Here is a 57101-nt window from a genome sequence, read left to right as displayed (position 1 = left end):
CGAGACCACCAAGCTCCTCTCCGCGGCGGCCGAACCCGCACGGGCGGCGGGCATCGAGGCGGTCCCCGCGTCCTCGGGCAGCCCGGCGGACAAGGAGATCAAGACCGGGACCAGCGAGATCATCGGTGTGGCCTGCGCGCTGCTGGTGCTGCTGCTCGCGTTCGGCACCCTGGTCGCCGCGATGATCCCGATCTTCACCGCGTTGATCAGCATCGCGACCGGGCTCGGCGTGGTGAGCCTGCTCGGCCACATCGTGGACGTGCCCAAGCAGGCGTCGATCATGGCGACGATGATCGGCCTCGGCGTCGGCATCGACTACGCGCTCTTCCTGCTCAGCAGGCACCGCAAGCTGCTCGCCGACGGCCTGCCGGTCCCCGAGGCGGTCCGCCGGACGGCCGCCGGCTCCGGCGGCGCGGTGGTGTTCGCCGGGGGCACCGTGATCATCGCGCTCAGCGCGCTCATGCTCGCCGGCTTCCCCCTGCTGCAGACGCTCGGCTGGATCACCGGTATCTCGGTCGTCTGCGCGGTGGTCACCTCGGTCACGCTGGTCCCCGCGCTGCTCGGCCTGCTCGGGCACCGGGTCAACGCGCTGCGCCTGCCGTTCACGGGGCGGCGGGGCAGCCACGGCTCCTCCGGCTGGGCCTCGCTGGGCAACTGGGTGGCCCGGCGGCCGTGGAGCGTGCTCGCGCTCAGCGTCGCCCTCCTGGGCGCGCTGGCCGCGCCCGCGCTCGCCCTCAAGCTGGGCACGCTCGACAACGGCTACGCCGACCGCGGCACCGACACGCGGCGCTCGTACGAGCTCCTGCAGGCCGGGTTCGGGCCCGGCATGAACGGCCCGCTCGTCGTGGTGGCGGACCTGGACACCAGGGTCGTCGACCGGGAGCCGGCCCCGGCCGTCCTGGGCAACCTGAAGGAGCGCGTCGCGGACGTCGAGGGAGTGGTCCACGTCGGCGACCCGGTCCTCAACAGGGGCGGTACGGCGGCGCTGGTGCAGGCGATCCCCGCCTACGCCCCCGGCGACCCCCGGGCGCTCGAGGTGGTCAAGGCGGTGCGCGCGCTCGACGTCGAGGGAGCCCAGGTGCACGTGGGCGGGCAGGTCGCCGGCATGGCCGACGCCGGTGACAGGATCTCCGGACGCACGCCCCTGGTCGTCGGCGTCGTGGTCCTGCTGAGCGCGCTGCTGCTGCTCCTGGCGTTCCGCTCGCCGGTCGTCGCGATCAAGGCCGCGCTGATGAACCTGGTCTCCCTCGGTGCCGCGTTCGGCGCGCTATCGCTGGTCTTCTCCCTGGGACTGGGCAGCCGCCTGGTCGGCATGGACACGCCGGTCAGCGCGGACGGCTCCTATCTGAGCACGGTGTTCTTCACGGTGCCGATCGACAGTTACATCCCGCTGATGCTGTTCGCGATCCTGTTCGGCCTGTCGATGGACTACGAGGTCTTCCTGCTCACCGCCGTGCGGCAGGCGTACCTGAAGCACGGCGACAACCGCAGGGCGGTGGCCGAGGGGCTGGGGTCGACCGGCAGGGTCATCACCTCCGCCGCCCTGATCATGGTCGCGGTCTTCGTCGCGTTCGTCGCCTACCCCGACCCCATGGTCAAGATCTTCGGTGTCGGCCTGGCGGTGGCCATCGCGGTGGACGCCACGATCATCCGGGGCCTGCTGGTCCCGGCGACCATGGCCCTGCTCGGCAGGGCCAACTGGTGGTGCCCCGCCTGGCTGGACCGCATCCTGCCCGACCTCTCCGTCGAGGGCCACGAGGAGGACGAGGAGAGGAAGGGGCCGGAGAGGCCGGAGGGGCCGCGCAGGGAACTCGTCGGCGCCGGCCGCGGCTGACGGGAGCGGGCCTCCGCCCCGTGCCGCCGGGAACGCCGCCGGTGTCCCAGTCGCTTCCAAGTCCTCCCCAAGCGGCCTCCGCCATGCTCTCGCCCGGGAAGCGAGTTTGGGGAGAGTACGAAGATGTGGGGAAGAATCGGCGCCGTCGCGGGCCTGGTGCTGGCGAGCACGCTGGCCCTGCCGGGCACCGCGATGGCGAAACCCAAAGAGGTGGACGTCCCCGTCGGGACGTGGCTGGCGGCCAGGACCCATCCGGCCGTCCAGCTGACCTCGGTGTCCTACACGGCCGACGTGGCCGTGCCGACGCCCGAGGCGAACCTGGAGGCGATCAGGACCCTGACCCAGCAGGGGGTCGACGCCGTGCAGAGCGGCAAGATCTCCTCCGACGAGAACAGCATCTACCGCTGGGTCGTCCAGCAGATGGCCAAGGACCCGGGCCGTTACTTCTCGCCCGGCGGGCGGGAGCGGGTCGTCGAGGCGACGGCGGGCGGGCTGTGCACCGGCTGGTGGGTCACGCCGGACGGCTACATGGTCACCGCGGCGCACTGCGTCGGCCAGGAGGAGACCGAGCTGGCGCGGACCTTCGCGGCCCAGGCCCTCACGAAGATCAACGAGAAGGACGCCGCCGACCTGGTGGCCGACCTCGGTGAGATCGCCTCCGACGAGGAGATCCTCAGGACGGCGACGAAGATCTTCCAGGTCTGGAACGCGGACAACATCAAGATCCGCAACGTCAAGAGCTCGCTCTCGCTGCTGCAGAGCCTGCCGGGCGGCGGTGTCGACAAGACCACCAAGACGGTGCCGATCGAGCTGGTCGCCAAGGGCACCGTCTACCCGGGCAAGGACGTCGCGATCCTCAAGGCCAACGGGCAGAGCAACCTGCCGACCGTGCCGCTGGGCGAGGACTCCGACGTGCGCGTCGGCGACACCCTCTACATCAGCGGATTCCCCGGTACGGTGACGCAGACCTCGATCTTCAACCTGGAGTCCAAGCTCGATCCGGCGTTCACCGAGGGCCCCTACAACGCCGCCCGCCAGACCCCCGAGGGGGTGCCGTACATCCAGACCCAGGCGCCCTCCTACCCGGGCAACTCGGGCGGTCCGGTGTTCAGCAAGGACGGCAGGGTCATCGGCATCCTCGTCGGCGGCCTGATCCAGCAGGACGGCGGCTCCACCGAGGGTGAGAGCTTCGTGCTGCCGGTCAGCATCGTCAAGGAGAAGCTGAACGAGAAGAACATCAAGCCTGCCGAGTCGTCGACGACGAAGGCCTACAACGAGGCGCTCGACCTGTTCTTCCAGAACCGGTACTCCGACGCGCTGCCCAAGTTCCGCGAGACGCAGGCGCTGCAGCCGAACCACCCGTACGTCGCCAAGTACGTCAGCGACTCCCAGCAGGCCATCACCGCCGGCAAGGACGAGAGCGGCACGCCGATCCTGCCGTGGCTGCTGTGGGGCGGCGGTGGCCTGATCGCCCTGTTCGTGATCGGTACGATCGCCTCGGTCGCCCGGGGCAGGCGCCGTGCCAGGGGGCCGGCGGCCTTCCCGCCCGTTCCGTACGGTGCGCAGCCCGGCCACCCGGCGCAGGCTTACGCGGGCCAGTACGGCCGGCCGCCCTACGGGCAGCAGGAGCCGTACGGTGCGCCGCAGCACCACCGGCAGCGGGCGCCCTACCCGCTCCCGGCCGCGCCCGAGGACACCCGGGTGGTCCACCCGCACTCGCCCTACGGACCGCCGCAGCCCCAGCGGGGCCCGGGGGGTCCGGGGAGCCCGGGGAGCCCGGGGAGCCCGGGGGGTTCGGGGGGCCCGGGGGCCAACACCCGGATCGCCGGGCTGGAGGCGGAGCTGGAGCAGCTGCGCCGCACCATGGGGCGCCCGCCCGAGCGGCGCTGAGCGGGCTCGCCCCGACGAGGCCGGGACGGCGCCTCCGGAAGGGGCCGGCCGTACTGACCACAGAGGTCGAGGACGGCTAGACCAGCGCCTCCGCCCGGCGGCGTCCCCGGTAGCCGCTGTGAACCAGGATGTCGCCCGGCGCGGCGGGCGGCGCGGCGGAGCGGGCCGTGATGGCCGGGCCGGCCGGATCGCCCTGACCTGTCCGGGCCGCCGGGATGGGAGCGGCGGCTCTGGGCTCGGTGACCGGGCGGGCTGCCGGGGCGAAGCGGGCGGACGCGGTGGGACGGACAGGACGGGTGGGACGGGCGGGGACGACCGGGATGGCGGTGGTGACCATCGGGTCGGCCCGGCGGTGGCGGCGGCCGCGCGGCGGGGAGTCCTGGACCAGGGTCGACGACTCCACCACGGCATGCTCGTGCAGGCGACGCCTGCCCCGGTAGGGGGCGCGGGGGCGGTCGTCGCGACGGTCCTGCACGCGGGGCTCCTCGACGTGGGCGACGGAGGTCGTGACCGAGGGGAACACGGTGCTCGAGGCCGGGGCGAACGTGCTCTCGGGAACGGGTTCCCGAGAGGTGACGGACCCCCGGGCCGGGAAGGGCGCGTTCGCGGGGACGTGGGAGCCGGGCCTGGAGGGTGGGGTGAACAGGTTCTCGGCTTCGGGGGAGACGGGGCTCTCCACGAGGCTGTGGGGGAAGGGCGCGTTCGCGGGGATGTGGGAGCCGGGCCTGGGGGGTGGGGTGAACAGGTTCTCGGCTTCGGGGGAGACGGGGATCTCCACGAGGTCGCGGGCCGGGGGCGGTGCGTAGGAGAGTTCGCGGGCGGGGGCGTTCCTGGGCATGCGGCGGCGGCCGGGGGCGCGGCGGCGGCCCGGGGTCCTGCGGGGCGAGGGGGAGGGGGAGAGGGCCGGGGCGGTACGCCCCGAGGCGGTCGCGAGGAGCCGTACCCTCGACTGCCGGGCCTTGCCGTGCGCGAGGATCGCGACCGCGGCGAGCAGCACCGGCGCGAGCACGGCGGGGGTGTCGAACCCCGGGGCGGGCGTGGCGAGGTCGCGGACGGTGGCGGTGGGCGTGACGGCGAGCGCGCTGGTGCCGGCGGTGGAGGCCTTGGCGTGCTTGCCCGGAGAGGTGCGGCCGGCGGAGGCCGGCGCCTGGGTCCTGACCGGCGCCTTCGCGGTCGTCCGGTCGCTCTGCGGGGCGCCCGGGGCGGGGTTCCCCCCGGACACGGTCCTGCCGTCGTTCCCCGAGGCGGCCTTGACGTCCCCGCCGGCCTTCCCGGCCTTGCCGGTCGTCCCGGCGTGCTTGGGGGCGGGCTCTGGCCTGCCCGGCCCGGCGGGCGTGCGGGTCTCCCGTGCGGGTACGGGGGCGGGGAGTACGGCGAGCAGGTCGAGTCCTGGACCGATCACCACCGCGTTGTCCCCGGCCGCGTCGGCGGGCTTGACGAGTGTCTGCTTCTCGGTCGCCTCCCGGTCCAGCCGGGCCTTGATCTTCTCCGGGTACCCGTAGCCGACGACCTTGCCGGTGTCGCGCTCCTTGCGCTTGGCGATCCCGCCGTCGATGTTGCCCTCGATCGTGTGGATCCTGCTCCCATCGACCCCGGTGACGATCCCGACGTGGTCGATGTGGTCGATCCTGTTCGAGCCGCTCCAGTCGAAGAAGACGATGGCCCCCGGCTTGGGGACGGTGCCCCAGGCGTCCTGCTGCCGGAACCACTGGGCGTGGTGGACGGTGTAGGCGAACTGGCCGATCCACTCCTGGTAGCCGAGCTTCTCCGCCGCCCACGACAGGTACATGTCACACCAGGGGGCGGCGGTGTAGTCGGCGTCGAACTCGACGTTCTTGCCGTACCAGTCACCGAACTTGGTGTAGCCGCCACTCTTCTCGGAGTATCCGAGCTGGCTCTCCAGCAGCTCGACGAACTTGCGCATCTCAGGTGTCATTGAGGATTTCGGGGGACTCCCGGCGGCCGTGCGGGCACGGTCGCTCCGCCTCGCGACCTGGCCACCGGGAGACGAGGTTGAGCGACGGCGCGTTCACGCGGGCCCACCGGGGGTGTGGAGGGACGCGTGTGGCGGCACCACTGGCCAGTTGTCTTCCGTGACGAGGGAGGTTACCCGGCCCCAAGGACAGGTCACGACAGGCTAAAGGGGACGTCAAGTCGCTCGATGTCACGCATGTGGGCAAAAGGCGACGTCAGGGAGGGTTCCGGATGATCTCCGATGGTAAACCGTCCAGTAAAAAGATCTACCGGATCGCCGCGACCGGGGCCGGGACCGCCGTATCCGCCCCGTTCGATCTTGCCGATCGTTCTTTGCGTCGACGTCCGGTTTCTTTACCTTTCGGCGAAATGGGTAGACATATGGGTATTTATCCCGCTATGCACGTATGGACCCTGAGAGATGCTGGTCACACCAGGAAAGGCTCAACAGCAACCAGCGAAGGTTAAAAGGTACGAGCCATGTGTCAACACCAGCCGCGCTGCCCACTCGCAAGCGCACCCGATCACGAAGCCGCGTCTCTCGTGGCCTTCCACCCCGAGCAGGGGTGGGGCCTGCTCTGCAACGGCGTGGTGGTCTTCGAGGACACCGGAGCGCTCCTGCCTGACGGTCGCAGCACTCCCGTCCACGGCATGCCTCTGCACCGCGTCTCCTTGGGGCAGGCGGCATGATCTCGTCGCGTGTGCCCGCCGGACCGGGACTGGACACGCCACGCGGGCGGACGGCCCCGCGGCGGCCCGAGGTCTCCGGCGGCGGACGCGCGTGCGAACCACGCCCGGCCGAGGCAACCGCCGACCACGTAGGTGAACGCTCATGAACGCTCTTCTCGCAACGCCGTACGGCCAGGAGACGTCGTGCTCCTTCGCGCCCGAGTCGGCGTCCGTGCCCCAGGCGCGCCATCTGACCCGCGCCTGCCTGGCGGACTGGGGACTGCACGAGGAGCACAGTACGGTCGCCGAGCTGCTCGTCAGCGAGCTGGTGACCAACGCGCTGCGCCACTCGCGAGGAACCATCAGGTTCGCCCTCTCCTTCCAGGACGGCCTGCTGCGCTGCGAGGTCGAGGACGCGGACCCGGACTCCTTCCTGCCCAGCGTGTGCCGGGCAGGCGACGACGAGGAGCGGGGACGCGGGCTGCACCTGCTCGAGCTCCTGTCCTGCTGCTGGGGCAGTGCCCGTACGACCGACGGCAAGGCCGTCTGGTTCGAGCTCACCGCGAACGCCGCCGAGGCCTGACCGCGAGGTCGATCGACGCGCCGCCTCCGCGACGGCCGGCCAACGGGCCGGCCGTACACGCCGAGAGCCGTCCGCGCGAGACCGGCCGCACGCGCAGCCCCGGAGAGCCGCCCGGAGATCTGCCCCGGAGGCCCCGGCCGTGAAAGCCCGGCCGCGCCGCCCCGGGCGCGAAGAATCGCACAACCCCAGCCACGATCGCACAACCCCGGCCACGGGCCGCAGGACCACCGCCCCGGGCCCCCGCCGCCCGGCCCTCCGAGGGCCGGCGCCACAGACCACCTCCGAAGGCCGGAGCCGAGTTCCCCGACCCGGTTCCAGCCGGGCGCCGGAGCCGACGGGATCATCGCACTCGTCGGCTCCGGCGTCCCACCTTGAGCGTCGTCCCCGTCCTGCCCGTCAGCCGTCGGGCGTGCGGTTCCCGTGCGCGTTCAGGATGTGCTCGCCGGTCCAGACGGCGATCTGGGCCCGGGAGTGGAAGCCGAGCTTGGTCATGATGTGCTCGATGTGACCTTCCGCGGTGCGCTGGGCGATCGTCAGCGAGGCCGCGATCTCCTTGTTGCTCAGCCCCTGGGCGACGAGCTTGGCGATCTCCGTCTCCCTGCGGGTCAGCGGCGACGGCTCCTCGGCCTCGCCGGAGGGCTCGTCGCGGGGCGCCTCCTCTTCGAGAGCGAAGGCGAAGGCCTCGTCGCACCGCATCTTCGAGCCCTGCCTGACCAAGGTGTCGAAGGCCTGCTTTCCGAGAGCCTCGCGCGTGCGCTCCTCGCACTCGTCGTGGTAGCGCGTCAGGTGCCCGTAACCGGACAGCGGTGCCCCGATCACCTGCCAGGCCGTCTCCAGCACCCCCAGCAACCTGGCCGCCCGCTGGTGGTCGCCGTTCGAGGCGGCGATCCAGGCCAGCACCTCCACGTTGACGCCGACGCCCAGAAGGTCGTCGAGTGAGCGGTTGAACCTCAGGCTCTCCTTCTCCAGCTCCGTGGCGCGCGGGCCGTCGCCCTGGCACCAGACCCCGACGCCGAGCGCCATCATCGCGTACGCCCGGTGCCAGCCCTCCTCGTGGGCGTCGCACAGCGCGATGCACTTCTCGCCAGCGGAGACGGCGCTCGGCCAGTCGCCCCGGAAGGAGTGGGCGAGGCAGAGCCGGACGAGCGCCAGCGCCTGGCCCGCCGGGTCGTCGTCGGCGCGGTGGCGCGTCACCGCCTCCTCGTACAGGCTGATCGCGAGATCGACGTCCCCCCGGAACATGGCGATCATCCCCGAGTAGAGCGCGACGTAGGCCAGGACCGGCTCGTGCCCGGGACGCCCGCCGAGTTTCCTGGCCTCCTCCAGCATCGTCGTGGCGGAGACGATGTCGGCCTGGATGACGGCCAGCCAGCTGTTGGACCACAGCGCGCGGCCCCGGACCTCGTCGGAGCCGGTACCGCACAGGAGGCTCAGGTCCAGCCAGTGGCGCCCCTCCCTGAGGTAGTGGCTCGTGGTCCAGTGGTAGAGCAGGTCGGTGGCCATGACCAGGGCGGCGGAGGTCTCCCCGGGCTCGCCGAAGCAGTACTCCAGCGCGGTGCGCAGGTTGGCGTGGTCGAGGTTCAACCTGCCCAGCCAGGACACCTGGCGCGGACCGAACCGCTCCGCGTACGCCTCCGCCGCCAGCCGCCGGTAGTGGTCGCGGTGCAGCCGCTGCAGGGCGCTCTCCTGCCCCGAGGCCACAAGCTTCTCCCGGCCGTACTGCCTGATCGTCTCCAGCAGCCGGTAGCGGGTCACCGCGGACGTCGGGGGAAGGTCCTCCCGGATCAGGATCGACTTGCCAACCAGCCCGATCACCAGGTGGACCACCTCCTGGCGGTCGATGCCGTCCCCCGAGCAGACCGCCTCGGCCGCGTCGAGGTCCAGGCCGTCGGTGAACACCGAGACGCGCTCCCACAGCAGCCGCTCCTTCTCGGTGCACAGGGCGTAGCTCCAGTCGATCAGCGCGCGCAGCGTCTGCTGGCGGGGCAGCGTCGCGGGCGAGCCGCCGGTGAGCAGCCGGAACCGGTTGTCCAGCCGGGCCAGCAGTTCCTCGGGGGAGAGGGCGCGCAGCCGCACGACCGCCAGCTCGATCGCGAGCGGGATGCCGTCCAGCCGGCGGCAGATCTCCTCCACCGCGGACCGGTTGGCCTCGGTGAGCGTGAAGTCCGGCAGGACGGCGGTGGCCCGTTCGACGAACAGGCGTACCGCCTCCGACCGGGCCGCCGGCTCCGCGGACGGCCCGCCGCCGGAGCCCGGTGGCGGCGGCAGCGGCAGGGTGGGCACGACCAGTGTCTGCTCGCCGGAGATGCCCAGTGCCTGCCGGCCGGTGGCGAGGATCCGCAGGGAGGGGGCCGCGCGGACGAGGGTTCCCGCCAGTACGGCGCAGGCTCGCAGGAGATGCTCGCAGTTGTCGAGGATCAGCAGTGCCCGCTTCTCCCGCAGGTGGTCGATGAGCACCTCCACGGGGGGCCGGTGGGAGACGTCCCTGATCGCCAGGGCCTCGTTCACCGAATCGGTGAGCAGCTCCGGGTTCTCCAGCCCGGCGAGCTCGACCAGCCACACCCCGTCGGGAAACGCCCGCTGGACGTCGGCGGCGACGCGCAGGGCCAGCCGGGTCTTGCCGACCCCGCCGGGGCCGGTGAGAGTCACTATGCGTGCCCCGGACAGCAGTCGCTTGACCTCGGCCATCTCGTGCCGACGCCCCACGAAACTGGTCACCTCGGGGGGCAGATCCGTCGCCTGCCACCGCTTCGGGGCGGCCGATGCCACCTCATCCATCAGTGCCTCACGCCGGCTTCGGCAAGCGGATCGCCGTATGTCCGGATCCCGCCGGCACAATCCACACTATGTGCAGGCCGTTTCCCCGCGCGTGTCCCCCGGCCCGGGTCCCGTGACCCGGGCGGGCGCCGGCGGGGGCGTGGACCGGTGACCCGCCGCCCCGGGCCGGGGGTTCCGCCGGCCGGCGGGTCCGGTCCGGTGGTGGTCGCCGCTCACCGGGCAGGCGCGGTCTCGATCACCTCACAGGATGCCGTCGAGGAGGCCGCTCAGGTCGATGTCCACCAGGGCGGGCCCGTTCCCGGGAGGGCTCTCCGAGTCCCGGGGTTCGCGCGGGCCCGGGTCCGTGCTCGTGTCCGGGGCCGGTCCCGTGTCCGGGCCTGTCTCCGGGGTCGTTTCCGGGCCCGGGTCCGGGTTCGTGCCCGGGTCGGGGTCCGGGTTCGTGCCCGGGTCGGGGGCGCAGGGGGGCAGGTCGATCCGGACTTTCCGGGTGGGGAAGTCGCCCATGGGGTCGGTGTTGAGCACCACCACCCGCGTGGCGTGCCCCCCGCACCGGGGCAGGGCGGCGAACTTCCCGGTCACCTTCCGCTCGTATTCGGTGTCGCCGGACAGCTCCAGCTCCCGCATGCTCCTGGTCAGCGTCTCCCGCGTGTCCCCGATCGTCTGGACGAACCCGAGCCGCACGGTCACCGGCCAGGTGCTGGGGGCCTTCACCCGGAAGCCGACCGTGGTGCCGTCGAAGGAGGTGATCGAGACCGTGGACGGCGCGCACGGCTCGCCGCTGACCCTCTCCGTGCGGCTGGCCGCCCCGCCCGGGGAACGGGGCACGGTGGAGACCGTGACCCGGCGGTAGAGGGTCTGCTCGCAGGCGGGGACGGTGAAGTCGTGCGGGACGGTGTGGGAGTAGGTCTTCAGCCCGCCGATCACCGAGGTGCGCGGGACCGCCCGGCCGAGCCGGCCGGGATCGGGTCCCTCGGCGAAGGTGACGGTCACCGCGACCTTTCCCGTGGTGGAGGCGCGGAAGCCGACCGTGGTCCCGAGCGCGTCGATTCCCACGATCCTCAGGCCGCTGACTGTGTGCACGGGCCCCGGCGCCCCCGTTCCGGTGGGTTCCGGTGCCGGCGATCGGGTGGACGTGGGTACGGGCGCGGGCGGGCGGGTGGGGGCGGCGGTTCGCGAGCGTGTGGGCATCGGGGGCGGCGGCTGCGAGCCGGTCGGCGAGGGAGGCGAGGGAGGGGAGGGAGGCGAGGGAGGAGCGGAGGGCGGGGAGACCTGCGTCCTGGTGGGGACCGGTGACGGGGGCGAGGTGATCTGGCCGGGGTTCGCGCCGTTCGAGGAGGATCCTGGCCTTCTGGCGGCGGCACTTCCCGAGGGGCGGGCCGGCCCGGCGGAGGGGTCGGGAGGCGCCGACACCTGGCTCCGCCGCCGCTGCCCGGGGGTCTCCTCGATCATCGCGGAACTGGGCGGCGGGGTGAAGATCGTGTCGGCGGAGAGCCGGTCCTGCGGCCGGTTGGCCGCGATCACACCTGCGGTCATCGCGACGGTGATCACCCCCAGCCCGGCCAGGGTCCTGGGGCCCAGCCGGGGGCGGCGCACCCGCCCCACCCGGCCGAGTACCGTCTGGGCGACCGAGGAGGCGGCCTTCGGCGCGGGCTTGGCCAGCGGGAACGCCAGTGCCAGCAGCGTGGCGAGCTCGGCCAGGTGCCGCCGCCCGCGCTGCTCCCACTCCGGCCCGTACGCCGCCAGCGCCGCCGCCTCCAGCTCCTCCAGGAACGCCCGCGCGCTCTGCGGCCGGTCCGCCGGGTTCTTGGCCATGCCCCGCGTGATCAGCCCGCGTACCGAGCCGGGCACCCCCTCCACCGGGATCGCCTCGTGCCGGTGGCGGTGCATCAGCACGAGGCGGTGGTCGGCCAGGTAGGGCCTGCGCCCGGTGAGGCACTCGAAGAACACGCACGTGGCCGCGTAGACGTCGGTCGCCGTGCTCGCCGGCGCCCCCTCCCACTGCTCGGGCGCCATGTAGGCCGGGGTGCCGGCGGTCATCCCGGCCTCCCCGACGTGGGCGGCGATGCCGAAGTCGGCCAGCTTGCTGCCGCCGTCGGCCTGGATCAGCACGTTCTCCGGCTTGTAGTCGCGGTGCACGACGCCGGCGGCGTGCGCGAAGGCCAGGCCGAGCAGCGAGCCCTTGAGCACGGTCAGCGCCGCCTCCGGGCTCGTGCTGCCGTGCTCGGACAGGATCCGCCTGAGCGCGACCCCGTCGACCAGCTCCATCACGATCGCGGCTTCGAGCACGTCCTCGTAGTACTCGTAGAGCTGGACCACGTTCGGGTCCTGCAGCTCCACCATGACGCGCGCCTCCGCGCGGAAGCGCGCCAGGAAGCGGTGATCGTCCTTGAGGGTCGCGTTGAGGTATTTGATGGCCACGTAGGCGCCGGTGGGGGCGTACGTGGCCAGCACCACGCGCCCGCCTCCGCCGACGCCGAGTTCCCGAACCTCGCGGTATCCCGGAACCATCCCGTCCCCTTCCGAGTGCCGTCGACTTGTTCGACGGTCTCACCCCTGTGGTTGGTTGTCACGGTTGGTGAACTTTTGTGAAGGGTGACGTCGGAGCCATGCTCGGTAGCCGATCGTGCCCGGGCGGCGGGCCGGGGTCAGCGGGGGCCGGCGGCGGGCGGCGGGGGTCAGCGGGCCGGGTGGGCGCGGGGGAGCGATTCGTAGACGGCCTCGGCCAGGCGGTAGGCGCGCAGGTTCCCCGAGGCGGCGCCCGCCATCCTGTTCATCGTGTACGCCAGGCCCAGGCCGTGCTCGACGTCGCCGAGGCCCAGCGACCCGCCCATTCCGGTGTGGCCGAACGCGGTCTCCGCGCCTCTCGCGGGGGTGAGGAAGGTCAGCGCCGGGCGCATGTAGCCCAGGCCGAAGGAGCTGTCGAGGAACAGCACCCTGTCCGGGCCGTTCACCCTCCTGCGCGTCGCGCCGCGCAGGGTCTCCGGGCGCAGGATCCGCCCGGCCACCAGGTCGCGGTAGAAACCCGCCAGGCCCCGCGCGGTGGTGACGGCGCCCATCGCGGGCCAGCCCGCGCGCAGCACGACCGGGTGGTTGGCGCCGCCCCGCAGCCGGTGGATCGGAGGGTTGCCCAGGGCCCGGTTCAGCAGGCTGTCCTTGTCGAGCGAGGCCCTGGCCATCTCGTAGACAGGGTCTCCCGGCCCCTGTCCCGGCAGCTCCGGCGCCGTGGGTTCCGCGGGCGGGGCGGCCGGCGAGGCTGTGGGCGGATCGGCGGGCGGATCGGCGGGCGGGGCGGCGGGGGGAGCGGGGCGATCCCCGGCGGACAGCCGGGCCGCCCGCGCCGCCACGTCGTCCGGGGCGCCGACCCAGAGCTCCAGGCCGAGGGGGCCGGAGATCTCGGTGGCCACGATCTCGCTCACGGACTTGCCCGACACCCTGCGGACCACCTCGCCGACCAGGAACCCGTACGTCAGCGCGTGGTATCCGTGCGCGGTGCCCGGCTCCCAGATCGGCTCCTGCCCGGCCAGCCGGTCCGCGATGGCGGCCTGGTCCTCGAACTCCTCGACGGGGACCTGCTCCTCGATCACGGGCAGCCCCACCTGGTGGGTGAGGAGATGCTCGACGGTGACGCGCTCCTTGCCGCGCCGCGCGAACTCCGGCCAGACGTCCGCGACCGGGGCGGTGACGTCGAGCAGGCCGCGTTCGGCCAGCAGCTGCGCGACCGTCGCGGTGACCGCCTTGGTGCACGAGTACGCCAGCACGGGGGTGTCGCGCTCCCAGGCCCGCCCGCTGCGGCGGTCGGCGACCCCGCCCCACAGCTCCACGACCGGCTCGCCGTCCAGGAAGACCGCGAACGCCGCGCCCAGCTCCTCGCCGTCGGCGAAGTGCGCGTCGAACACCTCCCGTACCCGCGAGAAGCGTGGGTCGCAGTGCCCGTACGTCTCCACACGACCCTCGGTCCCGCCGTCTGCCGCCATCGCCCGTCCTCGCCCGTCCTCGTGCTCGGGAGTGAGCACTCGCTTGGTGGCCGAGCCTAACAATCGGAGCCGTTCGGGCCCAGGAGACCAGGGGTTCCCCGCCCGCCGGTCTCATGGTGCCGCCGGGCATGGCGACGCGCGGCGCGACCTGGGAAACTCTCCTCACGCGCGATACGGGCGGGCCGTGCCCGCCAGGTGGGAGCGTGGCAGAAAACCCAGGTCCGGCAGTGACTAGAGTAGTTGTACTAACATCTGAAATTACTTCCCCGGGGGAGAAGCATGAGTCGTCCACAGCGGGGGACCCTTCGTGACGTGCGCAAGGGCAACCGGTCCGTGGTCCTGTGGACGCTGTACTTCGCCGGCGAGCTGAGCAGGCACGACCTGGCCCAGCTGACCGGGCTCAGCGCCGCCACGGTCAGCAACGTGATCGGCGACCTCATCACGGACGGCATCGTGGTGGAGACCGGTTCCGTCGACTCCGACGGCGGGCGACCGCGGATCATGCTCAAGGTCGATCCCTCGTACGGATACGTGGTCGGGGTGGGCGTCGGGGAGACGCGCGTCCGCGTGGAGCTGTACGACCTGGCGATGGAGGAGCGGGCGAGGAAGGAGTTCGCCCTCGACCCCAGCCACCACGAACCGGCCGTGGTGGCCCGGCACATCCTCGACGGTCTCCAGGCGGTCCTGTCCGACGCCGGAGCCAGCGAGTCCGAGGTGCTCGGCATGGGCCTCGGCGTCCCCGGTGTCGCCGAGCAGGGCTCCGACCTGCTCATCCACGCCCGCGCGTTCGGCTGGGACGGCGTACCCCTGGGCGCGCTCATCCGCGAGGGCACCTCGCTCCCGGTCTTCGCCGACAACGGCGTCAAGACGACGGGCCAGGCCGAGCTCTGGTTCGGCGCGGGCAAGGGTGCCCAGCACCTGGTCATGACCTTCATCGGTACGGGGGCCGGGGCGAGCATCATCAACGGCGGCGTCACCTACCGGGGAACGGCGAGCGGCGCGGGCGAGTGGGGCCACACGAAGATCGTCCTCGACGGGCGCCCCTGCCGCTGCGGCGGCCAGGGCTGCCTGGAGGCCTACATCGGCGCCGAGGCGATCCTGGCCGGCGCGGGAAGGGACCTGGGGGGTGACGACGAGGAGAGGGTCTTCGCCGAGCTCCTCACCGACCCGCTGGCGCAGCCCGCGCTCGACGAGGCCGTCCGCTGCCTGGGGGCCGGGCTGGCCAACCTGATCAACCTCTTCAACCCCGAGCGCATCATCCTCGGCGGCTGGGCCGGATCCCTTCTCGGGCGGAGGTTCCTTCCCGAGATCCGCGCCGCCGCCGCCCGGTACGCCCTGCCCCTGCCCTTCTCGCAGGCGTCGATCGAGCTGGGCAGGCTCGGAGCCGAGGCGGTCGCCCTGGGCGCGGCCACCCTGGTCGTCGAGGACTTCCTGCTGCGCAGCCACGCGGTGCGCCCCGCGGGCCGCGTCACGCCCCCGCCCCCGACCCCGGCGGCGGCCGGGCACGCGCCCGTCTGACCTCGGGGACGAGGCGCCGCGACCGCCCTCACGGTGTCCCCGGGACTGTTGACGCCGCCTCCGTTCAGCACTTATTTTGCATTCTGTACTAAGAGTGATGATGAAGTAGGGGATGGCTGTGGGCAGGTTGTACATCGACGGGACGTTCCATGATGCCTCCTCGGGAGGCGCCGCCCCCGTGCACGAGAAGGCGACCGGTGCGCAGATCGGCACGTACGCGCTGGGAGGTCCCGCCGACGTCGACCGGGCCGTCGCCGCCGCCCGTGCCGCGCAGCCCGCCTGGGCGGCCCTCTCGGCGCCCGAGCGGGCCGGATACCTGCGGGGCCTCGCCGAGCACCTCCAGGGCCGCTACGAGGAACTGGTCGAGCTGAGCATGCGCGAGACGGGCGGGGTGCGGGCCAAGGCCGAGGACGAGGTGGGCACGAGCATCCGCCAGCTCCTCATCTCGTCGGTCCAGGCCACCGAGAACGCCGGGGACATCCTGCCCCCGTACAAGGCGGGCAAGCTCTCGCTGTCGCGCGCGGTGCCGCTGGGCGTGATCGGCGTCATCACGCCGTGGAACTACCCGATGAACCTCGCCATGCGGATGGTCGCGCCCGGCCTGGCGTTCGGCAACACCATCGTGCTCAAGCCCGCCGAGCTGACCCCGCTGGTCGGCGGCCACGTGCTGGCCGAGGCCGCCGAGGCCGCCGGGCTGCCCGCCGGGGTGTTCAACGTGGTCACCGGGGACGGTCCGGAGGCCGGCTGGGCACTGGCCGAGCACCGGGGGCTGGACCTGCTGGACTTCACCGGCTCCCGCGAGGTCGGCCTGCTCATCGCGGCCTCCGCGGCCACCGACCTGCGCGCGATCCGCCTGGAGCTGGGCGGAGACAACGCCTTCATCGTCCTGGATGACGCCGACGTCGAGCTGGCCGCCTCCCACGCCATGATCGCCTCGCTGGAGTTCCAGGGGCAGACGTGCATCAGCTCCAGCAGGCACATCGTCGTGCGCGAGGTCGCCGACCGCTACCTGGAGGCCGTGACCAGGCGGGTCGAGGCACTGCGCCTGGGCGACCCGATGTCGCCGGACACCGACCTGGGCCCGCTGATCAGCGAGGGCCAGCGGACCCGGCTGCACGAGCGGATCGTCGCGCCCTCGATCGCCAAGGGCGCCCGGCTGGTCACCGGCGGCACCTACGACGGGCTGTTCTACCGCCCCACCGTGCTGGCCGACGTGACCCCGGACATGCCCGCGTTCACCGAGGAGATCTTCGGGCCGGTCATCCCGGTGACGGTGGTCGACTCCGAGGACGAGGCCGTCGAGCTGGCCAACCGGCACCCGATGATGATGGACTCGGTGTTCACCGCCGACCTGATGCGCGGCATGGACGTGGCCGAGCGGCTGCGGGCGGGCGAGGTCCACGTCAACGACGCGCACGCCCGTCACGGGGCGGAGAACCAGATGCCGGGCTTCACCAGGCGCCAGTGGATCGGGGTCCAGCGCACCCCGCTCACCCTGCCCGAGTGGGCGAGCGACCCGGCCGGCCGCCGATGAGGAGGGCGCTGGTCGTCCGCGGCGGCTGGGAGGGGCACGTCCCCGTCGAGGCGACCGACCTGTTCGTCCCCGAGCTGGCCGCCGCGGGCTTCGAGGTGACCGTCGCCGACGACCTGGAGGTCTACGCCGACGGGCCGCTGCTGGCCGGGACCGACCTGATCGTGCAGTGCTGGACGGGCGGTGTCCTGACGGCGGAGCAGGAGGCGGGACTGGTGTCGGCGGTCCGCGCGGGCACCGGCTTCGCCGGCTGGCACGGCGGCCTGGTGGCGACCTTCGACGGCAGCCACGACTACCTGCGGATGGTCGGCGGGCTCTTCCTGCACCACCCCGCGGACTTCCTCACCTACGACGTCGTCATCGACCCCGCGCACGCCGGCCACCCGATCGTCGCCGGGCTGGACGACTTCACCGTCGAGACCGAGCAGTACTGGATGCTCACCGACGCCCACAACGAGGTCCTCGCCACCACCCGGTTCGTCTCCCCGGAGACCCCGATGCCCGTCGTCTGGACCCGCCGGTGGGGGAGGGGAAAGGTCTTCTTCTCCGCCGTCGGCCACCGGCTGGAGGACCTGCGGCACCCCACCGTGTACGAACTCACCCGGCGGGGCCTGATCTGGGCCGGCCGGTGACCGCCGGCCCGCCGTCGGTGGTGCCGGCGATGTATCCGGGACTGCCCGCCCGCCTGTTCCCCCCCGGCGTCGCCGACCGCCTCCGCGCGGTCGCCGAGGCCGACCTGGCGGCGCCGCTCACCGACTTCGGGACCGACGAGGCGCGGGCGCGCCTGGAGCGGGCGGAGGTCCTGGTCACCGGCTGGGGCTGCCCGCTCATCGACGAGCCCGTGCTGCGGCACGCGCCGCGCCTGCGGGCCGTCGTGCACGCGGCGGGGAGCGTCAAGGGCCACGTCGGCCGGGCCGTGTTCGCCCGGGGGATCCCGGTCAGCTCGGCCGCCTCGGCCAACGCCCTGCCGGTCGCCGAGTACACCGTGGCGATGATCCTGCTCACCGGCAAGTCCGTCCTGGCGCTCGCCCGCGAGTACCGGGACAGGAGGGAGGACCTCCGCCTGTACCAGGGGCGGGACGACCACGGCGACTACGGGGACTACGGCAACTACGGCAGGACGGTCGGCCTGGTCGGGGCCTCCAGGATCGGCCGGAGGGTCGCGGAACTGCTCGCCCCCTTCGACCTGGACGTGCTGATCGCCGATCCGTACCTGGACGTCCGGGGCGCGCGGGCGCTCGGCGCCCGCCTGGTCGGGGTCGACGAGCTGTTCGCCGCCGCCGACATCGTCTCCCTGCACGCCCCCGCCACCGACGCCACGACGGGGATGGTCACCGCGGCCCGCCTGGCCGCGATGCGCGACGGCGCGACGCTCATCAACACCGCCAGGGGCTCCCTGGTGGACCACGGGGCGCTCGTCGCCGAGCTGGTCACCGGCAGGCTGTCGGCGGTGCTCGACGTGACCGAGCCCGAGGTCGTCCCCGCCGACTCGGTGCTGTGGGACCTGCCCAACGTCATCCTCACCCCGCACGTCGCCGGGGCGCTGGGCAACGAGCTGGCCAGGCTGGGGGCGTACGCGGTGGACGAGGTGCTCCTGGCCCTGGCGGGCCGGCCGCTGCGCCACCCGGTGGACCCGGAACTGCTGGCGATCACCGCGTGACGTGAGGAGGGACGGTCCCTCGGGACCGCCCCGGCGCCGGCCGCGATGACCGGCCGTACGAGGCGACGGACGCGGATGCTCCCCGCCCCCTTGCCGGGGCGGGGAGCATCCGCGTTCGGTGATGTCGGGGACTCCCGGGTCAGATCCCGTTCCTGCCGATGACCCCGCTGTACCACAGAGCGCTGTCCTTGGGGATGCGCGTCTGGGTGTCGTAGTCGACGTGGACCAGCCCGAACCGCTTGTCGTAGCCGTAGGCCCACTCGAAGTTGTCCATCAGCGACCAGGCCAGGTAGCCGCGCAGGTCGGCTCCCTCCTGGATCGCCTGGTGGGCGGCGAGCAGGTGGGTGCGCAGGTAGTCGACGCGCTCGGCGTCGGCCACCCTGCCGTCCTCGGCGGAGTCGGGGTAGGCGGCGCCGTTCTCGGTGATCATCAGCGGGGTGGACGGGTAGTCGCGCGCCAGCCGCACGAGGAGCCTGCGCAGGCCGTCCGCCTCGACGGGCCAGCCCATGGCGGTCACCGGCAGGCCGGGGTCGGGGTGCTCGACGCCCTCGGTGCCGGGGAAGCGGTCGGAGGAGGGCGTGCCGACCTTCGCCGCGACGTGGGTCGGCGCGTAGTAGTTGACCCCCAGGAAGTCGATCGGGGCGCCGATGAGCTCCTCGTCGCCGTCGAGGATGTGGTCCAGGCCGGTGAAGCGGGCCGTGTGCTCCAGCATGTCGGCCGGGTAGCGCCCGTTCACGATGGGATCGAGGAAGATCCGGTTGTGCAGGCCGTCGACGAGCCTGGCCGCCGCGACGTCGTGCCGGTCCTGCGGGTCGCGGGGGGACACCGGGGTGAGGTTGACCGTGACCGAGACCTCCCCGGCGCCCGCCGCGCGCAGGGCGCGGGCCGCCAGGCCGTGGCCGAGCAGCAGGTGGTGCGCCGCGAGGAAGGCCGAGGCCGGCTCGGCGCGGCCGGGAGCCTGGTCCACGGTGCCGTACCCGAGGAAGGCCGAGCACCACGGCTCGTTGAGGGTGGTCCAGGTCCTGATCCGGTCGCCGAGCCGGTCGTACACCGCCTCCGCGTACCCGGCGAAGTGGTGGGCGGTGTCCCGCACGGTCCACCCGCCCCCGTCCTCCAGGGTCTGCGGCAGGTCCCAGTGGTACAGCGTGGCCATCGGGTCGATCCCGGCGGCCAGCAGGGTGTCCACCAGCCGGTCGTAGAAGTCGAGGCCGCGAGGGTTCACCGGCCCGGTGCCGTCGGGCTTGACCCGGGGCCAGGAGATGGAGAAGCGGTAGGTGTTGACGCCGAGGTCCCTCATGAGGGCCACGTCCTCGGCGTAGCGGTGGTAGTGGTCACAGGCGACGTCGCCGGTCTGCCCGAGGTGCACCCGGCCGGGCGTCCTGGAGAAGGTGTCCCAGATGGAGGGGGTGCGGCCGTCCTCCGCGGTGGCGCCCTCGATCTGGTAGGCGGCGGTGGCGACCCCCCAGCGGAAAGCGGGCGGGAACAGGGCCAGGCCGGTGCCGGTCCGGTCGTCGGTCTGGGTCATCCCTTGATCGCTCCTTGCGTGGTTACGCGGATGTGTCGCCTGGCGGGCAGCGCCGGGACGACGATCGGTGGCCGGGCGCCGGGGCAGCGTACAGCCGTTGCCCAGCCGATGCCCTCTGCGCATCGAGTCACCCTCCCGCGCTTTGTTAGCGCTCACGAGGAGTGGTGACCACTCAACTTCGAGGCTTAATTCATATTGAAATTTAAGAGGCAAAGCTCCGTCTGCGTCAAGATGGTGTTATCGAGTCGTTTCCCAGGTTACGGACAGTGCCGATCCGTGTCGGAGGGGCTCCGGGGCCCCTGCGAGGCCCGCCTCCCGGGAGCCGGGTCCCTTGTCGCGGTCCGTGAGGGATCACGGCCGTACGGCACGCCGTGGGGCCGGAGTTCTGCCAGGCGCGGAGCGGTCGCCTCCGTCGTGGGCGATCTGGAGAACCTTCTCCCGGAAATCTCCGCGAGAGGGGTTAACAGTTTTTGTATTGCATTACGCTTGCGGGTCGACAGGTGCGGAGATATCGTCGTCCGCGACAGGGAGATCTTCGGGAAGCCGGGCCCGCTCAGGGAGGTGGTGGCCCGAAGTCGGCGTGGGAAAAGCCGTGCCCCGGGCGGCATGCGAAGCAGAGGCGGACCCGGGGCTTACACGTCCACTCTACCCGGCGCCGCCGGCCCCCAACGGTTGATCCCAGAGAGAGCGGTCGTGACCTCCGAACTGCCTGAATGGGTTCAGCGGGTGTTCTCCACGCCGCGCTTCACGCCCTACCTTGACGTCTCCGGACGAAATGTCATGCGGGCCTGGCAGCTGTACCGCTGGAACGTCGAGGTGTCGGAGGCCTTCTACGGTCCCCTGCACTGCCTGGAGATAGGGCTACGGAACGCGGAGCATGACCAGCTCCGCGCCCGCTACGGCCGGGCCGACTGGTGGGAGGTGGCACCGCTGCGGAATCATGACGCCTTCAAGATCGCCAAAGCCCGGGAGGACCTGGGTCGTAGAAGTCGTAGGAGCGGCATTCCTTTCACGGCCGACGACGTGCTCGCCGAACTGTCGTTCGGCTTCTGGGTGTCGCTCCTGAGCCAGGCCTACGACCGGCACCTCTGGGTGCCGGCGCTGCACAGGGCCTTCCCGCACTATTCGGGCCGTCGCGGCGAACTGCGTGACAACCTCCAGGCGATGGTGCTGTTCCGTAACAGGATCATGCACCACGAGCCCATCCACCATCGGCACCTGGCGGCCGATCACGCCAAGATCTATCGCCTTCTCGGCTACCTGGAACCCGAGGTCGCGCCATGGCTGCGGCGATTCGACCGGGTGCCTGAGATCCTCGCCAGGAGGCCGGAGGAGGGCCATGGCGACGAACAGGCCTGACGGCTGTGTGTCCCGGTCCGACATAGCCCGGCTGGCGGAGGTGCGACGTCCGGCCGTGACCAACTGGGAACGCCGTCACCGCGACTTCCCGTCGCCCGTCTCGGTCGGCGGCGAGGAGCTTTTCGAGACGTCGGTCATCGGCGCCTGGCTCGATCGCCGCGTGATCGCGAGCAACGCGCTCATGGCCGGAGAACCGGCCGGTTCCACATACGGCACTCGTTTTCGCCGGAACCTGGCCATGCGTTCCGACGAGGAGAGGCCCATGCCCGTGCCCGCGCCTTCCAGCGCGCCTCCCGGTCCTTCCGACGAGGAAGACGTCCTGTGGGAGAAGCTCATGAGGCTGCGCGGCCCCGTGGACCCGGCCCAGTACCGGGATCTTGTGCTCATCCTCGTCTACCTGCGTGTGCGGAGGAGCGGCAGCTGGGGCGCGGTCACACGTGATCTCCGGGAAGGGCACGGCCCGATCGCCCTGGCACGCCTGAGCGCGGAGGTCGAAGCGGTCCTGCCGAACCACTGGATGCTCGACTGGTCTGGTTTCGGGACGCTCAACCGGTCCGGTCGCAGGCTCGACGGCATCGCCGACGCGGTCGATCAGGCGGTCGACCGCCGCGGGGGCGCGGCGATCTTCCACGGGCTGCTGGGACGCTTCGCGCTACTAGAAGGTCGCAAAGGCGGAAATTTCCACACACCGGACTCTGTGGTACGCGCACTGGTCGAGGTTCTGTCACCGGACCTGCCACAGGCGATTCACGACCCGGCCTGCGGGACGGGCGAACTGCTCGTCGCAGCGGCGGCCCGTGTCCGGGAGGCGAGCGGCCGGCCGCCTTCCTCGGTACGCGGCGAGACTTTCGACGGGCGAACTCTCACGCTGGCCGGGATGAACCTCACGCTCCACGGAGTGGACGCCGCCCTCGCCACTCGTCCGGTTCACGAGCTCTGGGATCCGTATCCCCGGTCGCGATTCGAATACGTCGTCACCAACCCGCCCTTCAACATGGGCGACTGGTACTCCGGCGACCCTGACCGCGGACTGTGGCCCTACGGGGCACCGCCTGCCCACAACGCGAACTTCGCCTGGTTGCAGCACGCGGTCGGCCTGCTCGCGCGGGAAGGACGCGCGGCCGTCGTCATGGCACCCAACGCCGCCTACTCCGAGAACGAGCGAGAACGGGCGATCCGCGCGGGCATGGTGGAGGACGGCTGCGTCGAAGGGGTGATCGCGTTACCACCCCAGCTTTTCTCCTCGACGGCCGTCGCCGTCACCATCTGGCTGTTGACGCCTCCGACCGAGTCGCGCGAGGAGGTCTTCTTCGTCGACGCCTCGCACACGGGGCGGATGGTCACCCGTACCCGGCGGGAACTCGGTGCCGACGACATCCGGGAGATCGGTGACATCGTCGCCCGCCGGCGGCGCGGTGAGGAACCGGACTCCGCGCCGGTCACGTCCGTACCGGCCATGTCCGTACCGATCAGGGACATTCGTGATCAGGACTACAACCTGAATCCCCGGAAACACGTCATGCCGCGTCCGGCGGCCGCGTCCGGCGACGGGCGGACGGTCGAAGCCCTGCTGAGGAAACTCGACGACCTGCACGTACGGGCGGTGGAGGCGGACGCGAGAGCCGAACAAGAGCTGAGGAGGCTCGGGTGGTGAGTTCACTCGTCGGGGAACTGCCTGACGGCTGGACCGAGGTCAGGCTCGAAGAGATCTGCGAGCTGAAGGCGGGATCCTCCACCCCGGCGGACTCCGGCGGTCCCGTCGCCGTGATGAAGCCGAGGAACATCGCCGACGACAGATTCACCGGGATCCCCGACGGGATCGGTGAGGAGGCCGCCGCGAAACTGCCTTCCTACCGGCTCATGGCCGGAGACGTCGTGTGCGTACGAACCGGGGGCATCGGCAAGCACGCCCTGGTAACGGCGGAACAGGAAGGGTGGGTGATCGGTACGGGAATCATCAGACTTCGCCCCGGCCCATCGGTCGACCCGTCTTACCTCAGTCACTACCTGAGCCATCCATCCGTTCGGAACTGGTTCGCCCGCAACGGCACGGGAACAGCCGTGCCCAACATCAGCACCAGAGCGCTGGGTGCGCTTCCCGTCGCGCTCGCCCCCCTCCCGGTACAGCGCTCGATAGGCAAGACACTCGGCGCGCTGAACGAGAAGATCGCGGCTCACGAACGAATCTGCCAGACCACCGCCGAACTCCGAGACACCATCCTTCCTCTGCTGATGTCCGGAATCCCGGTCGCACAGGGACCGGGCGGATCCGGCGGATAGCCCCCGGTGGGCGGGCGATGCCCATCGCCGCGTCGTCGTCATGCTCGCCTGCGACGTGGCGAACGGTTCCGCGTCCAGGGTCGCCGTCCCCCACCTGGGGCGAAAGCGAGCACCCGGGTCCGATAGCTTTCCGTGGGTGACTGTCCTTCTGCCCGGTGTGGCGCTCACCGACCACGTGTTCACCGCCCCCCTCGACCACGCCGACCCCGGCGGCGAGACGATCGAGGTCTTCGCCCGTGAGGCGGTGGACCCGGCGCGGCAGGGGGAGGACCTGCCGTGGCTGCTCTTCCTGCAGGGCGGTCCCGGGGGCAAGTCACCGCGCCCGGCCGCCGCCGACGGGTGGCTGGGGCACGCGCTGAAGACCCACCGGGTCCTCCTGCTCGACCAGCGGGGGACCGGCCGCAGCACCCCCATCACCGCGAAGACCGCGCGCGGCACGGACGCCGAGCTCGCCGCCCGCCTCGGGCACTTCCGGGCCGACTCGATCGTGGCCGACGCCGAACTGATCCGGCGCGAGCTCTGCGGCGACCGGCCGTGGGAGACCCTCGGTCAGAGCTACGGCGGTTTCATCACGCTGACCTACCTCTCCCGGGCTCCCGAGGGCCTGGCGGCCTGTTACGTGACCGGTGGCCTGTCCGGGCTCGACGCCACCGCCGACGACGTCTACTCCCGCACCTACCCGCGCGTCCGCGACAAGGTGAGCCGCTACTTCGCCCGCTACCCGCACGACTCGGGCCGTCTGGACGCGATAGCCGGCCACCTGCGCCTTCACGAGGTCCTCCTCCCCGACGGCGACGTGCTGACCGTGCGCCGCCTGCAGACCCTCGGCATGTGCCTGGGCATGAGCGACGGGGCCGAATACCTGCACTGGGTGCTGGAGGAGGCCTGGACCGGCGACAGGCTCTCCGACCTGTTCCTGTACGAGGTCATGATGGCCACCGGCTTCGTCGGCAACCCGCTCTACGCGGTCCTGCACGAGTCGATCTACGCCCAGGGCGCCGCCACCGGCTGGGCCGCGCACCGGCTGCTGCCCGAGGAGTTCGAGGAGGACGCGGCGACGACGTTGCCCACCGGGGAGATGATCTACCCGTGGATGTTCGACGAGATCGCCGCGCTCCGCCCCTTCAAGGGCGCCGCCGAGATCCTCGCCACGGCCACCGGCTGGCCCGCCCTCTACGATCCCGCCCGGCTGGCCGCCAACCGGGTCCCGGTGACCGCCGCCGTCTACTACGACGACATGTACGTCGACGAGGGCCTGTCCATGCGCACCGCGCGGGCGGTGGGCAACCTGCGGACCTGGGTGACCAACGAGTGGCAGCACGACGGTGTCCGCGTCTCCGGGGGCGCCGTCCTCGCCCGCCTGATGGACATCTCCCGCGGCGTCCACGGCTCCTGAACGTCCGCGGCTTCCTGAACGTTCACGGCTCCTGGACGTCCGCGGCTTCCTGGACGTCCGCGGCTCCTGGACGTCCGCGGCTCCCGCGACGGCCAGGGCCTCCGGACGTCGTGGACGCCGGGTGGCACCCCCCGCCGCCGGGCGGGAGGTGCCGGCCGCCGGTCTCAGGGGGAGTCGGCCGTCTCGGTGAGGGGGAGACGCACCTCGAAGCGGGTGTTGCCGGGCTCCGACTCCACGCGCAGGTCGCCCCCGTGGCGGCCCGCGACGATGCGGAAGGAGATGTCCAGGCCGAGCCCGGTGCCCTCGCCGACCGCCTTCGTGGTGAAGAACGGCTCGAAGATCCGCTCGCGCAGGGCCTCGGGGACGCCGGGGCCGGTGTCGCAGATCTCGATCAGCGCGACCGTGTCGTGCTCCAGCCGGGTGCGGACGGTCAGGATGCCGGTGCCGGCCATCGCGTCCAGCGCGTTGTGGATCAGGTTGGTCCACACCTGGTTGAGCTCCCCGGCGTAGGCGGGGATGGGCGGCAGCTCGGGGTCGTAGTCGGTGGCGATGGTGATCCCCGGCGGGATCTTGCCGCGGAACATGGTGAGGGTGCTGTCCAGCAGCTCCCGCACGTCCACCGTCTGGTACGGCGCCCGGTCCATCTGGGAGTACTGCTTGGCGGAGGCGATCAGGGAGGAGATCCGCTCGGTCGAGTCCGTCACCTCGTTCAGCATCTGGGTGATCTCGATGGCCTCCGACAGCCAGTGCATCGCCTCGTCCAGGTAGCGCTCGCCCAGCGCCTCGCGGATCTTGTCCATCTTGGCGACCTTGAACCCGGCCGCCACCAGCGGCGAGGCGATCTCCCAGGCGTCCTCCACCCCCGCCTCCTCCAGGGCGTCGGCCAGCTCGTCCTCGGCGTCGGAGATCTCCAGCGGGGAGCGGGGCGACGGCTCGGAGATGGTGGCGGCGCACGCCTCCTGCAGGTCGATCAGGGCGCGCAGCCGCTGGGGCTCGATGCCGTCCTCGGCCAGCGTGGCCAGCCTCCTGCGCGTGCTCTTCACCTTCTCCCGCAGGTCGTCCACGGCCCGTACGGCCGCCGCGGCCGGGTTGTTGAGCTCGTGGGTGAGCCCGGCGGTGATCGTGCCGAGCGCGGTCAGCCGCTGCCGCCGGTCGATGAACTCCCGCTGGGCCATCCCACCCAGCCGGGCCCCGTCCAGAAGGTGCACCGCCATCGGGAACCACTCGGCCATGATCATGCCGTACTTCCTGGCCGGAAGCATGAACATGCGCGTCGGCTTGGTGGCGCGCAGCGTGTGGCCGTAGGTGGCCGGGGCGCGGTCGCCCAGGTAGGCCAGGACCGCGCCGCCGTAGACGCCGGGTTGCGAGTTCGGGGTCATCGTGACCGGCCCGGCGGTGGTCTCGGTGATCATCACCACCTCGCCGTCGATGAGCACGGCGAAGCAGTCGGCCGGATCACCCTGCTTGACGATCGCCTCGCCCGCGTCGTACTCCTCCTCGTCGCCGTACCTCGCGAGCCACCGGAGCTTGTCGTCGTCGAGCTTCTCGAAGAGGAACAGCCCGCGGAGCACGTCGATGTCGATCATGTTCTCTTTCTCGTGGGCGCCGGGAGGGACCTGGTCCGGGGCGGTCATGTCTTCTCCAGGTAGCGGTGGACGAGGGCCACGGCCATCGCGCCCTCGCCGACCGCCGAGGCGACCCGCTTGATCGAGTCGGCCCGGACGTCGCCGGCGGCGAACACCCCCGGCACGTTCGTCTCCAGGTGGTACGGCTCCCGCCGGAGCGGCCAGTTGCGCGGCCTGTTCTCGTCGGCGGTCAGGTCGGGGCCGGTGAGGACGAAGCCTCTCGCGTCGCGCTCGATGGTGTCGCCGAGCCAGTCGGTGATCGGCTGGGCGCCGATGAAGACGAACAGCCACTCGGCCTCGACGGTGCGCTCGCCCTCGGGGCCCTTCAGCGTGATCCGCTCCATGTGGCCCTCGCCCTCGGCGCCGACCACCTCGGTCTCGGTGTGCACCTCGATGTTCGGGATCCGCGAGATCTGCTCGATCAGGTAGTGCGACATGGTCCGCTCCAGACCCTCGCCCCTGACGATCAGGTGGACCTTGCTGGCGTACCCCGACAGGTAGACCGCGCCCTGGCCGGCCGAGTTGGCGGCGCCGACGATGTAGACATCGCGGTCCGCGCACTCGGGCGCCTCGGTCAGGGCCGCGCCGTAGTAGCAGCCGGAGCCGATGAAGTCCTCCAGGCCGGGGGCGTTGAGCCGCCGGTAGGAGACGCCGGTGGCCAGGATGACGGTGTGCGCGGCGATCGTGCCGCCGTCGGCGAAGCCGACCACCCGGGCCCGGCCCTTGACCTCCAGGCTGGTGACCGTGCGGGCGGTGAGCAGCTCGGCGCCGAACTTCGCGGCCTGGCGCCGCGCCCGGTCGGCGAGCTGGGCGCCGGAGACGCCGTCGGGGAAGCCCAGGTAGTTCTCGATCCTGGAGCTCTGGCCCGCCTGCCCGCCCGAGGCGTGCTGCTCGACCATCACGGTCCGCAGCCCCTCGGAGGCGCCGTAGACCGCGGCGCCCAGCCCGCCGGGGCCGCCCCCGATCACGATCAGGTCGTAGAAGTCGGTGGCCGGGGCGGTGGACAGCCCCACGGCCTGGGCCAGTTCCGCGAGGCTCGGCGCGACGAGCTTCGTGCCGTCGCCGGTGATGACCAGCGGCAGCCTGGCCGGGCTGACGGCCGCCTTCTCCCCCGCAGCCTTCTCCTGGGCCGCCGCGAGCAGCTCGGCGCCCTCCGGGGAGTCGGCCAGCATCCAGCGGTAGGGCACCTGGTTGCGCGACAGGAAGTCTCTGACCTCGTACGACGGGGCCGACCAGCGGGCGCCCACCACCCGCAGCTCGTCGGACTCGCGCCGGTCCGTCCGCTGCCAGGCGTCGAGCTGGGCGTCCAGCACCGGGTAGAACTTCTCCTCCGGCGGGTCCCAGGGCTTGAGCATGTAGTGGTCGAGGTCGACCACGTTGATCGCCTGGATCGCGGCCTCGGTGTCGGCGTAGGCGGTCAGCAGCACGCGGCGCGCGTAGGGATACAGGTCCATGGCCTGCTCCAGGAACTCCACGCCGTTCATCTGGGGCATCCGGTAGTCGGCGAGGATCGCCGCCACGTCGTCGCCCCGCAGCCGCAGCTCGCGGACGCTGGCCATGCCGTCGGCCGCTGTGTCGGCCCGGACGACGCGGTAGGAGTGGCCGTAGCGCCGCCGCAGGTCCCGGGCGACGGAACGGGACACGCCGGGATCGTCGTCGACCGTCATGATGACCGGTTTTTCCATGTCCTGCCTTCCCCCGATATGGAGACATCCGATATGGAGACAATCTCTCCAAAGGATGTCACATCCGTGTTAAACCCAATATTTGTCAAGAGTGGTCGTGGGGGGCGAGGGGCCCAGGTGACGGGGGAGAACCGTAGGGACGGTGACCGGGTACTCCGGCGGCGCGCAGCAGGGTGGCCGGACGGTCGCGGTCCGCGAGGAGGCGTCTGAGGTCGGGGTCGGTGGCCAGGATCTCGCGCATGGTTTCGTGCCCGACCCGGTCGGCGACGATCTGCAGGGCGATGTCCTGCCTGACGTAATCGACCGCCATCGCGACGACGGCCGGGTCCTCGGTGTAGACGCCCCACGCGGTGCCGCCGGCGAAGCCGCCGATCAGGGCCTCCCGCCGGTCCCCGGCGACGACCAGCAGCCGGTGGTCGGGGTCCTCCTTCGCGCCCCCCTCGCCCTCGGGAACGGCGCCGGGGAAGGGGAAGCGGTGCTCGTACAGGTCGCCGACCGGTTCCCGCGCCGCCCCGAAGTGCATCACCGAGGTCTCGACGCCGCGCTCGACCGCCCGCCTGATCAACGAGGAGAGGAGTCCCATCTCCTCGGGCCAGATCGACAGGAACAGGTCACCGCGTGCCCCGGCCACCACGTCCTCGGCCCGGGCGAGCAGCGCCCCGGCGTCCTTGAGGTTGTGGATCAGGTGGGCCTTGGGCGGCGCCACGATCGCGGGCAGCGAGACCTCCAGCGACTCGATCGAGTCGGTGAACTCCCTGCGCATGCGCTCCAGCAGGGATCGCGGCGGCAGCGGCAGGTAGTCGGTGGCGTCGTCGGAGCCGCGTAACTCGTAGGCCGCCCCTTTGGCCACCAGCTTGCCGAGCGTCTCGTAGACGGTGCTGCGCGGCACGCCCGAACGCTTGGCGACCTCGTAGCCGTTGAGGGGCTGCCCGGCACCGACCAGGGTGACGTACGCCTTGGCCTCGTAACCCGACATGCCCAGGCGCTGTAATTGCTCCACTACGTCCCGCATCGCAGTTATGGTACGGCGCGAGGTACCCGTTTAGCGCTGTCCTAAAGCACCTGTTTTGTAGGATTTTCGTGACGTGAACTCGTGCCGGCCCGTGGAACTGGGGGAACGGGTCGTGGGAGCGCTCCCTGGGGAAACATTTTACTTTTGTTCTGGTCCGGCGGATTCATCGTGCGTGCTCAGACGCCTGGAGACGATCACGCGCCGGAGCCGGCACCGGTCCGGGCCCCGCCCGGACCGGCGAGCTTCCCGGCGGGGGTCGCCGGGCGGCCGGAGCCCGTCCCGCGCGGGTGGCGCGCCCGGTAATTTCGGTCCGGTCCGCGCTCCCGATCGCCGCTATCCCGCCCTCAGGGCCCTGAGGGCGAACTCCACGACCGTGTCGGCGTACTCGTGGGTGAGGGGTGCGGTACGCAGCATCCAGCGGTGGTAGATCGGCCCGTACAGCAGCTCGACGGCCACGCTCAGATCCGCGTCCTCGGCCACCTGGCCCGCCCGCCTGGCGGCGCGCAGCCGCTCCCTCGTCGCCTCCAGGTGCGGCCCCATGATCCGCTCGATGATCTCGGTGTTGATCGCGGGGTCGTTCAGCGCCTCGATGGTCATCGCCCGGCTCATCGTGTCGAGTTTGGAGTCGTTGTACTCGTCGACGATGGCCCGCAGCACGACGCGGAGGTCGGCGCCGAGGTCGCCGGTGTCGGGCAGCGCGAAGTGCCCCTTCTCGTCCCCGGTCACGGCGAGAACGGCGTCGACGAAAACGGCGCCCTTGGACGGCCACCAGCGGTAGATCGTCTGCTTGCCCACCCCCGCGCGGGCGGCGATCGCCTCCACCGTCAGCTTGGCGTATCCGGACTCGGCGACCAGGTCGAAGGCGGCGCTCAGAATGGCCTGGCGCGACTGCTCGCTGCGACGGGCCGGGTTCGGTGTTTTCACGTGCCCGAATGTATCACCCAGCGAGTCGGAACGTCTCGTCTTGCCTATCTCCGTCTTGCTCGCCCTCGCCGTGCCAGGCGGTCTCACCGGCCGATTCGGCGGGGGTCCGGACACCGGCGATCTTGAGCTCGGGTTCCGGCCCTGGCCGGGAAGGGGCGGAAGGAGGCGGGCGGGGGACGGGATGCCGAAGGCCGCGGACGCCCCCGGCAGGGCGTCCGCGGCCTTCGAGTCCGTCGGCCGGGATCAGACCTGGTCGGCCTTCTCCAGAGCGGAGCAGCAGGTGTTCACGATGAGGCGGGTGACCAGGTAGGGGTCGACGTTGGCGTTCGGACGCCGGTCCTCGATGTAGCCCTTCTTCTCCACCTCGACCTGCCACGGGATGCGGACCGAGGCGCCGCGGTCGGAGACGCCGTAGCTGAACTCGTTCCAGGGGGCGGTCTCGTGGAGGCCGGTGAGGCGGTCCTCGATGCCGGAGCCGTAGTGCTTGACGTGCTCCAGGGCGTTCGCGGCGAGGGCCTCGCAGGCGGTGACGATCGGGTCGTAGCCCTCGCGCATCGCCTTGGTGGAGAAGTTGGTGTGCGCGCCCGCGCCGTTCCAGTCACCCTTCACCGGCTTGGCGTCCAGGGTGGCGCCGACGTTGAAGTCCTCGGCGGTGCGGTAGAGCAGCCAGCGGGCGATCCACATGTGGTCGGAGACCTCGACGGGACCGGCCGGGCCGATCTGGAACTCCCACTGGCCCGGCATGACCTCGGCGTTGATGCCGGAGATGGCCAGGCCCGCCTCGATGCAGTAGTCGAGGTGCTTCTCGACGATCTCGCGGCCGAAGACCTCGTCGGCGCCGACGCCGCAGTAGTAGCCACCCTGCGGGGCCGGGAAGCCGCCGATCGGGAAGCCGAGCGGGCGGCCCTCCTTGAAGAAGGTGTACTCCTGCTCGATGCCGAACCAGGACTCCTGGCCGGCGTACTTCTCGGCGACCTCGACGAGGGCGGCGCGGGTGTTGCTGGAGTGCGGGGTCATGTCGATGTTGAGCACCTCGCACAGCACCAGCACGCTGTCGCCGCCGCGGATCGGGTCCGGGCAGGTGAACACCGGCTTGAGCACGCGGTCCGAGGAGGAGCCGTCGGCCTGGTTCGTGCTGGACCCGTCGAAGCCCCAGATCGGGAGCTCCGCGCCGTCCGCCATCACCTTGGTCTTGGAACGAAGCTTGGCGGTCGGCTCGGTGCCGTCGATCCAGATGTATTCAGCCTTGAAGGTCATCGGCGGAGTCCTTGGGGATGGAGGGATCTGCTGCCCCCAAAGATTCGCAAGTCGCGATTTCGCAGCTGTTGCCCGTATGTGAACAGGGTGTTACCCAGCCCTATATGAGCAGGCAGTGGCCGTGTTGGAAATCCGCACACCCTTGTTTCAGGGCTGTGAGCTGCCATTTCGCGGGACGATTGGAACAATGGAGACATGCGTCACACGGGAGACCGATTATTGCTCTAGGTTGCTTGAATCACTTTTGTCCTATGTGGGGCAGTGTCCTATGTGGGTCGGGAAGTGCCGAAGACGCGGGCCGAGACCGACTCGTGGGCGAGCCTCCGCATGATGTCGAGCACCCTGCCGTGCACGACGGTGCCCAGGACCATGGCCTCGACCGCGGCCTCGCGGGGGCCGTCGAGCGGGATGGTGCCGATCTCGTGTTCGGTCACGAGCCGCAGGGCGGCGTCGGCGTAGGGCCGCAGGGCCTCGCCGTCGGCGGGCATGCCGAGCCGGCCGAGGGTGAGGACGGCCTGGGCCAGCTCGTCGCGGGCCGGGGCCTCGGGGTCCACCTGCCAGCCGAGATCGGCGATCATGGCGTCGGCCTCGGTGCGGGCGCGCGCCCACTCCTCGCCGGACGCGTGCGGCTCGACCGCCGGGGCCATGGCGTACTGCGCGGTGCCGAGCACGCGGTGCATGTTCAGGCTCTCGTCGTCGACGGCGGCCGTCACCTTGGCGATGGAGGCGATGGACAGCCGTCCCACCTCCAGCAGCGCCCGGATCAGCCGCAGCCTGCGCAGGTGGTCCTCGCCGTAGCGCGCCCTGGTGGCCGAGATCTGCTCCCCGGCGGGAAGCATGCCCTCGCGCAGGTAGTACTTGATCGTCGGGATGGGCACGCCCGATGCGGCGCTGAGCTCGGATATCCGCATCATTGGATAGTACAGGTAGCCAATTCGAGGGTGGCCCCCTGCCGTCCCCTGCCGCGCCGCGAACCGCCGCCGGGGGCGTGCCCGGCGGGGGTGGGGGAGAGCGTTCCTAGCGGAGCGAGGGAGGGCGTTCCTGGCGGAGCGAGGGGCGCACGTCGATGACGGTCATCCCGGCGGCGAGGGCGGAGGCCACCCCCTCGTCGGTGTCCTCGTAGGCGACGCAGGCGTGCGGGGCGACGCCGAGGTGGCGTGCCGCGAGGAGGTAGACGTCGGGGGCCGGCTTGCCGTAGCGGACGTCGTCCCTGGTGACCACGGCGTCGAAGAGGGGACGCAGGCCGGTGACGCGCAGGGTCTCCTCCACGGCCTGGCGGGCGCCTCCCGAGGCCACGGCCATCGGCACCCGTCCCCGGTGCGCCTCCGCGACCGCGCTGACCGTCTGGTGCGGGGTGACCGTGGGGATCAGCCACTGGTAGGCGTCCAGCGCCGCCGCGCGCACCGCCTGGTAGTCGAGTTCGGCTCCGGTCTCGGTCTCCAGCTCGGCCAGCAGGCGGTCGGCGGACAGGCCGGTGCGGGCCTGGTACCAGGCGGGGTCGAGGTCCACCTGCCATCCGGCCAGCGCGGTCCGCCAGGCGCTCTCGTTGGCGGCGGCGGTGTCGACGAGGGTCCCGTCGCAGTCGAAGATCAGGGCGGCGTACGGCGTGGAGGGCTGGAGTCGCTGATGGAGCATGGTGGCCTAACGCGTGAAAGTGGATCTCCCTCCACTTTACCGCGCACATGAGCGATCGATCGCTCGCCTGGGGGATGGTCGCGTCACCGTGATCGGGTGAGACCGCGACGGCGGGCGCGGGGGGCTGCCGGGGTGGGGAAGCCCGCCGGGGGGAAGCCGGGGAAGAGGGGAGGACTTAGCTGATGTCGCCCCAGCCGTCGTGCCGGGCCCTGGCCAGCTCGGCCTCCATCTCCTCCAGCTCCTGCATGAAGCCCTGGAACCCCCTCGGGCCCAGACGGCGCCAGACGAGCAGCTGCAGGGACCGGGTCTCCTCGTCGAGGGGCGGCTCCTGGCGGAGCGGCGCCAGCAGCTCCTGGGCCTGGCGGTCCGCCGCCTGGAGCTCCTCGACGGTGAAGCGGACGCCGTGCTCGCGCTCCAGCAGCCGGATGTGCGGGTCGTTGCGCAGTCTCTGGTCCCTGGCGCGCCGGGCGCGCCTGGCGGCCAGCTCGTCGTGGACGTGCGCGCCGGAAACCTGGTGCGGCGTGTCGGCCGGACGTGGAGTCATCGTGGGGTTCGCCTCCGTCGGGCGGCTCCTTTTCTGGAACCTCTGTTAGGAACGACGCTCGAACGGCGCCGAAGGTTGTCGGAATTTTTTCCCGAAGCCCCGGCGCCGTGGGAGTTGTGTCCCCAACCGTGCCCTCGACGGCCTTGACGCGAGCTTGACTTGAGAATAATTTTCACCCAGATGACTTCCGATGAAAGGAATACTTGTGGCCGCAGGCGCGCTCGGACGCATACAGACCGAGACGCCCGCGCTGCCCGAGGCACTGCGCCGGGTGGGGGAGGCGATCCTGGCCGACCCCGCCGAGGCGGCACGCTCCACGATCATCACGCTGGCCGAGCGGAGCGGCAGCTCACCCGCCACGGTGACCCGCTTCTGCCGGGTGTTCGGCTTCGCCGGGTACGCCGGGCTGCGGGTCGCGCTGGCCACCGAGAACGGGCGCGCCGCGCAGGCCAACTGGGACGCGGGGGTGGGCCACGAGATCGGCCCCACCGATCCGCTCGACGCGGCGATCGGCGTGATGGCCGCCGCCGACTCCCGGCTCATCCAGGAGACGGCGGCCCAGCTGGACGCGGGCACCGTCGCCAAGGTCGCCGAGGCCATCGTCGCGGCCCGCCGCGTCCTCATCTTCGGGGTCTCCACCAGCGGGGCGGTGGCCCTGATGATGGGCGGGCGGCTGCGCCGGATCCGGGTCCCCTGCTGGAGCCACGCCGACGCTCACGAGGCGCTCGCCGACGCCGCGCTGCTCGGCGAGGGCGACGTCGCGATCGGCATCTCCCACCAGGGCCGGACCCGCGAGGTGCTGGAGTCCCTCGGCGAGGCCGGGGACCGGGGCGCGCTGACCGTCGCGGTCACCTCCTTCGCCCGCTCCCCGCTGGCCGAGCTGTCCGACCTGGTGCTGACCACCGCCAGCCGCGAGACCACCTTCCGGCTGGGCGGCCTGGCCGCCGTCCACTCCCAGCTCTTCGTCCTCGACACCGTCTACGTCGCGGTCGCGCAGCGCACCTACGAGCAGACGAACGAGGCCTTCGAATTGACGATCCGGGCTCTGGAGAGCCATCGCGTGGAGAGGAGCTGACCGTGGAGATCGGGGCTTCCGAGTACGTTCACGAGATCAAGGCCCTGGTGGACGAGGTGTCCAGGACCCAGACGGCCGCGGTGGGGGACGCGGCGGCGCTGATCGTCAAGTCCCTGCACGGCGGCGGCGTGATCCAGGCGTTCGGCTCGGGCCACTCCGAGGCGATCGCGATGGAGATCGCCGGGCGCGCGGGCGGCCTGGTGCCCAGCAACCGCCTGGCCCTGCGCGACGTCGTCCTGTACGGGGACGCCCCGGTCGGCATCCTCCTCGGGACGGCCGGCGAGCTGGAGCGCGATCCCTCGGTCGCCCGGCGCATCTACGACCTGGCCCCCGTCGAGCCGCGCGACGTGTTCGTGCTGATCTCCAGTTCCGGGGTGAACGGGTCGGTGGTCGAGCTGGCCTCGATCGTCAAGGAGCACGGGCACGACCTGATCGCCCTGACGTCGGTGCAGCACAGCACCGCGATGACCTCCCGCCACCCCTCGGGCCGCAAGCTGCTCGACCTCGCCGACGTGGTGCTCGACAACCGCGCCCCGTACGGCGACGCGGTCCTCCCGCTCCAGGACGGCGGCACGTTCGGGGCGGTGTCCACGATCACCTCGGCGCTGCTGGCCCAGATGGTCGTGGCCGAGGTGGTGCGCGGCCTGACCGAGGCGGGCCTGACCCCGCCGATCTACCGTTCCGCCAACGTGACCGGCGGCGACGAGCACAACCGCGCTCTCGAGAACCGCTACGCCGGAAGGATCCGGCGAGGTGCCTGACCACCGCCTTCCACTCCCAGGCCACCGCCTTCCACTCCCAGGCCACTTCCAGGAGGAAGCATGACCCAGCTATCCAGGCGCGAGCTCCTGCGCAGCGCGGCCCTGGCCGGCCTCACCCTGCCGGTCCTGTCAGCGTGCGCCACCCCCGCGGGCAACGGCGGCGCCGCGTCCTCGACGCCCGCCGTCGGCGTCACCAGCGCGGCCAACCCGCTCGGTTTCGTCGAGGACAGACCCCTGGAGATCTGGATCTTCGACGGTGGTTTCGGCGACGCCTACGCCACGGGCGTCCACGAGCCGCTGCTCAAGGCCAAGTACCCCAAGCTGGAGATCAAGCACAACGCCACCAAGGAGGTCGCCAAGACCCTCCAGCCGCGCTTCGCCGGCGGCAACCCGCCGGAGTTCGTCAACAACTCCGGCGCCAACGCGATGGACTTCGGCGCCCTGGTCCAGGACGGCCAGCTCGCCGACCTCACGCCGCTGTACGACGCGCCGAGCTGGGACGACCCCGCCGTCAAGGTACGCGACACGATCGACCCGAACGCGATCGAGCTGGGCAGCTACGACGGCAAGCCGTACGTCCTCAACTACGCCAACACCGTCTGGGGCATCTGGTACTCGCAGAAGCTCTTCGAGGCCGAGGGCTGGCAGGTCCCCAAGACCTGGGCCGACTTCCTGGCGCTGTGCGAGACGATCAAGAAGTCGGGCAAGATGGCGCCCTTCACCTACGCGGGCAAGCACCCGTTCTACATCTACGAGGCCATCCTCACTCTCGCCGCGAAGATCGGCGGCAAGGACGTGCTGAAGAACATCGACAACCTCCAGGACGGCGCCTGGAAGGCCGAGCCGGTCAGGCAGGCCGCGGAGGCCTTCGTCGAGATCGGCTCGAAGTACCTGCTGCAGGGCACCGCGGGGCTCGACCACGTGCAGACCCAGACGGCGCACAACAAGGGCCAGGTCGCGATGCTGCCCTGCGGCTCCTGGCTGGAGAACGAGCAGAAGGACTCCACGCCGGCCGACTTCGGCTACGCGATGTTCGCGCTCCCCGACTTCGGCTCCTCCGACGCCCTCCCGTACGGCACCCTGCACGCCCAGCCGGGCGAGGAGTACGTCGTCCCGGCGAAGTCGGCCAACCCCCGCGCGGGCCTGGAGTACATGCGCGCCATGCTCTCCAAGGAGGGCGCGGGCAAGTTCATGGAGATGGTCTCCACCCTCACGGTCGTCAAGGGCGCCGGAGAGGGCCGCACGCTCAAGCCCGGCCTGAAGAGCGCCTCGGCCGCGCTGGAGGCGGCGGGCGACAACGCCGTCTGGTTCCTGTTCCGCAAGTGGTACGTCGAGCTGCACGACGAGGTGGCCGCCGCGACCGGGCAGCTCATGGCCGGCAAGCTCACCGTCGACCAGTGGGCGGAGCGCGCGCAGCGCAAGGCCGACGCCATCAAGGACGACTCCTCGGTGAAGAAGTTCAGCCGGTGACGACGGCACGCGGCGGCGGGCCGTCCGGGGGACGGCCCGCCGGCCACCGGGCACGGGGGGACGGGACGGCGAGCCGTACGGGGAAGGGTGACCAGGTCATGAAGCATGGGGGGACGGCGCCGGCGGACGGCGAGCCACCGAGGGGAACGGCAGGCCGGCGATGAACCACGGCAGGACACGGTTCGTCACGGGATTCCTCGCGATCCCGGTGGCGCTCTACCTGATCTATGTGATCGCGCCCTACGCGCAGGCCTTCTACATCGCGTTCACCGACTGGCGCGGGGTGAACGCGAGCCCGCGCCTCGTGGGCCTGGAGAACTTCCAGCGGCTGCTGGCCGACAACGTGTTCTGGCAGGCGGTCAGGCACAACCTCGTCCTGCTGGTGCTGATGCCGATCCTCACGCTGGGGATCGCGCTCTTCTTCGCCTTCCTGCTCAACGCGGGCGGGCGGGGCGGCACCGGGGGCATCTGGGGGTCGAAGTTCTACCGCGTGGTGTTCTTCTTCCCCCAGGTGCTGGCCGTCGCCGTGGTCGCCGTGCTGTTCCAGCAGGTCTTCAGGCCCGACCGCAGCGGCATGCTCAACGCGCCGCTCATCGCCCTGGGGTTCGAGCCGATCGGCTTCCTGTCCAGCACCGACGTCGCGTTCTGGTCCATCCTCGCCGTACTGGTCTGGCAGGCGGTCGGCTTCTACGTCGTGCTCTTCTCGGCGGGCATCGCCTCCATCCCGCGCGACCTGTTCGAGGCGGCGGCGATCGACGGCGCCGGGGGGCCGCAGCTGTTCCTGCGGGTCACGCTGCCGCTGCTGTGGGACACCATCCAGGTCGGCTGGGTCTACCTCGGCATCGCCGCGCTGGACGTCTTCGCCATCGTGTGGGTGATGACGGCCGAGCACGGCGGCCCCGACCACTCCACGACCGTGATGGCGGCGGAGATCTACCGCACCGCCTTCCAGTACTTCAAGTTCGGCTACGCCTCCGCGATGGGCGTGGTGCTGTTCTTCTTCACCATCGGGTTCGCGGCGCTGGCCCTGCGCCTGTCGCGGCGTGAGCGGATCGAGTTCTAGTGGCGGACGTCGTGATTTCCCCGAGCAGGGCCCTCGCCCGCGAGGAGCGCAGGAGGCGCCTGGGACCCCTGTCGGCCCTGACGCACGTCGCGCTGCTGGTCTGGACGGTCCTGGTGGTCGTGCCGATCGTGTGGACGTTCCTCGCGTCGGTGAAGAGCGAGGACGAGATCTTCGGCGACGCCTGGTCGCTGCCGGCCTCCCTGCGCCTCGACAACTGGGCCCGCGCCTGGGAGCAGGCGCACATCGGCCAGTACATGATCAACAGCATCGTCGTGGTGGCCTTCGGCACCTTCGGCACGATGCTGTTCGGCTCGATGGCCGCGTACGTGCTGGCCCGCTACCGGTTCCGGGGCAACCGGTCGATCTACCTGCTGTTCGTCTCCGGCCTGGCCTTCCCGGTCTACCTGGCGCTGACCCCGCTGTTCTTCGTCGTGCAGAACATGGGGACGGTCCCGGTGATCGGCCCGTTCATCGGGCTGAACACGCACGGCGGGCTGATACTCGTCTACATCGCGTACTCGCTGCCCTTCACCGTCTTCTTCCTCGCGGCATTCTTCAGGACGCTGCCGGGGGCGGTGGCCGAGGCGGCCTTCGTGGACGGGGCCTCGCACGCCCGGGTGTTCTTCCAGATCATGCTGCCGATGGCGAAGCCGGGCATCGTCAGCGTGACCATCTTCAACGTGCTCGGCCAGTGGAACCAGTACCAGCTGCCCCTGGTGCTGCTCAACTCCGACCGGGACAAGTGGGTGCTCACCCAGGGCATCGCCGACATCTCCACGGCCGCGGGCTACGACGCCGACTGGTCGGCCCTGTTCGCCGCGCTGAGCATGGCCATCCTGCCGATGCTGATCGTCTACACGCTCTTCCAGAGCCAGATCCAGAAGGGTCTCACCGCTGGCGCGCTCAAGTAGTGACCGCTTAAGCCTTTCATAAGGGTGCCTTCAGGTTGGGCCGGCGCGAACGGGTTGACGGGTGGGGAGTGGTGAGGAGTAGGTTCGTTAGGAAAGTTTCCTAACGAGCGGTTCGGGTTCCCTCACCCAGGGTCGCCCCTCCGCCCCGTCCCTGTTCCCGTCCCTGCTTCTGTCCCTGTCCGCCCCCTGGCCCCCATCCCCCGGAGGGCCTTCACGGTACCGCCCTCCCTCCGTCGAGGGCGGTCCCCCTCCGGAGAGCCTCCGGGCGTTCCTCCCCCCTTCCCTGGAGAGACACGTGCCCTTCTCGTCGAACCCCCGCCCCGGCCGCCGTACCGCGCGCCTCCTGCTGGCCTCGGCCGCGGCCGCCGTCCCGGTCCTGATCGCCCCCGCCGGTGCCGGGCATGCCGCCGCCCTCTCTCCCGCCGCCGCCCCGGCCGCGGGGCCGGCGGCGGCGCCCGCCGGGCTGTCCGTATCCTCCGCGGCGGTCGACCTCACCGACCCGCGCAAGAAGGACATCGCCATGCAGCTGGTGTCCAGCGCCGAGAACTCCTCGCTGAACTGGAAGGCGCAGTACAAGTACATCGAGGACATCGACGACGGTCGCGGCTACACCGCCGGGATCATCGGCTTCTGCTCGGGCACCGGCGACATGCTCGACCTCGTCGAGCGCTACACCCGGCTCAAGCCGGGGAACGTGCTCGCCAAGTATCTCCCCGCCCTGCGCAAGGTCGACGGCACCGACTCCCACAAGGGCCTCGACCCGAACTACACCAGGGACTGGGCCACCGCCGCCAAGGACACCGTCTTCCGGCAGGCCCAGAACGGCGAGCGCGACCGGGTCTACTTCAACCCCGCGGTCGACCAGGCCAGGAAGGACGGCCTGCGCGCCCTCGGGCAGTTCGCCTACTACGACGCCATCGTCATGCACGGCGGGGGCACCGACCCCCAGAGCTTCGGCGCGATCCGCAGGAACGCCCTGAAGAAGGCGAAGCCCCCCGCCCAGGGCGGCGACGAGACGAGATACCTGCACGCCTTCCTCGACGCCCGCAAGGTCGCGATGAAGGCCGAGGAGGCCCACGAGGACACCAGCCGCGTCGACACCGCCCAGCGCGTCTTCCTCAACAAGGGCAACCTCGACCTCGACACCCCGCTGTCCTGGAAGGTCTACGGGGACCCCTTCAAGATCAGCTAGCCCGTGCCGGGGCTCCGGCGGCACCCCACCCCGCCGGGGCCCTCTCTCCGCGACACCCTCGACACCCTCGACACGATGCCGTGCCGATTTCGTGGCGAGCGCGACATACCCGAGCCCGGCCGTGATCATCGCGTGTCCCGGGCCACCGCCTGCCGCCACCCCCACGAAGACGTCGAGGCCACCACCTGCTGCGGCGGCCGGGGAGCCGCGGCCGGGATCAAGGTTCCGCCCGCGGGGCGGGCCGCAGGTGAGCCGATCGCGTACGAAGCCGATTTCCGGTGCTGCACAGGAATTCCTGACACCACATGATCGGAACCAAAATCCGGTGTCGGCCGTTTCACGGTGGGGCGACTCTGCGGCGCGGAGGAGAGCGTGTGAACAAGCCGAAACAGCGATCGAACAAGAGAGAAAAGCGGCTGCGGGCGCAGCGGTTTCGGAACATGAAGGCACAGGCTCGGCGGAACACGGCGGACAGGGGCGTGTTCCTGAAGTTCGCTCCCTACACCGTGGTCGGTGTCGCCGCGATCTGGGGCGTGGTTCTTCTCGTCGCACCGGGGTTCGAAGGGATGACAGCGGCCGGCATGATGTCGTTGCTGGTCTGCTTTGTCGCGCTGGTCATTCTGCGACACATGGAACCACAGAGTAAAAGCGGTCTGCCCATCGGCGTCGTCGCGTCGGTCAGCGGAATCATGGGAATCAGTTTCGTGATCGTCGCAGAGATCCTGAAGGCCGGCGGATCTTAGAATGCCGGCGGATCTTAGAGCAAGGTCACAGCCGGTGAGGCTCGGAATCACCGTCTTCACGGTCGTTCACACGGGAAAAGTCGTTCACACGGGAAAAGGGGCGAGGAGACCCGTGGCTCCCCGATTGACGCCCGAGGTGGTCCCCGGCGCGGGACGACACTAGCGGGCCGGGAGGTTCTTCAGGGCCTCGCGGCGGCTCAGGCCGCTGATGCGGGTGTGGTCGACATAGCGGACGACCTCGCCGGGGTTCGTCTTGGCGTACTCGCGCAGGGCCCAGCCGATCGCCTTGCGGGCGAAGAAGTCGTTGTCGGACAGGCTCGGCTCGATGCAGGCGTACAGCAGGCCGGTGTCGGTGGCGGACTTGAAGCGGTTCTGGCTGAGGATGGCCGTGCGGCGCTTCCACAGGTCGGTGCCGCGGGCCCAGCGGAGCATGAGGGGGCGCATGGTGTCGGGGAAGGCCGCGAGCAGGCCGCCGACGCGGTGGACGGCGAGCTCGTCGACGTAGTCCCACCAGGCTCCGGTGACGATCATCTCCTCGTACGCCGGCAGCGCGTCGAGCGTCTGGAAGGCGCGGTAGAGGCGGAAGCCGGTCAGCTCGATCGCCGCGTAACGCTCCTCGCGGTATTCGGCCCCGCGCCACAGGGCCAGCGCCGCCTCCCGCCACGCGGGGGCCGTGTCGACGGGGTAGTCGGCGAAGACCCGCCTCAGCGCGGCGCGGCGGGGAGCGGCCTGCACGCCGAGGAACGGCATCGACGACTTCATGTAGGCCTGCATGACCGGGGCCTTGGCGGGGTCGGCCACGTCGGTGAGCGCCGTTCGCACGGCCTTCTGCAGTATCTCCATGCTCGCCCACCACTTCCCGTTCGCTTCGCGGACGCTTGATTCTCACAGGCCGCGCCGCTCGCCGCGCCGGTTCCGCGGGCGTCATGCCTTCTGGCTACTCCGCTCGCCGGTCGCGAGGCCGTCGAACAGGACGGTGATGTAGTGCTCGGCGAGGCCGGTGGTGTTGAGGCGGCCTCCCGGGCGGAACCAGCGCACCGCCACCCAGATGGTGTCGCGGATCATGCGGTAGGTGAGCTTGGGGTCGACGTCGGCACGGAACAGGCCGTCGGCCTGGCCGAGCCTGATCTGCTCGACCCACATGCGCTCGACCTCGTCCTCGGCCTTGACCAGGTAGTCGAAGCGGTCGCCGGGCAGGGATCTCAGGTAGTTCCAGTCGTTCTGCATGACGGTGATCGCCGCGCGGTGCGGCTCCAGCGTGCTGAACCCGATGCGCACCATCTCTGAGAGGATCGTGCGGGGGTCGCCGTTCTGGTCCAGGGCGGTGCGGTAACGGCCCACGAGGTCGTCGAGGAAGGTGGTCAGCACCTCGTCGACGATCGTCTCCTTGGAGTCGAAGTGGTGATAGAGGCTTCCGGACAGGATGCCGGCCTCCTCCGCGATCTCCCGGACGGTGGTCGCCTGGAAACCCTTGCGGGCGAAGAGCTCGGCGGCGAGCTTGACGAGATGGTCACGGCGCTCCGAGGCGGGGCCGGATGTGGCCGCGCGCCTGGTCCCGCCCTGGCGCCTGACCGGGGTGGTGGTCGCGCCGCCGGAGTTCTTTCGCGTGTTCACGCCCCCATTATGAGCCCTTGCTCAATCGCTTGTTCACCGGAACGCGCAGGCTCGTTCCCGTTCCCGGCTCGTTCCCGTCGCCGGCCCTGACCGAACGCCCGCCGCGTTCGCCGCGGGGCGATGGCGGGTCCCGACGCGCGCGGACGACTTCTCGCTTCCGGCTCCGTACCAGCGGGCCTCGAACCCGTCCATCGTCCCGATCTGCAAAATCATGAGCCGAAGGCCTATGGTCAGCCCACTAGCAATTAGGAAACTTTCCTATTAGATTTGCGCAAAGCCGCTGTGGGAGCGCTTTCCCCAGCGGTCCGGTACAACGTGGTGTCTGCGCGTCTTCGGCAGGAACGCCGACCGGCCGTCAGGCGAGGAGGGGTGAATGAAGCGCGGCCCAGAGCTGCTCCGCCTGGCGGAGACGGTCGTCTTTCCCGGCTTCGAGGGCAAGTCCCCGCCCGACTGGCTCCGGCGCCGGCTCGGCGAGGGGCTGGCCGGGGTGGTGCTGTTCTCCAGGAACATCGCCACCCCCTCCCAGGTGGCCGACCTCACGGCCGCGCTGCGGGAGGAGAACCCCCAGGTCCTGGTCGGCATCGACGAGGAGTCGGGCGAGGTCACCCGCCTGGAGGCCGCGGGCGGGAGCACCCGGCCCGGCAACTTCGCCCTCGGCGTGGTCGACGACACCGGCCTCACCGAGGAGCTCGCCGCCGACCTCGGCCGCGACCTGGCCCGGGCGGGCGTCAACCTCAACTTCGCCCCCTCGGCCGACGTGAACTCCAATCCCGACAACCCGGTGATCGGCCTGCGCTCCTTCGGCGCGGACCCCGACCTCGTCGCCCGGCACACCGTCGCCTGGATCCGGGGCATGCAGTCGGCGGGAGTGGCCGCCTGCGCCAAGCACTTCCCCGGCCACGGCGACACCTCGGTCGACTCCCACCACGGCGTGCCTCTCGTCGCCGCTCCCCCCGGGGAACTGCGCGACGTGGCGCTGCGGCCCTTTCGCGCGGCCGTCGAGCAGGGGGTGCGCACGGTCATGACCGGGCATCTGCTCGTCTCCGCCCTGGACCCCGCGATGCCCGCCACCCTCAGCCGCCCGGTCCTGCACGACCTGCTCAGGGTCGAACTCGGCTTCGAGGGCGTCATCGTCACCGACGGCATCGAGATGGCCGCCGTCTCCGGCCCGTACGGCATCGGCGGGGCCTCGGTCCTCGCCGTCGCCGCGGGTGCCGACGCGATCTGCGTGGGAGGCGAGCACGCGGGGGAGGAGACCGCGATCGGCATCCGCGACGCGATCGTGGACGCCGTGATCGAGGGCAGGCTCTCCGAGGAGCGGCTCGCCGACGCCTCCCGGCGCGTCTGCGAGCTCGCCCTCTGGACCACGACCGCCCACCGGAGCGCGCCTTCGGGCCTTTTAGGCGGTCCGGGGACCCCGTCGATCGGCCTGGCCGCCGCCCGGCGGGCGCTGCGGATCACCCGCCGCTCCTCGGCCGCGGTGTTCCCCCTGCCCGCCCCGCCGCACGTCGTCGAGCTCGCCCCCGAGATGAACCTCGCCATCGAGAAGGACACCCCGTGGGGCGTCGGCGAGCCGCTCGGCAAGCTCCTGCCCGGCACCACGGTCACCCGGCTGGCCGCCGCCACGGCCACCGGAGGCGCCATCGAGGCCGTGCTCGCCGCGGCGGCCGAGCGCCCCCTGGTCATCGTCGTCCGCGACGCGCACCGCCACCCCTGGCAGGCCGACGCGCTCCGGCACCTGCTGGCCGCCCGCGCCGACGCCGTCGTGGTCGAGATGGGACTGCCGGGCCGCTCCGACCTCGGTGCCGTCCACGTCGCCACCCACGGGGCCTCCCGCGTCTGCGGCCAGGCCGCCGCCGAGCTCCTCGCCGGGGACACGGGCACCGCCTGACCGGGCGGGCCCCGCGCGGAGTGCGGCGGCCGGGATTCTGTCGGGGCGGGCTGCTTGAATCGCGGGATGGATGCGGCACAGTTGCTGGCGGGCCAGCGGGAGATCCACGGGGTCGATCTGGCGGGGCTCTCGCTCGGCGATCATCTGACCGGTGACGGGCCCTACGTGTTCAGGGAGTGCGATCTCACCGGCGCCGACCTCGCCGGGGCGTCGCTGGTGGAGGCCTCGTTCGAGAAGTGCGTGCTGGAGGGGGCCGACTTCCGCCGCGCGGACCTGGACGGGGCGCGTTTCTCCGGCGGCGGGGGAGCGGGGCTCCGGTTCGCGAACGCCGAGCTCGTCGACGCGACCTTCACCGACGTCGACCTGTCGGGCGCGCGCTTCGAGCTGGCCCTGCTCACCGACGTCACCTTCACCGGCTGCCGCATGATCGGCGCTGTGCTGTCCGCCTGCCGGGGCACCGGCTACCGGTTCGACGGGTCCAACCTGGCGCTGGCCGACCTCACCGGCTGCTCGTTCCGGGACCTCCACCTGCGGGGCGTCCGCTTCGACGACGCCAACCTGTCGGGCTGCGACTTCACCAAGACCGTGTTCGAGGACTGCCGCATGATCGGCGCCCGGATCGTCGAGACGGTCTTCACCAAGGCGGACCTGCGCGGTGCCGACCTCGGCGAGGTCGACGACACCCGGCTCCGGTCGCTGCGCGGAGCGGTCGTCAGCCCCACCCAGGCCGCCCTGATCCTCGCCGCCCGCGGGCTCACCGTGAACTGACGACTCCGGGCCCGCACGGCTTCGCCGTACCGGTTAAAGATCGCATCTAGACATGAAAGGTGAACAGCCGGGAAACTCTGCATGATCGTGGCGAAAGGGGCCTGGCATGGGCGGGATCTGTGACGGGCGTGTGGTGATCGTGACCGGCGGCGGGCGCGGCATCGGCAGGGAGCATGCCCTGGAGTTCGCCAGGCAGGGGGCCAGGGTCGTGGTCAACGACCTCGGCACCGGCCGCGAGGGCGACGGGCGATCCGCGGGACCGGCCCTGGAGGTGGTCGAGGAGATCCGCGACCTGGGCGGCCGGGCCGTGGCCAGCAGCGACGACGTCACCGAGTGGGACGGCGCGGGCCGCCTGGTCAAGACGGCGCTGAGCGCCTTCGGGCGGCTGGACGTCCTGGTCAACAACGCCGGGTTCGTCCGCGACCGGATGCTGGTCTCGATGACCGAGCAGGAGTGGGACGACGTGGTCCGGGTCCATCTCAAGGGCCACTTCCTGCCACTGCGGCACGCGGCCGCCCACTGGCGGGAGCGGTCGGAGGCGGGCGACCCGGTGGACGCCCGGGTGATCAACACCTCCTCCGGGGCGGGGCTGTTCGGCGGCGTCGGCCAGGCCAACCACTCCGCGGCCACGGCGGGCGTCGTGGCGCTCAGCCAGGTCGCCGCGGCGGAGCTCGGCCGCTACGGCGTCACGGTGAACGCGATCGTCCCGACCGCCCGCACCCGGATGACCGAAGGGGCCCTCACCACGGCGGCCGGGCCCGCGGACGGCTTCGACGCCGCGCACCCGGCCAACATCGCGCCGCTGGTGGCCTGGCTCGGCTCGGCCGGATCCCGGCACGTCACCGGCAGGGTCTTCGAGGTCGAGGGCGGGAGCGTCTCCCTCGCCGACGGCTGGCGGCACGGTCCCCGTGCCGACCGGGGCGCCCGCTGGGACCCCGCCGACATCGGCGACGCCGTCGCCAAGCTCCTCGTCGAGGCCCCGGACCCGGAACCGGTCCGCGGGGCTTAGGCCCTGTTCGGGATTCAGGATCCGGGATTCGGGTCGTGAGGTCGCGATCCGGTCCCGGCCGGACCGCCCCGCCCGCCACGCCGATCACCCGGCGGAGCATGCCGGACGCCTGACCTGGAGCTACCCGGGACTCGCTTGTGGGGTGGCGCAGGGCGGTGGCATAGGCTTTCAGAGCTGATGGAGATCGCCGGTGGTGTAGCCGTCCGGCCCCGTTTGCCGTCGTAGCGCTTGTGGCGGTTACGGCAATGACTCAAGGGCGTTGGGGGAGGAGAAGCCATGTCCGGTCCGGTGTCGTGGCCGTCCAGGTTGCCGGTCATGCAGGCTCCCATGGCCGGTGGGGCGTCCACCCCCCGACTGGCCGCGGCCGTGTCCGAGGCCGGCGGCCTGGGATTCCTCGCGGCCGGCTACAAGACGGCCGAGCAGATGCGCCAGGAGATCAAGCAGACGCGTGAGCTCACGTCCCGGCCGTTCGGGATGAACGTGTTCATGCCCACGGCCGATGACGCCGACCAGGCCGAGATCGACGCCTACGCGCGGGTCATCGAGGGGGAGGCTCAGCGGCTGGGCGCCACCCTGGGAGTCCCACGCGGGGGCGATGACGATTTCACGGCCAAGGTCGAGGATCTGCTGGCGGATCCGCCCGCGGTGGTGAGTTTCACGTTCGGCTGCCCGGAGGACGAGCTGATCCAGGCGTTCCGCCGCAAGGGGACCACCGTGGTGGTCACGGTGACCTCGGCGGACGAGGCGCGGCTGGCCTCGGCGGCCGACATGCTGTGCGTCCAGGGGGAGGAGGCGGGTGGCCACCGAGGGTCGTTCGCCAACGCGGACGCCGAGGCGATGAGCCTGGAGCACCTGCTGTCACGGGTACGGGAGGTGTCACGGCTGCCCCTCGTCGCGGCCGGAGGCGTGGCCTCGGCCGCCGACGTCTCCCGGGTCCTGTCCGCGGGGGCGGTCGCGGCCGCGGCGGGCACCGCCTTCCTGCTCTGTCCCGAGAGCGGCACCGGCGCGGTCCACCGTGCGGCGCTGACCGACCCCCGCTTCACCGGCACCGCCGTCACCAGGGCCTTCACCGGACGTCCGGCGCGCGGCCTGGTCAACCGGTTCATGGCTGAGTACTCCGGCCGGGCGCCCGCGGCCTATCCGCATCTCCACCACCTGACGGCGCCGCTGCGCCGCGCCGCGGCGGCCGGCGGGGACGCCGAGACGCTGCACCTGTGGGCCGGGACCTCCTGGAACCGGGCACGGAACGCGCCGGCGGCGGACATCGTCGCGGACCTGTCCGCGATCTGAGAACGGCCTCCGAAATCTCCTGCGGCCTCTTTGCTGACGTACGGCAGGTTCCACCTAGCCGACGATGCGTCCTACTACTCCAGCAAACCTGTAGACAGGGCAGCTCCCGATCTTGTGACACGGCTCCGCGACGTTACCCGGGGGCGACCACGCGCGGGGAGGGGACGGGTGCCGGTCAGCGCGGGATGGTGTCGCGGTAGGCGGCCAGCCACGTGTCGAACGACTGCAGCCTCGGGTTGAGCTCGCGCAGCAGCTCGACGTCGATGAGCTCGGCGATGTCCGGGGCGGCCGCGATCAGGTACTGGAGCATGTTGCCGACCTCGCCCGCGCCCGGGAACCCCGCGGCCCGGATCATGTCGGGGCTGACCGCCTGGTAGGTGACGGGCTCGCCGAGCGCCAGGCTCAGCGCGGCGGCGTACTGTGCGCCGGTGAGCACGGACCCGGCGACGCTCACCCGCCTGCCGGCCATCCCGATCCCGTGGCGGAAGATCCCCAGCGCGGTCCTGCCGACGTCCTCCGCGGCCTGCGCGGCCACCCGCGCCTCGCCGAACCCGAGCGGCAGCACCAGTGCGCCAGTCTCGTCACGCCGGGGCGCGAACATGTCCCGGAACGCCTCGTAGTAGACGTTCGCCTGCAGGAAGGTGGTGGGCACGCCCGACTCCAGGAAGAACCGGTCGGCCTCGGCCTTGCCGTCGGCGTGCGGCACCTTGTACGAGCCCTCGAAGCTTGGTGTCCCGTCGCCCGGCCGGAAGTAGCTGCGGGTGTCGGACAGCGTGGACCAGACGAAATGCCGTACGCCGGCCTCCTGTCCCGCCCGCGCCGCGTTGCCGGCCTGCTCCTGCTCCTTGGTGGTCGCGGGCCGCGCCCGCTCCTCCTCGGGCATGCGAGGCTCCCAGAAGTTGGTCACCACGAAGGCGCCGTGGGCGCCGTCGAACGCCTTGCGCAGGCTGCCCGCGTCGTCGAGATCGGCCCCGACGACCTCGGCCCCGAGTGCGGCCAGCTCCCTGGCCCGCGCCGAACCCGGGTCCCGGGTCAGGGCTCGCGCGGCGAACCGCCCACTGCGGTCGTCGAGGATCGCGCGGACCAGTCCGCCCCCTTGCGCTCCGGTCGCGCCCACCACGGCGATGATCTGCTGCTCGCTCATAGCGATAAAACCCTCACGTGTTCAGATTGATGTATCAACCCGGCCACCATACAGCGCCAGGTTGATACGTCAAGCAACGGGTAGGGTGGGCGTCATGGGATGGGAACAGGAACTCGGCGAGGCCGACCGGATGTGGCGCACGTACATCGAAATGGCCAAGCACCTCGGCTCGCACCTGCAGCAGCACCTGCAGCGCGAGTGCAACCTGTCCGCGGCCGACTTCGAGGTCCTGGTCCGGCTCACGGAATCGGAGCGGAGGGAGATGCCCGTCGCGGAGGTGGCCGCCGCGACCCAGTGGGAGAAGAGCCGCCTGTCCCACCAGCTCACCCGGATGGCGCAACGCGGGCTGGTCGAGCGAGTGGACTCCAACGACCGCCGCTACCCCGACGTGCGGCTCACCGACAAGGGCTACGCGGCGATCAACAAGGCCGTCCCCGAGCACATCGAGATGGTTCACGCCCTGTTCGTCGACGTGCTTGGGCCTGAGCGGCTGGCCGGCTTCGCGCAGGCCTGCGCCGACGTGCTCCGCGCACTCGACGAGCACCGGGAGCGGGACTGCTCGTTGTGATCATGCTCCCGCGCCGCGGAAAGCACCCCTGGGATGTGGCGAAAAACGGAGATCATTCGTGCCCCGATCACCCCTGCTCCTCCGGGTGGCCGCGCCGGCCGGCTCGGTGGCGACGAAGCCGGGCTCGATGATCACGACATGTAGGCCCTGGGTGGTGACCTCCTGCCGCAGCGATCCGGAGAAGGCGGTGATGCCGAACTTCGTCGCAGCGTAGACACCGGCGTTGGGCCGACGCGATCCGGCCCGAGGTCGAGGAGTGGCCTCCCGACTTGTGACAACCACCGCGACGAGCTGTCACAAATCGCGACGCCGTCCGGTCTTTCTTGGCGAACCGAACGCCGCAAGAGCGACAGGAGCGTGAGCGTGCCCTCAACCAGGACCACCGCCCGAATCCGGGTCAGGATGAGCTCGCGGCCCGTTGACGAGCCGCATCGCGCGTCGAGCCAGCTCGAGCTCCTCTTCGATCTCACCTTCGTGGTCGCGGTCGCGGCCATCACGGCGCAGTTCGCGCATGCCATCGCTGAAGGTCATGGCCTGGCCGGGCTGGTCCCGTTCCTCCAGGTGTTCTTCGCGATCTGGTGGGCGTGGATGAACTTCACCTGGTTCGCCTCGTCCTACGACACCGACGACGTTCCCTACCGGCTGCTGACCATGGTGCAGATGGCGGGGGTGCTGGTCCTCGCCACCGGCGTGCCCGCCGCGGTCGGCCACTCCGACTACGGGATCATCACCCTGGGCTACCTCATCATGAGGATCGGGCTTGTAGCCCAATGGCTGAGGGCCGCGTTCGAAGACCCGGCGAGCCGCCGTACGGGGCTCCGCTACGCCGCGGGCATAGGTCTGGTCGAGTTGGGCTGGTTGCTCCGGCTCGCTCTCGCGGAGGCGGGCCTCCTGCCGGCGTCACTCCAGCTGCCGTTCTTCGCCTGCCTGGTCGTCCTGGAGCTGGCGGTGCCGTGGTGGGCGGAGCGGGTCAGGGCAACCACCTGGCACCCGCACCACATCGCCGAACGCTACGGCCTGTTCACGATCATCCTGCTGGGCGAGAGTGTCCTGGCCGCGAGCAGAGGGGTTGAAGGGGCGCTCGAAGCGGGTCCCCTCGTCGTCATCGCCGGATCCGGTCTCGTCCTGCTGTTCGCCCTGTGGTGGCTGTACTTCCTGGTCGAGGCAGGGGAGGGGCTCAGCGACCGGCGTCATCGGTCGTACTGGTGGGGGTACGGCCACTTCGGCGTCTTCGCCGCGCTGGCTACTCTTGGCGCCGGGCTCGAGGTGGCGGTGGAGCAGAGCGGGCGCCAGGTGGCGGCATCGCCGATGGCGATCGGCTACGCGGTCGCCATCCCGGTCGGGGTGTATCTCATCCTGCTCCGGGCGGTGCACGCGCTGGTCGACGCGGACTCCGTCGTCCCCCGCACCGCCGTGGCGGGGTGCGTCGGCGCCGTCGTGTTGTCGCCGCTCGCGGCGTCGTGGATCGGGGTGGCCGCCGTGGTCGCGCTGATCGCGACCGCCTGCGTCGCGCTGGTCGCTGTCGCCATCTGGGCGGCACGTGGCTGAAGGAGCATCATGCACGCATCAGAGAACAGAATCGCCACGTCCGTCCTGGTCATCGGGACCGGAGGGGCCGGGCTGCGGGCGGCCGTCGAACTCGCCGAGCGCGGGGTGGATGTCCTCGCGGTCGGCAAACGGCCGAAGGCGGACGCGCACACCTCGCTCGCGGCGGGCGGCATCAACGCGGCCCTCGCCACGATGGATCCCGAGGACACCTGGCAGTAGCACGCGGCCGACACTCTCAAGGAGAGTTACCTGCCGGCCAGCCCCGAGACGGTGCGCATCGTGCGACAACGCGGTCTTCGGCGCGTACGGGTTCGACCTGACCGACGGCAGCCGCTACGTCATCCATGCCGATGCGGTGATCCTGGCCGTGGGCGGGCACACCCGGATCTGGCGGCGCACCTCCTCCCGGCGTGATGAGAACACCGGCGACTCCTTACGCCTGGCCGTCCTGGCCGGCTGCCGCGTCCGCGACCCCGAGCTGGTGCAGTTCTACCCATCTGGTCTCATCGCGCCGGAGAACGCGGCTGCCACAACCGCTCCGACCACCCGGAACTCGACCCCGCGCTGCAGGTCAACCTCGTTGGGCCGGCCCCGGATCGGTGGAGCGGGAGAGCATCCCGCCGATTCCCGCCGAGATCGCGGCGCTCATGCGCGAGGTCTCGACCGCGGGAAAGCTCGTCGAGTAGCCGGATCTTGTCACAAGTGTCGGGGCTGTCCTGTCTTAGTTGGCGATCGGGCCACATCACTGAACGGGGGAGTTGTTGTGACCGCGTCGGCGATGGTCGCCGAGTTCGGCGATCGGGTTCGAGGTTCTCGAGCAACTCGACCAGCCCGGCCGGGCGCCTCTGTCGTGGTCGCGGCGCGCCGACCAGGTCGCCGCGGTAGTCGCCCGCCGCCACCGGGCTGATCCCGCCCACGCGCTCGCTGCCCGCCAGGGCGAGCGCTTCGCCCGCCTGTTCGCCACCGGCCAGATCGCCGTCCGGCTGATCCACGCGGTCAGCAGGCCGGCCGTACAACCCATGGAGGAGACATGAGCACCCCGAACGGTGAGAACGAGTTCCTGTACGAGCTCCACGTCGAGATCGAGGAGGAGCTGATCATCGCCGAGGCCAGCCACCCGGAGGAGGAGATAGGGCAGCCGGTCACCGAGTGGCTGTACGACCCGACGGACGTCGAGCGCGAGAAGATCGCTCTACGGGTGCTGCGCGACGCGGTCGAGGTGCTGGAGGACGGCCCGCGGCCGGGTGACGACGTTGCCTGAGCCGCGGATCGACACGCTCGCCGGCCTCCGCGAGCACCTGCAGTGGGCGATCGAGCTGGAGCACGCGACGCTGCCGCCGTACCTGACCGCGCTGTACTCCCTCGACCCGGAGCGCAACCCGGCGGCCGTCGAGGTGGTGAGCAGCGTTTTCGTGGAGGAGATGCTGCATCTGGCGCTGGCGGCGAACCTGCTCAACGCCGTCGGCGGCGCCCCGCGGCTCGACACGCCCGAGATGCTGCCGCCTCACCCCCGCAAGCTGCCCCACGGCGACCTTGAGCTGTCGCTGGTGCCGTTCGGCCCGGAGGCGCTGGAGATGTTCCTGCGCCTGGAACAGCCCGCACCGCCCGGCGCACCGCCGGAGGACGACAACTACGAGACCATCGGGCAGTTCTACGCCGCGATCGAGCAGGGGTTGCGCTACCTGTGCGACACGCTCGGCGAGAAGGAGGTCTTCTCCGGTGACCCGGCCCGGCAGGTGAGCGACGGCCACTTCCGCCATACCGGCGGCAGGCTGGTCGCCGTCACCGACCTCGCCTCCGCGCTGGACGCGCTTGAGGAGATCGTCGAGCAGGGGGAGGGCACCGCCCGCAGCGAGGTCTGGGACGGTGACCAGGACGAGGTCGCCCATTACTACCGCTTCATGGAGCTGAAGCTCGGCCGCCGCTACCGGCGCGGGGACACTCCTGAGTCCGGGCCCACCGGTGAGAAGCTCTCGGTGGATCTCACCGGGGTGTTCCTCCCGACGCCCAACCCTGCGGACCGCGCCGCGCAGGAGGAGTTCAACCACACCTACTGTGCGATCCTGCACCTGCTGGAGGTCGCCTTCAACGGCAGTCCGACGATGCTCGCCGTCGCTACCGGGGAGATGTACGCGCTCAAGGCCCAGGCGCAGGAGTTGATGCGGCTGGGCGGCCCCACCTTCGAGTATGTCCCGCCCGAGCTGCGCCGCTGGAGCGCGGGCGACCACCAGCGGATCGTCGTGCTCCGCAACGGGCCGTACGTCGTGTACGGCCGCATCCCCCTGCGGCGCAAGCGGAAGATCGTCTCCGCCGAGCAGAAGAACGCGCTCACCTGGAAGACCGGCGAGCCGCTGGAGACCGAGGAGATCTATGCGCTGTGCCGCTGCGGCCATTCGGGCGCCAAGCCGTTCTGCGACGGCACCCACGCCGCGATCGGCTTCGACGGCACCGAGGCCGCGCCGATGCGGCCCTACCAGGAACTGCAGCACGTGCACGACGGCGTCGGCATCTCCGCGCAGCGGGTGGGCGAGCTGTGCATCCACGCCGCCTTCTGCATCGGCCGCGCCAGGCCCATCGCCAAGACGCTCGACGACACCGCCGACAGCGACGTGCGCTCGAACATCATGGGCCGCATCGATCACTGCCCCTCCGGCTCCTACAGCTACGCCCTCGAACGCGGCGGAGAGACGATCGAAGCCGACCTCCCGCGCGCCATCTCGGTGCTGGAGGAGGAGGGCGGCCTGGCCAGCGCGCTTTGGGTGACCGGCGGCATACCCATCACCCGGTCGGACGGCCGGCCCCTGGAGACCAGGAACCGGATGACGCTGTGCCGTTGCGGCCACTCCGGCAACAAACCACTGTGCGACGGCACCCACCGCGAGATCGGCTTCCACGAATGAACAACCAGAAAGGCAATCCCGTGAACCAACCCGTCGTCCTCCTCGTCCACGGCGCCTTCGCCGAGTCGGCCAGCTGGAACCGCGTCATCCAGCGCCTGCGCAGCAACCAGCTCACCACGGTCGCCGTGGCCAACCCGCTGCGCAGCGTGGAGGGCGACGCCACCTACCTGTGCGACGTGATCAATGGCATCGGCGGCCCTGTCGTCCTGGCCGGCCATTCCTATGGCGGCATGGTGATCAGCCAGGCGGCGGCGGGCAACCCGGCCGTGCGCGCCCTGGTCTACGTCGCCGCCTTCGCCCCCGAGCCCGGCGAGAGCGCGCTGCTGCTGTCGAGCAAGTTCGAGGGCGGCACGCTCGGCCAGGCGTTGCAGGCCTACCCGGTGGCCTCCGGCGGCAACGAGTTCCGCATCGACCCCGCGAAGTTCCACCGCCAGTTCTGCGCCGACCTCGACACCGAGGAGGCCACGCTGATGGCCGCGACCCAGAGGCCGGTGACCGAGCGCGCCCTGTCCGACGGGCTCGCCGTCGACGAGGCGCCCTGGCGCACCATCCCGTCCTGGTTCGTCCACGGCGACAAGGACCTCAACATTCCGGCCGCCGCACTGCGCTTCATGGCCGAGCGTGCGGACTCGCGCGGCACCCGCGAGGTCGCCGGCGCCTCCCACGCGCTCGCGGCCTCCCAGCCCGACGCCGTGACAGCGACTATCCTCGAGGCCGCCGACCACGCGCGAGGTTGACGAACCCCTGCCCAGGCCAACGGGCGAATCGATGTGGGGCACATGAACGCGGAATCCCCGGAACAGGCGGACGCTCTCGATCGAGCGGCGTCCGCCTTCATCGAGCTGCGCCCGCGGCTGTTCGGCATCGCGTACCGGATGCTCGGCAGCGCGGCCGAGGCCGAGGACATCGTCCAGGAGGCGTGGCTGCGCTGGCAGGACACCGACCGCGAGACCATCGAGAACCCGCCGGCCTTCCTGGCGCTGGTCACCACCCGGCTGGCCATCAATCTGGCCCAGTCGGCGCGCGTGCGGCGCGAATCCTACATCGGCCCCTGGCTGCCGGAACCCGTCGACACCAGCCTTGACCCCACCGTCGGCGCGGAACGGGGCGAAGCGCTGGAGCTGGCCGTCCTGCTGCTGATGGAAAGGCTCAATCCCACCGAGCGCGCCGCGTACGTCCTGCGCGAGGCCTTCGACTACCCCTACCCGCAGATCGCGGAGATCCTCCGGCTCACCCCGGTCAACGTCAGGCAGATCGTGAGCCGCGCCCGCAGGCGCCTGATCGCTGTACGGCACGAGCCTATCGACAGGGTTGAGCACCGACGCCTGCTGGAGACCTTCCTCGACGCCGCCCAGACGGGAAACGTCGGCGCCCTGGAGCAGCTCTTCGCCGCCGACGTCGTCAGCTCCTCCGACGGCGACGGTATCAGGGGATCGGCGAAGTTCCCCGTGCTGGGCAGCGAGCGGGTGGCCAGGTTCGTGGCCGCGTTCTCGCCGTGGTTCTGGACGGGCGCCGCCATCACGTGGGTCGAGATGAACGGCCTGCCAGGTGTGCTCGTCAACCGGGACGGCGGCGTCGCCCTGCTCGCCATCGAGGCCTCCGGGGAGGGAATCCACCACCTGCTGTGGATACTCAACCCGATCAAGATCGAGGCCTTCGAGCGGTCTCGTAGTCGTTTTGTCACAACGTAACGGGCTGTCCGGTCTTACTTGCCAACCCCGAAGGAGGCGGCAGACCATGACCGAGGCGGGCGCCGAGTCGCTGGCGGAGATGCTCGACGAACGGCAGCACCTGCTCGAGATCGCCCTGTGGATGTTCGGCTCGGACACCACGGCCGACCACATCGTCCAGGAGACCTATCGCCGCTGGTACGCCCTCGACCAGGAGGAACGCGCCGCCATCGCGGCGCCGCGCGCCTGGCTGACGCGGACAGCGGGAAGCATCTGCCTGGAGCTCCTCGCCGCCCCCGAAGCCGACCCTGACCACATGCCCGGCGGCCGGGTGACCCCGTCCCAACCCGTGCCGGGTCCGGCCTCGTACCAGGTCGTGTATGGCCAGGCGATGCTCGCCAGGCACGACCGGGTGGCTCGCAGGTTCGCCGCAGCCTGCCAGGCGGGCGACACCGAGGCGCTGCGGGAGGTCCTGGCCGCCGACGCGATCGTCGTCAGCGATGGCGGCGGCAAGGTGCGCGTCGCGGTACGGCCGTCCTACGGCGTGGACGCGGTCGCACAGGTTGTCGCGGCGCTGCTGATCGACCAGCCCGGAACCGATCTGGCGATCGGATCGGTGAACGGCAGGGCAGGGCTCGTGCTGCGGCGGGCGGGCAAGGCCGTGGCGGTGGTCAGCGTGAGCGTGGCCGGAGCCGAGGTCACGGCGGTGTGGATCGTCCTCAACCCCGACAAGCTCCAGCGTTGGCACTGAAGGGCATGCCGGTGAACGACCAGATCCCTTCCACGGATCATGACTACATCGGGGCGGAGTTCAAGCCGCTCCGCTTCACGTGCGTCGCCGTGACCGGCGGCAGTTCCTCCCACGGGCGGGCCGGCGGCCAGGCCAGGTCCGCCGACGGCACCCTCTTCCTGGAGCTGCGGATGCCCGACGAGCTCGGCGGCGACAACCTGGGGCCGAACCCCGAGCAGCTCTTCGCCACCGGATACGCCGCCTGCTTCCACGGCGCGCTCAGCCTGCTCGCCAGGCGGCACCTGCTCGACCCGGCCACGATTTCGGTGGAGGCCACCGTGGCCGTCGGCAGGGATCCCGCCGGCGGCGGGTACCGGCTGCGCGCCGACCTCGTCGTGGACGGAGACGACGCCCTGCCCGACCGCGCCGTCGAACTGTACGGGGGCATCCCGCGGCCGCTCGTGCCGGCGGCGCCACCAACAAGCAGGTCGCCCTCGAACACGAGGCCGCCTGTCACAACTGAGAGGGCTGCCTTGTCTTAGCTGACGACCGGGGCGCACACGAGCGTCCCGGAAGACAGAAGGGGCTGGTAATGAAGATCGTGGTCATAGGCGGCACGGGGCTCATCGGGTCGAAGCTGGTGAAGAAGCTCGGCGAGCACGGCCACGAGGCCGTGGCCGCCTCGCCGAACACCGGCGTCAACACGCTGACCGGCGAAGGCCTGGCCGAGGTGCTGAAGGGCGCTCAGGTGGTGATCGACGTGTCGAACTCGCCCTCGTTCGAGCGCGAGGCCGTCATGAAGTTCTTCCAGACCTCCACGGGCAACCTGCTGGCGGCGGAGGCGGCGGCGGGCGTGGGCCACCACGTCGCGGTGTCGATCGTGGGTACCGAGCGGATGCCGGAGAACGGCTACTTCGCGGCGAAGATCACCCAGGAGAAGCTGATCGAGAAGTCGGGCATCCCGTTCTCGCTGGTGCACTCCACCCAGTTCTTCGAGTTCGCCCGAGGCATCGCCGACGAGGCCACAGCCGACGGCAAGGTGCACATCGCGCCGGTGCTGTTCCAGCCGATCGCGGGCGACGACGTGGCCCGGGCGGTCGG

51 protein-coding genes (2 of these 51 running past the window's edge) are annotated in these 57101 nt (G+C 71.1%); 34 read left to right on the top strand and 17 right to left on the bottom strand.

What is annotated here, in order from left to right; all coding sequences use genetic code 11:
* Together AB0F88_RS05925 and AB0F88_RS05920 are read left to right on the top strand one after the other, a co-directional pair.
* A protein-coding gene (locus AB0F88_RS05925; protein WP_362677809.1) for an MMPL family transporter crosses the window boundary here: on the top strand, positions 1 to 1834 show its 3' portion. The gene continues 419 nt to the left of window position 1, outside the view; only the last 1834 of its 2253 coding nucleotides appear in the window; its start codon lies off the left edge, out of view; its stop codon occupies positions 1832 to 1834.
* Between the two features lie 123 nt (positions 1835 to 1957).
* Complete coding sequence (locus tag AB0F88_RS05920) at positions 1958 to 3724, top strand: serine protease (protein ID WP_362677807.1); 1767 nt, start codon at positions 1958 to 1960, stop codon at positions 3722 to 3724.
* A 76-nt stretch (positions 3725 to 3800) separates the two neighbouring features.
* On the opposite strand, the gene AB0F88_RS05915 is transcribed toward AB0F88_RS05920, so the two are convergent.
* Positions 3801 to 5648 (bottom strand): CHAP domain-containing protein, encoded by a 1848-nt coding sequence (locus AB0F88_RS05915; protein ID WP_362677804.1) that lies wholly within the window; start codon positions 5646 to 5648, stop codon positions 3801 to 3803.
* Positions 5649 to 6178: 530 nt separating this feature from the next.
* On the opposite strand from AB0F88_RS05915, the gene AB0F88_RS05910 reads away from it, so the two are divergent.
* Together AB0F88_RS05910 and AB0F88_RS05905 are read left to right on the top strand one after the other, a co-directional pair.
* Complete coding sequence (locus tag AB0F88_RS05910; protein ID WP_362677802.1) at positions 6179 to 6388, top strand: DUF5999 family protein; 210 nt, start codon at positions 6179 to 6181, stop codon at positions 6386 to 6388.
* A 142-nt stretch (positions 6389 to 6530) separates the two neighbouring features.
* Positions 6531 to 6950: an ATP-binding protein gene (locus tag AB0F88_RS05905; protein WP_362677800.1), complete on the top strand. Its 420-nt coding sequence runs from the start codon at positions 6531 to 6533 to the stop codon at positions 6948 to 6950.
* Between the two features lie 396 nt (positions 6951 to 7346).
* Here the strand turns inward: AB0F88_RS05905 and AB0F88_RS05900 are convergent, their stop codons facing one another.
* The 3 genes from AB0F88_RS05900 to AB0F88_RS05890 all read right to left on the bottom strand — a co-directional run bounded on the left by AB0F88_RS05900 (position 7347) and on the right by AB0F88_RS05890 (position 13702).
* Positions 7347 to 9728: a LuxR C-terminal-related transcriptional regulator gene (locus AB0F88_RS05900; protein WP_362677798.1), complete on the bottom strand. Its 2382-nt coding sequence runs from the start codon at positions 9726 to 9728 to the stop codon at positions 7347 to 7349.
* Between the two features lie 240 nt (positions 9729 to 9968).
* The gene (locus AB0F88_RS05895; protein WP_362677796.1) at positions 9969 to 12236 is read right to left on the bottom strand and encodes a protein kinase; all 2268 of its coding nucleotides are present in this window, start codon (positions 12234 to 12236) and stop codon (positions 9969 to 9971) included.
* A gap of 167 nt (positions 12237 to 12403) precedes the next feature.
* Positions 12404 to 13702, bottom strand: a complete 1299-nt coding sequence (locus tag AB0F88_RS05890; RefSeq protein ID WP_362677794.1) for a serine hydrolase domain-containing protein — start codon at positions 13700 to 13702, stop codon at positions 12404 to 12406.
* A gap of 279 nt (positions 13703 to 13981) precedes the next feature.
* Between AB0F88_RS05890 and AB0F88_RS05885 the strand changes: the two genes are divergently transcribed.
* From AB0F88_RS05885 to AB0F88_RS05870, 4 genes are all read left to right on the top strand, one after another.
* A complete protein-coding gene (locus AB0F88_RS05885) occupies positions 13982 to 15220 on the top strand; it encodes an ROK family transcriptional regulator (protein ID WP_362677792.1) in 1239 nt (412 codons plus the stop codon).
* Between the two features lie 118 nt (positions 15221 to 15338).
* On the top strand, positions 15339 to 16754 hold the full coding sequence (locus AB0F88_RS05880; protein WP_362677790.1) for an aldehyde dehydrogenase family protein: 1416 nt from the start codon (positions 15339 to 15341) through the stop codon (positions 16752 to 16754).
* Positions 16724 to 17383, top strand: a complete 660-nt coding sequence (locus AB0F88_RS05875; RefSeq protein WP_362677788.1) for a ThuA domain-containing protein — start codon at positions 16724 to 16726, stop codon at positions 17381 to 17383. Before AB0F88_RS05880 ends, AB0F88_RS05875 begins: the two co-directional genes overlap by 31 nt.
* A gap of 29 nt (positions 17384 to 17412) precedes the next feature.
* A complete protein-coding gene (locus AB0F88_RS05870) occupies positions 17413 to 18411 on the top strand; it encodes a hydroxyacid dehydrogenase (RefSeq protein ID WP_362677786.1) in 999 nt (332 codons plus the stop codon).
* Between the two features lie 139 nt (positions 18412 to 18550).
* Here AB0F88_RS05870 and AB0F88_RS05865 read toward each other — a convergent pair whose 3' ends face one another.
* Complete coding sequence (locus tag AB0F88_RS05865; RefSeq protein ID WP_362677784.1) at positions 18551 to 19936, bottom strand: GH1 family beta-glucosidase; 1386 nt, start codon at positions 19934 to 19936, stop codon at positions 18551 to 18553.
* A gap of 693 nt (positions 19937 to 20629) precedes the next feature.
* On the opposite strand from AB0F88_RS05865, the gene AB0F88_RS05860 reads away from it, so the two are divergent.
* The 4 genes from AB0F88_RS05860 (at position 20630) to AB0F88_RS05845 (ending at position 24971) form a co-directional block, all read left to right on the top strand.
* Positions 20630 to 21295 carry a hypothetical protein gene (locus AB0F88_RS05860; RefSeq protein WP_362677782.1) on the top strand — a complete coding sequence of 222 codons (666 nt, stop codon included), beginning with the start codon at positions 20630 to 20632 and terminating at the stop codon, positions 21293 to 21295.
* Entirely contained in the window at positions 21276 to 22949 is a 1674-nt protein-coding gene (locus tag AB0F88_RS05855) for an N-6 DNA methylase (RefSeq protein WP_362677780.1), read from the top strand. The genes AB0F88_RS05860 and AB0F88_RS05855 overlap by 20 nt, the downstream gene beginning before the upstream one ends.
* Positions 22946 to 23575, top strand: a complete 630-nt coding sequence (locus AB0F88_RS05850; protein WP_362677778.1) for a restriction endonuclease subunit S — start codon at positions 22946 to 22948, stop codon at positions 23573 to 23575. The genes AB0F88_RS05855 and AB0F88_RS05850 overlap by 4 nt, the downstream gene beginning before the upstream one ends.
* Positions 23576 to 23711: 136 nt before the next feature.
* Positions 23712 to 24971, top strand: coding sequence for an alpha/beta fold hydrolase (locus AB0F88_RS05845; RefSeq protein WP_362677776.1), 1260 nt, complete (start codon positions 23712 to 23714; stop codon positions 24969 to 24971).
* A gap of 164 nt (positions 24972 to 25135) precedes the next feature.
* Here AB0F88_RS05845 and AB0F88_RS05840 read toward each other — a convergent pair whose 3' ends face one another.
* The 8 genes from AB0F88_RS05840 to AB0F88_RS05805 all read right to left on the bottom strand — a co-directional run bounded on the left by AB0F88_RS05840 (position 25136) and on the right by AB0F88_RS05805 (position 33653).
* A complete protein-coding gene (locus AB0F88_RS05840; protein ID WP_362677774.1) occupies positions 25136 to 26605 on the bottom strand; it encodes an ATP-binding protein in 1470 nt (489 codons plus the stop codon).
* A complete protein-coding gene (locus AB0F88_RS05835; RefSeq protein WP_362677772.1) occupies positions 26602 to 28281 on the bottom strand; it encodes an FAD-dependent oxidoreductase in 1680 nt (559 codons plus the stop codon). Before AB0F88_RS05835 ends, AB0F88_RS05840 begins: the two co-directional genes overlap by 4 nt.
* 85 nt (positions 28282 to 28366) lie before the next feature.
* Complete coding sequence (locus AB0F88_RS05830; RefSeq protein WP_362677770.1) at positions 28367 to 29293, bottom strand: helix-turn-helix domain-containing protein; 927 nt, start codon at positions 29291 to 29293, stop codon at positions 28367 to 28369.
* A gap of 333 nt (positions 29294 to 29626) precedes the next feature.
* Positions 29627 to 30217, bottom strand: a complete 591-nt coding sequence (locus AB0F88_RS05825; RefSeq protein ID WP_362677768.1) for a TetR/AcrR family transcriptional regulator — start codon at positions 30215 to 30217, stop codon at positions 29627 to 29629.
* A 243-nt stretch (positions 30218 to 30460) separates the two neighbouring features.
* The gene (gene glnII / locus AB0F88_RS05820) at positions 30461 to 31474 is read right to left on the bottom strand and encodes a glutamine synthetase (protein ID WP_362677766.1); all 1014 of its coding nucleotides are present in this window, start codon (positions 31472 to 31474) and stop codon (positions 30461 to 30463) included.
* A gap of 266 nt (positions 31475 to 31740) precedes the next feature.
* A complete protein-coding gene (locus AB0F88_RS05815; RefSeq protein ID WP_362677764.1) occupies positions 31741 to 32385 on the bottom strand; it encodes a MerR family transcriptional regulator in 645 nt (214 codons plus the stop codon).
* 106 nt (positions 32386 to 32491) lie between these two features.
* A complete protein-coding gene (locus AB0F88_RS05810; protein WP_362677762.1) occupies positions 32492 to 33109 on the bottom strand; it encodes an HAD family phosphatase in 618 nt (205 codons plus the stop codon).
* Positions 33110 to 33284: 175 nt separating this feature from the next.
* On the bottom strand, positions 33285 to 33653 hold the full coding sequence (locus AB0F88_RS05805) for a hypothetical protein (RefSeq protein WP_362677760.1): 369 nt from the start codon (positions 33651 to 33653) through the stop codon (positions 33285 to 33287).
* Between the two features lie 190 nt (positions 33654 to 33843).
* Between AB0F88_RS05805 and AB0F88_RS05800 the strand changes: the two genes are divergently transcribed.
* The 7 genes from AB0F88_RS05800 (at position 33844) to AB0F88_RS05770 (ending at position 40868) form a co-directional block, all read left to right on the top strand.
* Complete coding sequence (locus AB0F88_RS05800; protein ID WP_362677758.1) at positions 33844 to 34728, top strand: MurR/RpiR family transcriptional regulator; 885 nt, start codon at positions 33844 to 33846, stop codon at positions 34726 to 34728.
* Positions 34729 to 34730: 2 nt separating this feature from the next.
* On the top strand, positions 34731 to 35489 hold the full coding sequence (locus AB0F88_RS05795; protein ID WP_362677756.1) for an SIS domain-containing protein: 759 nt from the start codon (positions 34731 to 34733) through the stop codon (positions 35487 to 35489).
* A 60-nt stretch (positions 35490 to 35549) separates the two neighbouring features.
* A complete protein-coding gene (ngcE, locus tag AB0F88_RS05790) occupies positions 35550 to 36959 on the top strand; it encodes an N-acetylglucosamine/diacetylchitobiose ABC transporter substrate-binding protein (RefSeq protein ID WP_362677754.1) in 1410 nt (469 codons plus the stop codon).
* 160 nt (positions 36960 to 37119) lie between these two features.
* Positions 37120 to 38022, top strand: a complete 903-nt coding sequence (locus tag AB0F88_RS05785; RefSeq protein WP_362677752.1) for a sugar ABC transporter permease — start codon at positions 37120 to 37122, stop codon at positions 38020 to 38022.
* Positions 38022 to 38933, top strand: a complete 912-nt coding sequence (locus AB0F88_RS05780) for a carbohydrate ABC transporter permease (RefSeq protein WP_362677750.1) — start codon at positions 38022 to 38024, stop codon at positions 38931 to 38933. The genes AB0F88_RS05785 and AB0F88_RS05780 overlap by 1 nt, the downstream gene beginning before the upstream one ends.
* Positions 38934 to 39228: 295 nt before the next feature.
* Entirely contained in the window at positions 39229 to 40125 is an 897-nt protein-coding gene (locus AB0F88_RS05775) for a chitosanase (protein WP_362677748.1), read from the top strand.
* Between the two features lie 374 nt (positions 40126 to 40499).
* On the top strand, positions 40500 to 40868 hold the full coding sequence (locus AB0F88_RS05770) for a hypothetical protein (protein ID WP_362677746.1): 369 nt from the start codon (positions 40500 to 40502) through the stop codon (positions 40866 to 40868).
* Between the two features lie 159 nt (positions 40869 to 41027).
* Here AB0F88_RS05770 and AB0F88_RS05765 read toward each other — a convergent pair whose 3' ends face one another.
* Both AB0F88_RS05765 and AB0F88_RS05760 read right to left on the bottom strand, forming a co-directional pair.
* Positions 41028 to 41711, bottom strand: a complete 684-nt coding sequence (locus AB0F88_RS05765; protein ID WP_362677744.1) for a DNA alkylation repair protein — start codon at positions 41709 to 41711, stop codon at positions 41028 to 41030.
* Between the two features lie 81 nt (positions 41712 to 41792).
* Entirely contained in the window at positions 41793 to 42482 is a 690-nt protein-coding gene (locus AB0F88_RS05760; protein WP_362677742.1) for a TetR/AcrR family transcriptional regulator, read from the bottom strand.
* A 373-nt stretch (positions 42483 to 42855) separates the two neighbouring features.
* Here AB0F88_RS05760 and AB0F88_RS05755 point away from each other — a divergent pair, with 373 nt between their 5' ends.
* The 4 genes from AB0F88_RS05755 (at position 42856) to AB0F88_RS05740 (ending at position 47440) form a co-directional block, all read left to right on the top strand.
* Positions 42856 to 44373, top strand: a complete 1518-nt coding sequence (locus AB0F88_RS05755) for a glycoside hydrolase family 3 N-terminal domain-containing protein (protein ID WP_362677740.1) — start codon at positions 42856 to 42858, stop codon at positions 44371 to 44373.
* Between the two features lie 66 nt (positions 44374 to 44439).
* Complete coding sequence (locus tag AB0F88_RS05750) at positions 44440 to 45141, top strand: pentapeptide repeat-containing protein (RefSeq protein ID WP_362677738.1); 702 nt, start codon at positions 44440 to 44442, stop codon at positions 45139 to 45141.
* Between the two features lie 106 nt (positions 45142 to 45247).
* Positions 45248 to 46150 carry an SDR family oxidoreductase gene (locus AB0F88_RS05745; protein WP_362677736.1) on the top strand — a complete coding sequence of 301 codons (903 nt, stop codon included), beginning with the start codon at positions 45248 to 45250 and terminating at the stop codon, positions 46148 to 46150.
* A 276-nt stretch (positions 46151 to 46426) separates the two neighbouring features.
* On the top strand, positions 46427 to 47440 hold the full coding sequence (locus tag AB0F88_RS05740; protein WP_362677734.1) for a nitronate monooxygenase: 1014 nt from the start codon (positions 46427 to 46429) through the stop codon (positions 47438 to 47440).
* Positions 47441 to 47615: 175 nt separating this feature from the next.
* Here the strand turns inward: AB0F88_RS05740 and AB0F88_RS05735 are convergent, their stop codons facing one another.
* Complete coding sequence (locus AB0F88_RS05735) at positions 47616 to 48584, bottom strand: NmrA/HSCARG family protein (protein ID WP_362677732.1); 969 nt, start codon at positions 48582 to 48584, stop codon at positions 47616 to 47618.
* 94 nt (positions 48585 to 48678) lie between these two features.
* Here AB0F88_RS05735 and AB0F88_RS05730 point away from each other — a divergent pair, with 94 nt between their 5' ends.
* The gene (locus tag AB0F88_RS05730; protein ID WP_362677730.1) at positions 48679 to 49152 is read left to right on the top strand and encodes a MarR family transcriptional regulator; all 474 of its coding nucleotides are present in this window, start codon (positions 48679 to 48681) and stop codon (positions 49150 to 49152) included.
* On the opposite strand, the gene AB0F88_RS05725 is transcribed toward AB0F88_RS05730, so the two are convergent.
* On the bottom strand, positions 49153 to 49434 hold the full coding sequence (locus AB0F88_RS05725; RefSeq protein WP_362677728.1) for an SDR family NAD(P)-dependent oxidoreductase: 282 nt from the start codon (positions 49432 to 49434) through the stop codon (positions 49153 to 49155).
* Between the two features lie 81 nt (positions 49435 to 49515).
* Here AB0F88_RS05725 and AB0F88_RS05720 point away from each other — a divergent pair, with 81 nt between their 5' ends.
* The 10 genes from AB0F88_RS05720 to AB0F88_RS05675 form a co-directional block, all read left to right on the top strand.
* A complete protein-coding gene (locus tag AB0F88_RS05720) occupies positions 49516 to 50700 on the top strand; it encodes a low temperature requirement protein A (protein ID WP_362677726.1) in 1185 nt (394 codons plus the stop codon).
* Positions 50701 to 50709: 9 nt separating this feature from the next.
* Positions 50710 to 50919, top strand: a complete 210-nt coding sequence (locus AB0F88_RS05715; protein ID WP_362677724.1) for an FAD-dependent oxidoreductase — start codon at positions 50710 to 50712, stop codon at positions 50917 to 50919.
* The gene (locus tag AB0F88_RS05710) at positions 50897 to 51607 is read left to right on the top strand and encodes an FAD-binding protein (protein ID WP_362677971.1); all 711 of its coding nucleotides are present in this window, start codon (positions 50897 to 50899) and stop codon (positions 51605 to 51607) included. Before AB0F88_RS05715 ends, AB0F88_RS05710 begins: the two co-directional genes overlap by 23 nt.
* 123 nt (positions 51608 to 51730) lie before the next feature.
* Positions 51731 to 51961, top strand: a complete 231-nt coding sequence (locus tag AB0F88_RS05705) for a hypothetical protein (RefSeq protein WP_362677722.1) — start codon at positions 51731 to 51733, stop codon at positions 51959 to 51961.
* Entirely contained in the window at positions 51945 to 53600 is a 1656-nt protein-coding gene (locus AB0F88_RS05700; protein WP_362677720.1) for a ferritin-like domain-containing protein, read from the top strand. The genes AB0F88_RS05705 and AB0F88_RS05700 overlap by 17 nt, the downstream gene beginning before the upstream one ends.
* On the top strand, positions 53597 to 54337 hold the full coding sequence (locus tag AB0F88_RS05695) for an alpha/beta hydrolase (protein ID WP_362677718.1): 741 nt from the start codon (positions 53597 to 53599) through the stop codon (positions 54335 to 54337). The genes AB0F88_RS05700 and AB0F88_RS05695 overlap by 4 nt, the downstream gene beginning before the upstream one ends.
* Before the next feature lie 42 nt (positions 54338 to 54379).
* Positions 54380 to 55291 (top strand): sigma-70 family RNA polymerase sigma factor, encoded by a 912-nt coding sequence (locus tag AB0F88_RS05690; protein ID WP_362677716.1) that lies wholly within the window; start codon positions 54380 to 54382, stop codon positions 55289 to 55291.
* Positions 55292 to 55337: 46 nt separating this feature from the next.
* On the top strand, positions 55338 to 56021 hold the full coding sequence (locus tag AB0F88_RS05685; protein ID WP_362677714.1) for a hypothetical protein: 684 nt from the start codon (positions 55338 to 55340) through the stop codon (positions 56019 to 56021).
* Positions 56012 to 56542 carry an OsmC family protein gene (locus AB0F88_RS05680; protein ID WP_362677712.1) on the top strand — a complete coding sequence of 177 codons (531 nt, stop codon included), beginning with the start codon at positions 56012 to 56014 and terminating at the stop codon, positions 56540 to 56542. Before AB0F88_RS05685 ends, AB0F88_RS05680 begins: the two co-directional genes overlap by 10 nt.
* A gap of 50 nt (positions 56543 to 56592) precedes the next feature.
* Positions 56593 to 57101 carry the 5' portion of an SDR family oxidoreductase gene (locus tag AB0F88_RS05675; RefSeq protein WP_362677710.1) on the top strand. The gene runs 244 nt beyond the window's last position, so the window shows 509 of its 753 coding nt (coding positions 1-509); it begins with the start codon at positions 56593 to 56595; its stop codon lies off the right edge, out of view.

Source organism: Streptosporangium sp. NPDC023963 (assembly GCF_040639135.1).
Classification (GTDB): Bacteria; Actinomycetota; Actinomycetes; order Streptosporangiales; family Streptosporangiaceae; genus Streptosporangium.
The sequence above is the reverse complement of the archived record's forward strand: the minus strand, read 5'-3'. Positions and strand labels throughout refer to the sequence as shown.

Coding starts and splice junctions, on each gene's coding strand:
- AB0F88_RS05920 (WP_362677807.1), top strand. CDS start 1,958: ATGTGGGGAAGAATCGGCGCCGTCGCGGGCCTGGTGCTGGCGAGCACG.
- AB0F88_RS05915 (WP_362677804.1), bottom strand. CDS start 5,648: ATGCGCAAGTTCGTCGAGCTGCTGGAGAGCCAGCTCGGATACTCCGAG.
- AB0F88_RS05910 (WP_362677802.1), top strand. CDS start 6,179: ATGTGTCAACACCAGCCGCGCTGCCCACTCGCAAGCGCACCCGATCAC.
- AB0F88_RS05905 (WP_362677800.1), top strand. CDS start 6,531: ATGAACGCTCTTCTCGCAACGCCGTACGGCCAGGAGACGTCGTGCTCC.
- AB0F88_RS05900 (WP_362677798.1), bottom strand. CDS start 9,728: ATGGATGAGGTGGCATCGGCCGCCCCGAAGCGGTGGCAGGCGACGGAT.
- AB0F88_RS05895 (WP_362677796.1), bottom strand. CDS start 12,236: ATGGTTCCGGGATACCGCGAGGTTCGGGAACTCGGCGTCGGCGGAGGC.
- AB0F88_RS05890 (WP_362677794.1), bottom strand. CDS start 13,702: ATGGCGGCAGACGGCGGGACCGAGGGTCGTGTGGAGACGTACGGGCAC.
- AB0F88_RS05885 (WP_362677792.1), top strand. CDS start 13,982: ATGAGTCGTCCACAGCGGGGGACCCTTCGTGACGTGCGCAAGGGCAAC.
- AB0F88_RS05870 (WP_362677786.1), top strand. CDS start 17,413: ATGTATCCGGGACTGCCCGCCCGCCTGTTCCCCCCCGGCGTCGCCGAC.
- AB0F88_RS05865 (WP_362677784.1), bottom strand. CDS start 19,936: ATGACCCAGACCGACGACCGGACCGGCACCGGCCTGGCCCTGTTCCCG.
- AB0F88_RS05855 (WP_362677780.1), top strand. CDS start 21,276: ATGGCGACGAACAGGCCTGACGGCTGTGTGTCCCGGTCCGACATAGCC.
- AB0F88_RS05840 (WP_362677774.1), bottom strand. CDS start 26,605: ATGACCGCCCCGGACCAGGTCCCTCCCGGCGCCCACGAGAAAGAGAAC.
- AB0F88_RS05835 (WP_362677772.1), bottom strand. CDS start 28,281: ATGGAAAAACCGGTCATCATGACGGTCGACGACGATCCCGGCGTGTCC.
- AB0F88_RS05830 (WP_362677770.1), bottom strand. CDS start 29,293: ATGCGGGACGTAGTGGAGCAATTACAGCGCCTGGGCATGTCGGGTTAC.
- glnII (WP_362677766.1), bottom strand. CDS start 31,474: ATGACCTTCAAGGCTGAATACATCTGGATCGACGGCACCGAGCCGACC.
- AB0F88_RS05815 (WP_362677764.1), bottom strand. CDS start 32,385: ATGCGGATATCCGAGCTCAGCGCCGCATCGGGCGTGCCCATCCCGACG.
- AB0F88_RS05810 (WP_362677762.1), bottom strand. CDS start 33,109: ATGCTCCATCAGCGACTCCAGCCCTCCACGCCGTACGCCGCCCTGATC.
- AB0F88_RS05805 (WP_362677760.1), bottom strand. CDS start 33,653: ATGACTCCACGTCCGGCCGACACGCCGCACCAGGTTTCCGGCGCGCAC.
- AB0F88_RS05800 (WP_362677758.1), top strand. CDS start 33,844: ATGAAAGGAATACTTGTGGCCGCAGGCGCGCTCGGACGCATACAGACC.
- ngcE (WP_362677754.1), top strand. CDS start 35,550: ATGACCCAGCTATCCAGGCGCGAGCTCCTGCGCAGCGCGGCCCTGGCC.
- AB0F88_RS05785 (WP_362677752.1), top strand. CDS start 37,120: ATGAACCACGGCAGGACACGGTTCGTCACGGGATTCCTCGCGATCCCG.
- AB0F88_RS05765 (WP_362677744.1), bottom strand. CDS start 41,711: ATGGAGATACTGCAGAAGGCCGTGCGAACGGCGCTCACCGACGTGGCC.
- AB0F88_RS05755 (WP_362677740.1), top strand. CDS start 42,856: ATGAAGCGCGGCCCAGAGCTGCTCCGCCTGGCGGAGACGGTCGTCTTT.
- AB0F88_RS05750 (WP_362677738.1), top strand. CDS start 44,440: ATGGATGCGGCACAGTTGCTGGCGGGCCAGCGGGAGATCCACGGGGTC.
- AB0F88_RS05745 (WP_362677736.1), top strand. CDS start 45,248: ATGGGCGGGATCTGTGACGGGCGTGTGGTGATCGTGACCGGCGGCGGG.
- AB0F88_RS05740 (WP_362677734.1), top strand. CDS start 46,427: ATGTCCGGTCCGGTGTCGTGGCCGTCCAGGTTGCCGGTCATGCAGGCT.
- AB0F88_RS05735 (WP_362677732.1), bottom strand. CDS start 48,584: ATGAGCGAGCAGCAGATCATCGCCGTGGTGGGCGCGACCGGAGCGCAA.
- AB0F88_RS05730 (WP_362677730.1), top strand. CDS start 48,679: ATGGGATGGGAACAGGAACTCGGCGAGGCCGACCGGATGTGGCGCACG.
- AB0F88_RS05715 (WP_362677724.1), top strand. CDS start 50,710: ATGCACGCATCAGAGAACAGAATCGCCACGTCCGTCCTGGTCATCGGG.
- AB0F88_RS05705 (WP_362677722.1), top strand. CDS start 51,731: ATGAGCACCCCGAACGGTGAGAACGAGTTCCTGTACGAGCTCCACGTC.
- AB0F88_RS05695 (WP_362677718.1), top strand. CDS start 53,597: ATGAACAACCAGAAAGGCAATCCCGTGAACCAACCCGTCGTCCTCCTC.
- AB0F88_RS05690 (WP_362677716.1), top strand. CDS start 54,380: ATGAACGCGGAATCCCCGGAACAGGCGGACGCTCTCGATCGAGCGGCG.
- AB0F88_RS05685 (WP_362677714.1), top strand. CDS start 55,338: ATGACCGAGGCGGGCGCCGAGTCGCTGGCGGAGATGCTCGACGAACGG.